This is a genomic window from Streptomyces mexicanus, from assembly GCF_902506575.1.
Classification (GTDB): Bacteria; Actinomycetota; Actinomycetes; order Streptomycetales; family Streptomycetaceae; genus Streptomyces; species Streptomyces mexicanus.
This window is the reverse complement of sequence record NZ_LR732544.1, coordinates 4020040-4077710: the sequence shown is the minus strand read 5'-3', so window position 1 is coordinate 4077710 and position 57671 is coordinate 4020040. Positions and strand designations below refer to the sequence as shown.

The window sequence follows — 57671 nt, the reverse complement described above, 5'->3', positions numbered from 1 at the left end:
CACCGTCCTGGCGACCGGGCTGGAGAACGCCGACATCGACATCGTCGGCGGCGAGTCGGTCTTCTTCGACCGGCTGATGTCCTCGATCGCGCTCGGCAAGGGCGTCGACGGGTTCGTCCAGCACTCCGAGACGGCCCGGGCCCTGGCCGGGCCGTGGCTGGACGGCTCCTCGCGCTTCACCGACGACCTGGGCCGGATCCTCGGTTCGGTCACCACCGCCGACGTGCAGAACCTCACGGTGTCCGCGCTGCTGATGAAGCTGATGAAGGCGGGCGGCCCCGACACCGGGCAGCTGCAGCGGCTCCTGGACCGCGCCGGCGAACTGGGCCTGGCCGACACCCCGCTCACCGCCCTGAACGGCACGGGCAGGGCCTGACATGGCGACGGCCCTGAAGACGTCGTCGACCGGCCCCGCGCCGCGCGACCCCGCCTCCCACGGCTCCGCCTCCCACGGGGCCGTGGGCTCCGGCCCCGCGCCGCACGGGTCGGCGTCGCGGGACTCCGCGTCGTTCGGTCCCGTCCCGTACGACGCCGTCGACGCCGGCACCTACGAGGTGCTGCGCGACCGGCTCACCGCGCAGGCCGCCGAGCTGGCCCGGGCCGCCGAAGCCCTCGACGCCCGCCGCGTCGCGGAGTTCGGCGCCACCCGGTTCGACCTCACCGGCACCGCGCGGCTGCGCACCGACCAGCCGAGCGTGCCCCGGGACGTCGTCGCGGTCGGCGACCGCCTGCTGTTCGGCTGCACCGCCACCGGGCCCGTCGAACAGGTCGCCGACGTCCTCGCCCTGTACGACCGCGACCTGAACCGGCTGTCCGCCGACGCCGTCCCCGGACTGCTCGACGACCCCGCATTCCAGCGGGAGTTCGCGGACCTGCACCGCTACTACCGCCAGGCCCGCCTGCTGCGGCTGACGCGCGCCGAAGACCGGCTGCTGGCCGTCTTCCGCACCGGTGACACGGCGGACGACATCCGTGTGCTGCGCTGGACGCTGACCGCGAACGGGCGGGCAACGTTCCTGGACGCACGCGGCGAGAAGGACCACGTCCTGCCGCCCGCCCACGACTTCCCGTGGACGCGGGCGACCCGCGAGGACCACGTGCCGGGCGCCGAGGCGCACATCCTCGTGCAGGGGCACCTGCGCGTCACGACCGTCGGGGGCTCGCTGACAGTGCGCACCGCGGCGGGCGAGGAGCTGTACCGCGAGCCGGTGGACGAGCCGCTGCAGGCCCTCGCCGACGCGGCCGTCGCGCACGCGCGGGTGGGCGCGCTGATCCTGCTGCGGGTGCGCCCCTACAAGGAGGACACCGACCGGCACCTGGTGTTCAACACCCTCACCGGGACGGTGGTCCGCCTCGACGGCATCGGCCGGGGCTGCCGGCGCCTGCCCGACGAGCAGGGCGTCGTCTTCCCCGGCGGCTACTGCCTCGCCACCGGCGCGCACAAGGTCTTCGACGTGGACACCGCGGGCCTGGAGTGCGAGCGCGCGGTGCGCTCGCCCTACGGCGAGGACGTCCTGTACACCTTCCGCGCCCGCGCCGAGGGACGCGGCCTGCTGCTGTCGTACAACACCATCCGCCAGGAGTTCACCGCCCCGCTGACCTGCCGGGGCTGGACGTGCTTCGACGACGGGACCCTGCTGGTGCTGCGGGACGGGGGCGAGGAGCCGGCCCGCGTCCACGCGCTGCAGACGTGGTCGTCGCCGTACGTCTCCGACACCCACGCCGCCGCCGCGGGCGGCAGCGGCCCGCTGGCCCGGATCGGCAACGCCGACCTCGTCCGGGGCATCGCGGACTGCCTGGCCGTCGGCCGCACCGTCGCCCGGACCACCGCGACGACTCAGATGTACCAGGAGCTGGTCGCCGCCTGCGTGCGGGCGGCCGACACCCACCACTGGCTGGGCGATGCGGGCCTGGGCGACCTGCTCACCCCGCTGCGGGCCGTGCGCGCCACCGCCGAGCAGGTACTGGAGGAGTTCCGCACCGTACGCCTGCTGACCCGGCGGGCCGCCGACGCCCTCGACGAGGCCGCCGACCGGCTCGCGGCGGTGGTGCGCCGGCTGCGCGGCCGGGCACCGCGGACCGCCGCCGCCTGGGTGAGCGGCCTGACCGCGCTGCGGCAGGCGCAGGGACACCTGCTGACCCTGAAGGAGATGCGGTACGCGGACACCGCCCGCATCGACGCCCTGGCCGCCGAGGCGGAGGCGGACCTCGCGGCCTTCGGGCAGCGCGCGGTGACACACCTGGCCCGCGAGGACGCCTTCGCCGAACACCACGCGGACGTCGAGCGGCTCGTCGCCGACGCCGGGGCGATCGCCACGGCCGCCGAGGCGGCACCGGTGGCGGCCCGCGCCGACGCCCTCGCCGAGGGACTGAGGACCGTCACCGAGGTCGTCGCCGGTCTCGACACCGGGGACGCCACCGAGCGCACGGCCGTCCTGGAACGCGTCTCGGAGGTGCTCGGCGGGGTCAACCGGGCCCGCGCCGTCCTCGACGCGCGCCGCCGCGCCCTGCGCGCGCACGAGGGGCGCGCCGAGTTCGCCGCCGAACTGGCCCTGCTCACCCAGACGGTCACGGCGGCCCTCGCCGCCGCCGACAGCCCCGACGCCTGCGACGAGCAGCTGTCGGCGACGCTGGCCCGGCTGGAGACCCTGGAGTCCCGCTTCGCGGAGTTCGACGACTTCCTCACCGAACTGGCCGGCCGGCGCACCGAGACCCACGAGGCGTTCGCCGCCCGCAAGCAGACCCTGCTCGACGCCCGGGCCCGCCGCGCCGAGCAGCTGGCGGCGGCCGCCGACCGCGTCCTTCGGACGGTCACCCGCCGCGCGTCCGCACTGGCGGACGCCGACGCCGTCAGCACCTACTTCGCCTCCGACCCCCTGGTCGCCCGGGTGCGCCGCAGCGCCGAGGAGCTGCGGGCACTCGGCGACACCGTACGCGCCGAAGAACTGGACGGCCGCCTGGAGTCCGCCCGCCAGGAGGCCGCCCGGGCTCTGCGCGACCGTACCGAGCTGTACGCCGACGGCGGCCGCACCCTGCGCCTGGGCACCCACCGCTTCACCGTCACCACCCAGCCCCTCGACCTCGCGCTCGTCCCGGACGGCGACGGCCTCGCCATCGCGCTGACCGGCACCGACTACCGCGCGCCGGTCACCGACCCGGAGATCCTGGCGGCCCGCTCGTACGGGGAGCGTGCCCTGCCGTCGGAGTCCGGCGAGGTCTACCGCGCCGAGCACCTGGCCGCCCGCCTGCTCAGGGAGCACGGCCCGGCCGCCCTCGCCGCGGCCGACCTGCCGGATCTGGTCCGGCGGGCGGCCCAGGAGGCGTACGACGAGGGCCACGAGCGCGGCGTCCACGACCACGACGCCACCGTGATCCTCACCGCGCTGCTGCCGCTGTACGAGCAGGCGGGCACCCTGCGGCACGAGCCGGCCGCCCGCGCCGCCGCCCAGCTGTTCTGGGCGCACGGCACCACGGCCGGGCAGCGCACCGACTGGAGCCTGCGCGCGGCCTCCCTCGCCCGGGCCCGCGACACCTTCGGTCCCCTCCCGGCGATCGCCGAGCTGCAACGGGAACTGGCGTCGGCGATCACCGGCTGGGAGCGGCTGGGCGCCGTCGCCCCGTGGGCCGCCGAGTGCTGCCCCGAGGCCGCCGCCTACCTCTTCGAGGAACTGACGAGTGGCCCCGACGGCTTCGTGCTGTCCCGCGCCACCCGCACACTGCTGGACGAGTTCCGCCGCGCGCCGGCCGGTGCGGCGTACGCCGACGACCTGGCCGCCGTCGGCGCCCTCGCCGCGCGCGCCCGGCTGGCCGGGGCCTGGCTGTCGGCGTACGCCGCCGCCGGAACGAACACCCGCCCGAGCACCCGCACGGACCGCGACCCGGGCCCGGACACGGACCTCGGCCCCGACACCGCGGCGGGCCCGACCGCCGGGGACCTCGCCGAGGCGGTCGTCGCCGAGCTGTGCCCCGACCTCGTCCGCTACACGTCCGACGCCCGGACGACGGCCGTCGCCGAGGGGCTCCTCGGCGCGCACCCCCGCCTCACCGACGGCACCCTCACGCTGCGGATCGACGAGTTCCTGGCCCGCACACGGCGGTTCGCCGAGCGCGAGGTGCCCGCCCTGCGCGCCCACCAGCGCCGCCGGACCGCCCTGCTCACGGCCGAACGGGCCCGGCTGCGCCTGGACGACCACCGCCCGCGCCCCATGGCCGCCTTCGTCCGCAACCGGCTCATCGACGAGGTCTACCTGCCGCTCGTCGGCGACAGCCTCGCCCGGCAACTGGGCACCGCCGACGCCGCCCGGCGCACCGACACCGGCGGCCTGCTGCTCCTGCTGTCCCCGCCCGGCTACGGCAAGACGACGCTGATGGAGTACGTCGCCGACCGCCTCGGCCTGATGCTGGTGAAGGTCAGCGGCCCGGCCCTCGGGCAGGACGTCACCTCGCTCGACCCCGCCGAGGCCCGCGACGCCACCGCCCGCCAGGAGATCGAGAAGATCAACTTCGCGCTGGCGGCAGGCACCAACACCCTGCTGTACCTGGACGACATCCAGCACACTTCGCCCGAACTGCTGCAGAAGTTCATCCCGTTGTGCGACGCCACCCGCCGCATCGAGGGCGTGTGGGACGGCCGGCCGCGCACCTTCGACCTGCGCGGCAAACGGTTCGCCGTGTGCATGGCCGGCAACCCCTCCACCGAGTCCGGGGCCCGCTTCCAGGTGCCCGACATGCTGGCCAACCGCGCGGACGTGTGGAACCTCGGCGACGTCCTCACCGGCAAGGAGGACGTCTTCGCGTACAGCTTCCTGGAGAACGCGCTCACCTCCCACCCGGTGCTCGCCCCGCTCGCCGGCCGGGACCGGGCGGACCTGGACCTGTTCGTCCGCCTCGCCGAGGGCGACCCCACGGCACGCGCGGACCGGCTCACGCACCCCTACGCGCCCGCCGAGACCGAGCGCATCGTGGCCGTCCTGCGCCACCTGATCACCGCGCGCGAGACGGTGCTGGCGGTCAACGCCGCCTACATCGCCTCCGCCGCGCAGTCCGACGCCACGCGCACCGAACCGCCGTTCCGCCTCCAGGGGTCCTACCGCACCCTGAACCGGATCGCCCAGCGGATCCGGCCCGTCATGAACGACGCCGAGCTGGCCGCGGTCATCGACGACCACTTCACCGCCGAGGCGCAGACCCTGACCGGCCAGGCCGAGGCGAACCTGCTGAAACTGGCCGAGCTGCGCGGCACGCTCACCCCCGAGCAGGCCCGGCGCTGGAGCGAGCTGAAGGCCGCGCACGTCCGCGCCCGGGCGCTCGGCGGCCCGGGGGAGGAACCTGTCGCCAGGGCCGTCGCCGCGCTCGGGCTGCTCGCCGACCGGCTCGCCGCCGTCGAGGCCGCCATCGACCGCGCCGCCGACCCGCGCCCCGCAGCCGCCGCACCCCGCGCCCGGCACGCGGCCGGACGGCCGCAGGGGGCGACGCAGGTGCCGGCGGAGGGGGAGGGGTGATGCCCGTGGACGACACCGGCGCCCTGCGTCCCGGCAACCGCGCCGGCCTCGTCGTCCTGGACCGCGACTCCTGCGCGGGAGCGACCGAGGAGATCGGCGGCACCCGGGTGCACCTGCACGTACGTGGACGGCCGGCGGGTGCACGCGGCCGACGACGCGTGAGCGGGACTGCGTCAGGCGGGCGGGGCCAGACGGTCCGTCAGCACCCGGGCCCGCGTCCGCTGGACCGCCCGGGCCTGCGCGGCGGCGAACCGCAGCAGGCCCGGGGGCGTGCGCAGGCGCAGGGTGTCGGTGACGGTGCTGCCGGCCCCGTCGCGGGCGAGGGCGAAGCGGTAGCTCATGCGGACCCGGGCGGGGCTGCGGACGTCGCCGGAGACCACCGCGGAGTCCGGCAGGCCCTCCGGGGCGGCGACGAGCGTGACGTCGATGAGGTTGTCGTGCGGGAGGACGCCCAGGAACCGGAAGCGCTCCACGGCCGTGTAGCGCACGGTCCGGCCGGGGCGGCGCACGTCGCGGACGGCGACGACGAGCGGCGACAGGCCGACGTAGTGCGACGGCTCGGCCAGGTGGGCGAAGACCTCCGCGGGCGGTGCGGCGATCCGGAAGGTGTGGGTCAGTTCGGCGGACGGCACCTCGGCCCTCCTCGGCACGGCGCGGTGGTACGGCGAGCCTGCCACCCCCGCCCGGCGCGCGGCAGGGCCGGGACGGGCGGTGTGCCGCACCGGCCGGGCACACGGCGGGGTCCTGACGGGCGGGCACGACGGCGGGGTCGTTGGCGGGCGGACGGGGGCCGGCTGCCCGCACCGGCGGTCAGGCGCGGGACGCGTGCGTCTGGGCCGCCTTGACCGTCGCCCACACCGTGGGCCCGGGGCGCAGGTCGAGTTCGGCGGCGGCGACCGTGGTCAGGTCGGCGGCCAGCGGCAACTCGCCCGTGAGGTCGGCGCGGATCTGGTCGCCGTGGGTCTCCAGGCCGGCCACCTCGCAGCGCCAGACGTTGCGGGCGCTGGAGCCACCGGGGCGCTGCCGGTGCAGGGTCACCGCGCCGGGCGGGAAGGCGACGAAGACCGGCCCGGTGAGGTCCTCGGTGGTGGTGATCTCGGGTCCGTCCTCAAGACGCACCGTGTGTCCCTCGGCCCGCCCCCGGTAGAGGTTGAGGCCGACCAGCTGGGCGATGTAGTCGGTGCGCGGGTGGCGGGCGATGTGGGAGGGGGTGCCCTCCTGGACGACGCGGCCGTTCTCCATGACGACCAGGCGGTCGGCCAGGACCATGGCGTCCAGCGGGTCGTGCGTGACGAGCAGGGCCACCGCCTCGAAGTCGGCGAGGTGGCGGCGCAGTTGGGCGCGGACGTCGAGCCGGGTCCGGGCGTCCAGGGCGGCGAGCGGCTCGTCGAGCAGCAGCAGCCGGGGGTGGGTGGCCAGGGCGCGGGCGAGGGCGACGCGCTGGGCCTGGCCGCCGGACAGCCGGCGCGGCTTGGCCGCCGCATGCTCCGCCAGGCCCATGCGGTCCAGCCAGACGGCGGCCTGCGCACGGGCCTCGGCCTTGCGGACGCCCCGGCAGCGCGGCCCGAACGCCACGTTGTCCAGTGCGGACAGGTGCGGGAAGAGCAGATAGTCCTGGAAGACGACGCCCACCGGGCGGGACTCCGGCGGCGTGCGGTCCAGCTCCGCGCCGTCCAGCCGCAGATGCCCGCCGGACAGCGGGACCAGACCGGCCAGCGCCCGCAGGGCGGTCGTCTTGCCGGCGCCGTTGGGACCGAGGAGGGCCACCACGTCCCCGGGCGCGGCGGTCAGCGCGACGTCGAGGCGGAACGAGCCGCGCTCGACCACCAGACGGGCGTCCAGCCCCGCGCCGCTGCCGGGGCCGCCGGGCCGCCGGGGTGTGTCGGTGCCGGTCGTGCGGCGGTCGTCGGTCGCGCGGCGGTCGTCGGTCGTACGGCGGTCGTCGGTCATGAGGCGGTCATCCAGCGGTCCCGCAGCCCCGCCAGCACCGCGATCGACACGGCCAGCAGGACCAGACTGAGCGCGACGGCCGCCTGAGGGTCGTTCTGCAGGGCGAGGTAGACGGCCAGGGGCATGGTCTGCGTACGGCCGGGGAAGTTGCCGGCGAAGGTGATCGTCGCGCCGAACTCGCCGAGCGCCCGCGCCCAGGCCAGCACGGCGCCGGCGGCGATCCCGGGCGCGACGAGCGGCAGCGTGACCCGGCGGAACGCGGTGAAGCGGGAGGCGCCGAGCGTGGTGGCCGCCTCCTCGTAGCGGGGGTCGGCGGCGCGCAGCGTGCCCTCGACGCTGATGACGAGGAACGGCATCGCCACGAACGCCTCGGCCAGCACGACCCCGGTGGTGGTGAACGGCAGCGTGATCCCGAACCAGGAGTCCAGCCACCGTCCGACGACACCGTTGCGGCCGAGCGCCATCAGCAGCGCCACACCGCCCACCACGGGCGGCAGCACCAGCGGCAGGGTCACCAGGGCGCGCACCAGTCCGCGCCCGGGGAACTCCACCCGCGCCAGCAGCCAGGCCAGCGGCACCCCGATCACCAGGCTCACCGCGGTCGCCGCCGTCGCGCACACCAGGGACAGCCGCAGCGCCTGCCACACCTCGCTGCTGGTCAGCAGGTCGGGCATGCTCCGCCAGGGCGCCCTGAGCAGCAGGGCGAGCAGCGGCAGCACCAGGAAGACCAGGCCGATGAGCGCGGGCAGCAGCAGGGGCAGCGGGGCGGTGCCGCGGACGCGGCGGCGCCGCGGCCCGCCCGTGCGGGGGCGGTCTGCGGCACCGGCCCTGCCGAGCGGGGTCACGGGCTGAGGAACCCGGCCTCGCCGAGCGCCTTGCGGCCCTCGGCGGAACGCACCAGCGCGATGAACGCCGTGGCGGCCGCGGGGTTCTTCGCGTTCTTCAGCCGGGCGATCGGGTAGTCGTTGACGGCCTCGGCCGACTCGGGGAACTCCACGCCCTCCACCTTGCCACCGGCGGCCTTCACATCGGTGCGGTAGACCAGCGCGGCGTCGGCCTCCTTCAGCACCACCTTGTTCAGGGCCGACTTGACGTCCTCCTCGTAGGAGGCCGGGGTGAGCTTCAGGCCGCCGGCGTCCAGCGCCTTCTGCGCGGCGGCGCCGCACGGCACCGTCTTGGCGCACAGCACGACCTTCAGACCCGACCGCGTGAGGTCCTTCAGCGAGGAGAGCCTGTCGGGGTTGCCCGGCAGGGTGGCGATCTCCAGCCGGTTGCGCACGAAGGTGACGGGGGCGCCCACCGCGTCACCCTGGTCGGTGACCGTCTTCATCGTCTTGGCGCTGGCGGAGGCGAACACGTCGGCCGGGGCGCCGCCGGTGATGCCGGCCGCGAGGCTGTCGCTGCCGCCGAAGCTGAAGGTGACCTTCGTGCCCGGGTGCTCCTTCTCGAACTCCTTGCCCAGCGTGGTGAAGCCCTCCTTCAGCGAGGCCGCCGCGAAGACGGTCACCTCGCCGGACACCTTGTCCGAGGCGGCACCCGACGCCGAGGCGTCCGACGTCCCGGAGGAGTGCGCACCGGACGACGAGCAGGCGCTCAGGGCCAGCAGCGCGGCGGCGCCCGCGCCGGTCGCCCGGAGTATCCGGCGGGTACGGCGGGCGGAACGGGTCATGACGGGTCCACTCCCTCAAGGTCCTGAACGGACGCATCCGGTCCTGCACGGACTCGTCCGGGTCCGCCGACCACCACGTCGACGCACCGGCTCACGGCGGCTCGCGCCGATGATACTGCCGCACATGCGAGGGAAAAGTCTCTTGTCGCATCGCATCAGCCGTACCTTCGCCGCGCCAGGCTGGTATGTGCGTTCCTCCGCAGATCCGCGGAACGGTCCGCTGAGGGAGCCCTTGCCGTTGCCGAGGCAAGCCGGTCACGCGGTGGTCAGGTGGTGGGGAGGGTGTCTCCTTGGACGGCTTGGATGTCGAGTTGGATTTTGAGGGTGGTGCCGATGGCGGCGATGCCGGCTTGGAGGACTTGGTTGTAGTTCATGGCGAAGTCTTCGATCGGCAGGTGGGGGGTCGGCGGCGGAGTCAGAGGTGAAAAAGGGGCAGCGCGACGGACGAGCACGGCGGACGAGCACGGCGAGCGGACGATGCCGGCCCGGGCTCCGGCGGCACTCGTCGGCCGGCTCACCCCGGCCGGCTCACCCCGGCCCCTCCGCCGCCGCCAACGTCACCGTGAACGTCGTCCCGGCGCCCGGGCTGCTGGCCACCTCGATGGTGCCGCCGTGGTCGGTGACGATCTGCCGGGCGATCGCCAGGCCCAGACCGCTGCCTCCCGTGGTCCGGCCCCGCGCGGCGTCCGCGCGCCAGAACCGGTCGAAGAGGTGCGGCAGCTGCTCCGCGGGAATCCCCGTGCCGGTGTCCCGCCCCCGGAGCACCGCCGAGCCGCCCAGCCGGTTCGCCGACAGGGTGACCGTCCCGCCGGGCGGAGTGGCGCGCAGCGCGTTGCCGACCAGGTTGCCCACCACCTGCCGGAGCCGGTCGGCGTCCGCGTGGACGTGCACCGGCTGTGGCACATCGGTCCGCAGGGTCACCCCCGCCGCGTCCGCCTGGGCGAGGTGGGCGGTGCGGTCGGCCTCCAGTACCTCGCCGAGGTCGACGAGGGCCCGGTGGTAGGTGAGCGCCCCCGCCTCGGCCAGTGCCAGGTCCTGCAGGTCGTCGACGATCCGCTGTTGCAGCATCGCCTCCTCGTGGAGCGAGTCGAGGAGTTCGGGGGTCGGTTCGACCACGCCGTCGCGCAGGGCCTCCAGGTAGCCGCGCAGGTTGGCGAGCGGGGTGCGCAGCTCGTGGGCGATGTCGGCGGTGAGCCGGCGCTGGCGTTCCTCGGCGGCCTCCAGGGAGTGGGCCATCCGGTTGAACGCCCGGCCCAGGTCGGCGATCTCGTCCCGCCCGGACACCGGCACCCGCCGCTCCAGGTCTCCCGCGCCGAGGTCCCGGGCGGCCGAGGTCAGGGCCCGTACCGGCCGCAGTACGGCCCTGCTGAGCAGCAACGCGCCCAGGACGGCGACCAGGGCGACGCCCGAGGCGACGGCCACCGTGGGCGCGGCGGCCAGGCCGGCCGGTGCCTCGCCGCGGAACCCGAGCCCGACCTGAAGCCGCGGGGGCGCGAGCGTGGCCGTGCGCTCGGTGAAGACCCGTTGCAGGCAGGTGGCGAGCTGCTGCTCGTCGTCGCACCGCGAGACGGCCGTGACGTCCTGCCCGGCCCGGGGGTCGGTCCCGGGGTCCTGCTCGACGCACTGCGCCGGGGGCCGGCCCACGGCGCTGACCTCGGGGACGCCCGTGTCGCCCGGCCGGGCCGCGACCTTCGCGCCGGCCCGGGTCAGGCAGGAGGCGTAGGCGACGGCGGAGCGGTACTCGGCGATGGCGGCCACCGTCCGTTTGGCCAGGGCGCGCTTCACCGGCGTCTCGGGCAGACGCAGCCGGGGCCGGGGATCGACGAGGACGGGCGGCTGTCCGCCGGTCGCGCGCGGCGTACGGCCGGCGAGGGCGTCGGAGTCGGCCAGGAGCACGTCGGTCTCGGTGGTGACCCGGATGCGCTGCCCGGTGTCCTGCGCCAGGCGCCGCACGGTGGGCGCCACCCCCTCCCAGGTGCCGTGCTGGTACCCGTAGGACCGCAGCACGTCGGTGATCCGCTGGACGTCCTTGCGTCCGGCGGTCACCGACTCCTGCACCTGCCGGCTGGCCTGGCGCAGCGTCAGCCAGGCGGTGGCGCCGGTGGCGGTCAGAGCGATCAGCGCGAGCAGGGCGAGCACGCGCAGCCGGAAGCTCACCCGCGTCACCGCCCGCCGCCGGCCGGGGCCGGGGGCAGCGCGGCGAACCGGTAGCCCCGCCCGTACACGGTCTCGACGTACCGCCTGCCCGGGCGGCCCCGTTCGAGCTTCCTGCGCAGGTTCATCACGTGCGCGTCGACGGTCCGCTCCAGCACCTCCTGGTCGAACCCGAAGACCCGGTCGATGATCTGCGCCCGGGTGAACGCCCGCCCCGGCTCGCCGGCGAGCACGGCCAGGATCGCGAACTCCTTCCCGGTGAGCGCCACCGGCTCCCCGGCCACCCGGACCTCGAAGCGCGCGGTGTCGATCTCCACGTCGCCCACCGTGAGCACGGGTGGCCGCTCGCCCTCGGCGGCCCGCGCCCGGCGCAGCAGCGCCCGCACCCGCGCGGTCAGCTCCCGCGGGCTGTACGGCTTGGTCATGTAGTCGTCCGCCCCCAGGTCGAGGCCCAGCAGCAGGTCCTCCTCGGTGCTGCGGGCGGTCAGCAGCAGGATCGGCACGCGCGAGTCCGCGCGCAGGATGCGGCAGACGTCGAGTCCGTCGACGCCCGGCATCATCACGTCGAGAACGATCAGGTCCGGACGGGAACGGCGGGCACGGTCGATCGCGGAGCGCCCGTCGGCCACGACCTGTACGTCGTGGCCCTCCCGTTCCAGATAGATCCGGATCAGTTGCGCCTGTTTCACGTCGTCCTCGGCGACGAGTATGCGAGCGGGCAACGCGACTCCTTCGACTGGGATTTCCACACCGTACCGGATGACATACGCACTGGCCGGAGCGAATTGGGAATGCTTCCGTCCGCCGGAACGAAGAAAGGGAAGGCGCGCATCCGGTGATGCCCGCGTCGACCGGTGAGCTTTTTCCAGTCATTTCCCGTTCGCCCGAGGGGCGCCGCACGGACCGCGCAACGGCGCAGGAATGTCTTATTCCCCCACCATTCACTTACAGCCGCCGAACACCGAGAAACAGCCATCTCCCCCCGGAATCATTTCTTCACTCCGCGCGACACCAGATCGTACTGGTGTCCCTTGGGCCACTGATGGTCAGGGGGCGCACGGATGAAGACGGAAAACGACGAGAAAAACAACAATGGGGGTTCGATGAAGCGTCGATTCGCAGCCGTTCTGCCCGCGCTCGTGGCCGTGGCGGCGAGCGTGCCGATCGCCCTGTCCACCACGCCCGCCTCCGCCGCCGCGGCCTGCGGCAAGACGGTCGCCGACAAGGACAGCAGCTCGTGGAACAAGACGGCCGACGGGGCCAACGAGCGCAGCGGCTCCAGCACGAGCTGTGCGATCAACGGTGTCGCCTACAACACACAGCGGCTGGACTACCACTGCTACACGATCGCGGGCGACTACACCTGGACGTACGTCAGAAACGACAGCACGGGTGTGTCCGGCTGGATCCGGGACGACCTGCTGAGCGACTACGGCAGCTCGGTCTACTGCGGCTTCTGAGCCGGAACCCGGAAGCGGAAGCATTCGGCTGGAACCGGTACACCTGAAAAAAAGGGGGGCGGCCCCGTGTGGGGCCGCCCCTTTCAGGCGTTGCGCGGTTCCGGGCGGTGCGCGGAACGGCGCGGGTCCTACTTCGGCTGCGGCTTGTTCACCGTCAGGTGCAGTTCCTTCAGGCGGGCCGGCTCCAGCTCCGTCGGAGCACCCATCATCAGGTCCTGGGCGTTGCCGTTGAGCGGGAAGGCGATGGTCTCGCGGATGTTGGGCTCGTCGGCGAGCAGCATGACGATGCGGTCGACGCCGGGGGCGATGCCGCCGTGCGGCGGGGCGCCGAAGCGGAACGCGCGGAGCATGCCCGCGAACTCGCGCTCGGTGGTCTCGCGGTCGTAACCGGCGATCTCGAACGCCTTCAGCATGATGTCCGGCTCGTGGTTCCGGATCGCACCGGAGGACAGCTCGACGCCGTTGCAGACGATGTCGTACTGCCAGGCCAGGATGTCCAGCGGGTCCTGGTTCTCCAGGGCCTCCATGCCGCCCTGCGGCATGGAGAACGGGTTGTGCGAGAAGTCGATCTTGCCGGTCTCCTCGTCCTTCTCGAACATCGGGAAGTCGACGATCCAGCAGAAGCGGAAGACGTTCTCCTCGAAGTGACCGGCCCGCTTCGCGGCCTCGACGCGCACCGCGCCCATGATCTTCGAGACCTCGTCGAACTCACCCGCGCCGAAGAACACCGCGTGGCCCGGGGCCAGCGACAGCCGCTTGGTCAGCTCCGCGACGTTGTCCTCGGTGAGGAACTTCGCGATCGGGCCGGTCAGCGCCCCGTCCTCGCCGACACGCACCCACGCCAGGCCCTTCGCGCCCAGCGAGACCGCGTAGTCGCCGAGCTGGTCGAAGAACTTGCGCGGCTGGTCCTGGACCGCCGGCACCGGCAGCGCGCGCACGTGCTTGCCGGCGAACGCCTTGAACTCCGAGCCCTCGAAGATGTCGGTGATGTCCACCAGCTCCAGCTGGGCCCGCAGGTCCGGCTTGTCGGAGCCGTACTTCAGCATCGCCTCGCGGAAGGGGATGCGGGGGAAGGGAGACGTCACATGGCGGCCACCGCCGAACTCCTCGAACAGCTCGGTCATCAGCTGCTCGATCGGCTGGAAGACGTCCTCCTGCTCGACGAAGCTCATCTCGACGTCGAGCTGGTAGAACTCGCCCGGCGAGCGGTCGGCGCGGGCGTCCTCGTCGCGGAAGCAGGGCGCGATCTGGAAGTAGCGGTCGAAGCCGGAGATCATCAGCAGCTGCTTGAACTGCTGCGGGGCCTGCGGCAGGGCGTAGAACTTGCCCGGGTGCAGCCGGGAGGGGACGACGAAGTCGCGGGCGCCCTCGGGCGAGGTCGCCGTCAGGATCGGCGTGGCCATCTCGTTGAAGCCGAGGGCCGTCATCTTCTGGCGGATCGCACCGATCACCGCCGTGCGCAGCATGATGTTGCGGTGCATGCGCTCGCGGCGCAGGTCCAGGAAGCGGTACTCCAGGCGCCGCTCCTCGTTGACCCCGTCCTCGGTGTTGATCGTGAAGGGCAGCGGGGCGGCGGCACCGAGCACCTCGACGTCGCCGACCTCGATCTCGATCTCACCGGTGGGCAGGTCCGGGTTCACGTTCTCGGTTCCACGTGAAACAACACGGCCGTCCACGCGGACCACGGTCTCCTTGGACAGCTTGTCCAGCGCCTCGTAGGCGGGCGTGCCGGGGCGGGCGACCAGCTGCGTGATGCCGTAGTGGTCGCGCAGATCGATGAAGAGGATGCCGCCCAGGTCGCGCCGATTGTGCAGCCAGCCACTGAGCCGGACGTCGGTGCCGACGTCAGAGGCGCGGAGCTGCCCGCAGGTGTGGGACCTGTACCGATGCATCGTCGTTCATCCAGTCTTCGCGAAGCGGGGGATCACCGGGGCGCCCATACGCCTCCGGCCCGGACCTACCAAGCGTACCGGCCGCCCCACGGTCGGCTCCCCCCTGTTTCCCGGCCGTGCCGCACGCGCCGCCGTCCGTCCCCGCCGCCCGCTCGCCCGTACGCCTTCGGTGGCAGCGTTCGAGACCCTGTTCTTACAGTGGGGCAATGCGCACTGGTCAGCCCCTGCCGGCCGTGGGGGACGTCCTTGCCGCTCTCGCGACCGGAGTGTGGCACTGGGACACCGCCACCGGGCAGGTCTCGGCCGACGCCGAGGCGGCACGGCTGATCGGGCTGCCCGCCGAGCCGGTCACCCTGACCGAGGCGCAGGTGCGCGCCCGGATCCACCCGGTGGACTGGAACGAGATCACCGGAGTGGTGCGGCTGGCCGCGGCCGAGGGCACCCTCGCCGAGGTACGCATCCGGATCATGGACGAGCAGAGCCGGGTCATCCGGGTCGTCCGCAGCCGCTCCCGGCCCGTCTACGACCCGGAGAAGAAGGCGTACCTGATGACGGGCACCCTTCAGGAGGTCGCCGAGCCCATCCCCGGCTCGCCGGCCGGGCGCACGGCGGTCACCGGGGACTGGCGGCGCTCCCGGGAGGCGTTCCTGCTGGACGCGGGCCGCGCGCTGGCCGAGGCCCGGTCCACGGCGGAGGTGCTGCGGGTCGCGCACGGGCTGTCGATGCCCGGGTTCTCCCCCAACGGACTGGCCGTGTTCGGGGTGGAGGGCGACCGGCTGACCATCATCGGCCACTACGGGCAGCGGCCCGGCGACGAGGCCCCCTTCGTGCACATGTCGCTGGACACGGACTATCCGGCCGCCGAGGTGGTGCGCACCGGCCGGGCCGTCTACATCTCCTCGCCCGAGGAGTACAAGGCCCGCTACCCGCTGACCTGGCCGCTGGCCGAGCAGTTCAACCGCCGCTCCTGGGCGTTCCTGCCGCTGACCGCCTCGGGCCGCACCATGGGCGCCTGGATGGCCGCGTTCACCCACCCGGTCGCCTTCACCCCCGACGAGCGGTCGGTGCTGACCACGGTGGCCCGCATGCTCGCCCAGGCGCTGTCGCGGGCCGGGACCGCCGAGACGCAGCGGGAGCTGAGCGAGGGCCTGCAGCGCTCGATGATGCCCACGCTGGGCCCGGAGGTCCCCGGCATGGCGCTGGCCGCCCGCTACATCCCCACCGGCGGTGGCCTGCAGGTCGGCGGCGACTGGTACGACATGATCCCGCTGCCCGGCGGACCCTCCGCGACCCGCGGCAGGGCCGGGGCGGGCCGGTTCGCGCTGGTCATGGGCGACGTCCAGGGGCACGACGTGCGCGCCGCGGGCCTGATGGGCCAGCTGCGCATCGCGCTGCGCGCCTACGCCTCCGAGGGCCACCGCCCCGACGCGGTCCTCTCCCGCGCCTCCCGGTTCCTGCACGGCATCCTGGAGAACGGCGCCGGTGACGACGACGGTGACGACGGTGACGACCTCGCGGACCTGCGGTTCGCGACCTGTCTGTACGCCGAGGTCGATCCGCGCACCGGGGTGCTGGAGGTGGCCCGGGCCGGGCACCCGGACCCGGTGATCCGCATGGCGGACGGCACGGTGCTGTTCCGTCCGACGGCGGGCGGTCTGCCGCTGGGCGTCGACCCGGACGCCGACTACCCCACCACCCGGTTCACGCTGGAGCCCGGCGAGACCATGATGATCTGCACGGACGGCCTGATCGAGACCGGCGGCCACGACCTGGACACCGGATGGCGGCGCATCCGCACGATCCTGGAGCGGCACGAGGGCGGCACCGAGGAACTGGCCGACGCGCTGGTGCAGGCCGTGCACGGGCCGAGTTCGCACCACACCACCGGCCCGCTGGCCGACCGCCGCGAGGACGACATCGCCGTCCTGCTGCTGGCCCGCCACCCCGACGGCGCCGCGGCCCGCCCGGAGGTGCGGCGCACCCTGCTGACCGTCGCGCAGGCCGAGCCGGAGCGGATCGCTGTGGCCCGGCAGCAGTTGCGGGAGCTGCTGCACGACTGGTCGTCCGCGGACCAGGTGGACTCGGCGGTGCTGCTGCTGTCGGAGATGCTGGCCAACGTGCTCGTGCACACCGACACCGACGCGCTGGTGCTCGCCGAGGTGAGCGGCGAGAAGGGCGAGCGGCGGATGCGGGGGGAGGTCACCGACGCCGGTGAGGACCTGCCGCACAAGCGCAGGCCGGGCGAGCTGGCCTCGCACGGGCGCGGCCTGGTGCTGATCGAGCTGCTGGCGGACGCGTGGGGCGTCGAGCCGCGCGGGGTGGGCAAGAGCATCTGGTTCGAGTTGTACGAGAAGCCGTAGCCGCACCGCGCACGGCGCGGCGAGGGGGGCGGACGGCGGGCAGGCCGGGGCGACCGGCGAGCAGGCGGTGCCGACCGGCAGGAAGGCTGCGGTGACCGGCGGGCAGGCCCGGGCGACCGGCGGGCAGGCCCGGGCGACCGGCGAGCAGGCCCGGGCGTCCAAGGGGCAGGCCGGGGCGCCGCCCCGTCACGGGTACCGTTCGCGCAGCTCGTGCAGGGTCCCGAAGGCCGCCGCGGTCAGCGGCACCGCCAGCAGCATGCCGACGATCCCGGCGACCGACGCGCCGGCGGTGATCGCCAGCAGGACCGCCGCCGGATGCATCTGCACGGTGCGGCTCTGGATCACCGGCTGGAGCACGTGCCCCTCCAGCACCTGCACGGCCAGCACCACCCCGAGCACCCACAGCGCCACGACGACCCCCCGGTCGGCGAGCGCCACCAGCACGGACACCGCCCCCGAGATGAACGCCCCCAGGTAGGGGATGTAGGCGCCGACGAAGACCAGCGCGCCCAGGCCGAGCGCGCCCGGCACGGACAGCAGGAGCAGGCCGACGGTGATGCACGTCGCGTCGATGAGCGCGATGAGCGTGGTGCCGCGCATGAAGCCCTCGACCGCGGCGAAGGCCCGCCGGGCCACGGCCTCGGCGGTGTCCGCGCTGCCACCGGGGGCGAGCGTCCTGAGGCCGCGCAGGGCCCGGTCGGCGTCGCGCAGGAAAAAGAACACCAGCAGCAGCGCCAGGACGGCCATGGCGATGTACTCGGCGACCACGCTGACGCCGCTGATGACGTTGGAGGCGGCGGTGCCGCCGAACTTCGACAGCAGTTGCTGGGCGTGGGCGGCCAAGTCCTTCAGGGAGGCCCCGGCGGTCCCGGCGTAGGCGGCGAGCGACCTGGCCGCGTTCTCCAGCGAGGTCGCGATCTGCGGGCCGCTGTCGATCAGCGCCAGCGCGACGACGTAGCCGACGCCGCCGACGACGAGCAGGACGGCGGCGCAGGTGATGCCGGCCGCCAGCGAACGGTTGACCCGGCCCCGCACCAGCCACCGGAACAGCGGCCGCAGCAGCGCGGACCCCAGCAGCGCCAGCAGGACCGGCGTGACGGTGGTGCGGAAGGTCACGCACAGCCGCACCACGATCCACACCACCCCGGAGACCAGCAGCGCGACGGCACACCAGGCGGCGAGGCGGCGGACGGGCTCGGGCAGCAGGTGCACGCCTCCAGCGGACCACGCGCCGGGCGGGCTGTCCTGCGCGGACGGCCCGCCCGGGTGAGGGGGTGCCTGACGGCCGGTCAGCCCTGCGGGCCGCTGTCCGTCATGCCGTGCACGGCCGGGACCGTGCCCAGCCGGCCCTTCTGGAAGTCCTCGAAGGCCTGCATGAGTTCTTCCTTGGTGTTCATCACGAACGGGCCGTAGTGGGCCATGGGCTCGCGGATCGGCCGGCCGCCGAGCAGGACGACCTCCAGGTCCGGCGTGCGGGAGTCCTGCTTGTCGTCCGCGCGGACGGTCAGCGAGGAACCGGCGCCGAACACGGCGGCCTGCCCGAGGCGGATCGGCCGGCGCTCGGCACCGACCGTCCCCTTGCCCGCCAGCACGTACGCCAGGCCGTTGAAGTCCTCCCGCCAGGGCAGGGTGACCTCCGCGCCCGGCGCGAGGGTGGCGTGGATCATCGTGATCGGCGTGTGCGTGACGCCGGGACCCTTGTGGCCGTCCAGCTCGCCGGCGATGACGCGCAGCAGCGCGCCGCCGTCGGGCGAGGTGAGCAGCTGGACGCTGCCGCCGCGGATGTCCTGGTAGCGAGGCGCCATCATCTTGTCCTTGGCGGGCAGGTTCACCCACAGCTGCAGCCCGTGGAACAGGCCGCCGGACATGACCAGGGACTCCGGCGGCGCCTCGATGTGCAGCAGGCCGCTGCCCGCCGTCATCCACTGGGTGTCGCCGTTGGTGATGGTGCCACCGCCGCCGTTGCTGTCCTGGTGGTCGAAGACGCCGTCGATGATGTAGGTGACGGTCTCGAAGCCGCGGTGGGGGTGCCAGGGGGTGCCCTTCGGCTCGCCGGGCGCGTACTCCACCTCACCCATCTGGTCCATCATGATGAACGGGTCGAGGTGGCGGTAGTTGATCCCGGCGAACGCGCGGCGCACCGGGAAGCCCTCGCCCTCGAAACCGCTGGGCGCGGTGGTGACGGTGAGCACGGGCCGTGCCACGGCGTCGGCGGGCGCGGCCACGCGGGGCAGCGCCAGCGGGTTCTCGACGGTCACTGCAGGCATGTCGGTACCTCCTTGTGCGGCGTACGCCCACTCTAGTTGAGCGTTCAACTTTCTGCCAGCTCCAACACGAAGAGCCCGGAGGGCATTCCCTCCGGGCTCCTCGAGTCCCGTCCGCTTCCGGGCGGCCGGGCGACAGTGCGTCGCGCCGCCGCTCACCGGGCGGCCGGGCGGCGGTGCGTCGCGTCGCCGTTCAGCCGTACATGCGGCGCATGGCGAAGTCGACCATCTGCTCGACGGCCTTGGCGTCGAAGACGATCCGGTGCTCGCCCTCCATGTCGAGCACGAAGCCGTACCCCGTGGGCAGCAGGTCGATCACCTCCGCGCCGGTGATCACGAAGTACTTCGACTCCTTGCCGGCGTACCGGCGCAGCTCCTTGAGCGAGGTGAACATCGGGATCACCGGCTGCTGGGTGTTGTGCAGCGCGAGGAAGCCCGGGGTGTCCCCGCGGGGGCAGTAGACCTTCGAGGTGGCGAAGATCTGCTGGAAGTCCTCGGCGGACATCTGGCCGGTGGTGAAGGCACGCACCGCGTCCGCGAGCGAGGGCGGCGACGGCTCGGGATACAGCGGCTGCTGCTGCCCGTAACCGCCCGCCATCCCCCCCGCCATACCGCCCGGCATCTGCTCCTGCGACGACGCGTACTGCTGCGACGCGCCCCCGTCCATCGGCTGGCCGTATCCGTACATGCGGCAAGCGTACCGACGCACCCGCGGCCGCAGGGCCCGGACGGAGCGCACCGGCCGCGGCCCGGGCCGAGCACACCGGCCGCGACCCGGGCGACCCGCCCCGGCCTTCCTCGGCACCGCACCTCTTACAGACGTTGCACCGCGGCTCTTACAGACGCGTCACAGACAGGCCGCCAGGGGTTGCTTCTTATTACCGACGGGTAGCATCATCGGAGTCGGCTAGTAGCTACTAGTTGGTATGCGAACCAGTTGCGAGGAGTCAGTGCCTCGCCGAGTCCTCTTCTGATGGAGCCGTCGCCATGGGGCACTACAAGTCGAATCTCCGCGACATCGAGTTCAACCTCTTCGAGGTACTGGGACGCGACAAGGTCTACGGCACCGGACCCTTCGAGGAGATGGACGTCGAGACCGCCAAGAGCGTCCTGGAGGAGCTGACCCGCCTCTCCGAGAACGAGCTGGCCGCGTCCTTCGCCGACGCCGACCGCAACCCGCCGGTCTTCGACCCCGAGACCCACACCGCGCCGATCCCCGAGTCCTTCAAGAAGAGCTACCAGGCCTTCATGGACTCCGAGTACTGGCGCCTCGGCCTGCCCGAGCAGATCGGCGGCACCACCGCGCCCCGCTCCCTGATCTGGGCCTACGCCGAGCTGGTCCTGGGCGCCAACCCGGCCGTGTGGATGTACTCCTCCGGCCCGGCGTTCGCCGGCATCCTCTTCGAGGAGGGCAACGAGGTCCAGAAGCACATCGCCAAGATCGCCGTGGAGAAGCAGTGGGGCTCCACCATGGTCCTCACCGAGCCCGACGCGGGCTCCGACGTGGGCGCCGGCCGCACCAAGGCGATCCAGCAGGAGGACGGCTCCTGGCACATCGAGGGTGTGAAGCGCTTCATCACCTCCGGTGAGCACGACATGTCGGAGAACATCCTCCACTACGTGCTCGCGCGTCCCGAGGGCGCCGGCCCCGGCACCAAGGGCCTGTCCCTCTTCCTCGTGCCGAAGTACCTGTTCGACTTCGAGACCGGTGAGCTGGGCGAGCGCAACGGCGTCTACGCCACCAACGTCGAGCACAAGATGGGCCTGAAGGTCTCCAACACCTGCGAGATGACCTTCGGCGACAAGCACCCCGCCAAGGGCTGGCTGATCGGCGACAAGCACGACGGCATCCGCCAGATGTTCCGCATCATCGAGTTCGCCCGCATGATGGTCGGCACGAAGGCGATCTCCACGCTGTCCACCGGCTACCTCAACGCGCTGGAGTACGCCAAGGAGCGCGTCCAGGGCCCGGACCTGGCGAACTTCATGGACAAGACCGCGCCGAAGGTCACCATCACCCACCACCCCGACGTGCGCCGCTCGCTGATGACGCAGAAGGCGTACGCGGAGGGCATGCGCGCCCTGGTGATGTACACCGCCTCCATCCAGGACGCCATCCAGGTCAAGGAGGCGAACGGCGAGGACGCCTCCGCCGAGCACGCCCTGAACGACCTGCTGCTGCCCATCGTCAAGGGCTACGGCTCCGAGAAGGCCTACGAGCAGCTCGCCCAGTCGCTGCAGACCTTCGGCGGCTCCGGCTTCCTGCAGGAGTACCCGATCGAGCAGTACATCCGGGACTCCAAGATCGACACCCTGTACGAGGGCACCACCGCGATCCAGGGCCAGGACTTCTTCTTCCGGAAGATCGTCCGCAACCAGGGCGCCGCGCTGAACTCCCTCGCCGAGGACATCAAGAAGTTCCTGGAGCTGGGCACCGGCGGCGAGGAGCTGGCCGCCGCCCGCGAGCACCTCGCCAAGGCCGTTGTGGAGCTGGAGGCGATCGTCGGCGTGATGCTGACCGACCTCGCCGCCACCGAGCAGGACACCAAGAACATCTACAAGGTGGGCCTGAACACCACCCGCCTGCTGCTGGCCTCCGGTGACGTGGTCGTCGGCTACCTGCTGCTCAAGGGGGCGGCGATCGCCGCCGAGAAGCTGCAGACGGCCTCCGCCAAGGACAAGGCGTTCTACCAGGGCAAGATCGCGGCGGCGAAGTTCTTCGCGGCCAACGTCCTGCCGGGCGTCACCCTGGCCCGCAAGGTGTCGCAGAACGTCGACCTGGACCTGATGGAGCTGGACGAGTCCGCCTTCTGATCTCAGGCCCCGGCACTGCTTCCATGGGTCCGCTCCCGCGTCCGGGAGCGGACCCATGCGGCGTCGTTAAGGTGAAGCCATGAGCACACGCCGGCCCTTCGACCGCGGCCACACCGACGATCTGATGTCCTTCCTGGCGGCGAGCCCGTCGCCGTACCACGCCGTGGCGAACGCGGCCGAACGGCTCCAGAAGGCCGGTTTCCGCCAGGTCGCCGAGACGGACGCGTGGGACGGCGGCAGCGGCGGCAAGTACGTCCTGCGCGGCGGTGCGATCATCGCCTGGTACGTCCCCGAGGGCGCCGCCCCGCACACGCCGTTCCGCATCGTCGGGGCGCACACCGACTCGCCGAACCTGCGGGTCAAGCCGCTGCCCGACACCGGGGCGCACGGCTGGCGCCAGGTCGCCGTGGAGATCTACGGCGGCCCGCTGATGAACTCCTGGCTGGACCGCGACCTGGGCCTGGCCGGCCGGCTCACCCTGCGGGACGGCACCACCCACCTGGTGAACGTCGACCGCCCGCTGCTGCGCGTCCCCCAGCTGGCCATCCACCTGGACCGCTCGGTGTCCACCGAGGGCCTCAAACTCGACAAGCAGCGCCACCTGCAGCCAGTGTGGGGCCTGGGCGACGACGTGCGCGACGGCGACCTGATCGCCTTCCTGGAGCAGGAGTGCGGGCTCGCGGCGGGCTCGGTGGCCGGCTGGGACCTCATGACGCACTCCGTGGAAGCCCCCGCCTACCTGGGCCGGGACCGCGAACTGGTGGCCGGCCCGCGCATGGACAACCTGCTGTCCGTGCACGCCGGCACGGCGGCGCTGGCGGCCGTGGCGACCGGCGAGCAGGCCGCCGGCCTGCCGTACATCCCCGTCCTGGCCGCCTTCGACCACGAGGAGAACGGCTCCCAGTCCGACACCGGAGCCGACGGCCCGCTGCTCGGATCCGTGCTGGAGCGCTCGGTGTTCGCGCGCGGCGGCTCCTACGAGGACCGGGCGCGCGCCTTCGCCGGCACCGTGTGCCTGTCCTCCGACACCGGCCACGCCGTGCATCCCAACTACGCCGAGCGGCACGACCCGACGCACCACCCGCGCGCGGGCGGCGGCCCCATCCTCAAGGTCAACGTCAACAACCGCTACGCCACGGACGGTTCGGGCCGGGCGGTGTTCGCGGCGGCCTGCGAGAAGGCCGGCGTGCCCTTCCAGTCCTTCGTCTCCCACAACTCCATGCCGTGCGGCACGACCATCGGCCCGATCACCGCGGCCCGCCACGGCATCCGGACCGTCGACATCGGCGTGGCCATCCTGTCCATGCACAGCGCCCGCGAACTGTGCGCCGCCGACGACCCGTTCCTGCTGGCGAACGCCCTGACGGCGTTCCTGGAGGACTAGGGCCTGTCCGGCGGATCACGTCGCAGGGAACTCACGGCGACTGATCTGCCCAGGTGAGCGGGGCATGGTGCGTCCCTGTGCAAGGCGGAGGATGGAGTCGACGCGGAGCGTCGGGGACTGACGACAACGCCGCAGAGGGGCGTGCCAGGCCCCGCGTCTGCGGCATGATCCGCCGGACAGGCCCTCGCGACGACGTCGAACCCCCTTGTGCCGCATGGGGGTTGACAACCGGGGTACTCGCCTGTCCGGACCGGATGGACCGGACCGGACAGGGAGGCGACACTCATGGGCCTCGGCGGATGCATCATCCTCATCGCCGTGGGAGCCATCCTCACGTTCGCGACCGACTGGCACATGAAGGGGGTCAACCTCGACGTGGTCGGGGTCATCCTGATGGTCGTCGGGCTGATCGGCGTGACGACGTTCAGCAGCATCGCCCGGCGGCGCCGCACGGTCGTGCCGCCCGCGACGACCGTCGTCGAAGAGGAACGGCACCACCACCACACGCACGACGGCTACACCGACGGGTACGGCGTCTGAGCGGACGCCGCACCCCTCGGTGCCGCCGGTACCGGCGCGCCGCCTCAGGCGTCCAGGCCGGCCAGTACCAGCGGCAGCCGGTCCGCCGCCCCTTCCGTGAGGCGGACCGGGACGCCCCAGTCCTGCTGGTGGACGTGGCAGGCCGGGTATTCGTTGGCCGGGTCGTCGTCGCAGCTCGCGGCCATCGCGGAGACGTGCAGGACGCCTTCGGTGACAGCCGGGTTCAGCTCCAGGTCACGGGCCAGGTCCGTGCCCGCGCCCTCGCCCTTCAGCAGCAGCTCGGGCGGGGTGGCGGAGACCAGCAGCCGGGTGGACGGCCCGTACCGCGTGTCCAGTTTCTGGCCCGCCGGGGCCTGGAAGATCACGTCCAGGTGGAGCCGGCCGGGGGCGACCTCGGTGGCGGCGCGCTGGGTGCGGTGGGCGACGGCCTCCACGCGGACCGCCTCCTCCGGCAGCCGCAGCCGGGTCAGCCGGTGCCGCGCCGACTCCACCACCACGATGTCCTCGCCCGCCAGCACCGCGTCGCTGGGCTCGCGCAGATCCGTGGCCAGCGTGGTGACCTCGCCGGTGGCGGGGTCGTAGCGGCGCAGGGCGTGGTTGTAGGTGTCGGCGACCGCCACCGAGCCGTCGGGCAGGGCCGTGACGCCCAGCGGGTGCTGGAACAGCGCCTGTCCGGCCGCCCCGTCGCGGTGGCCGAAGTCGAACAGGCCGGTGCCGACGGCGGTGTGGACCTGCCCGTCGGGGTCCACCCAGCGCAGGGCGCTCGTCTCGGAGTCGGCCAGCCACAGGCGGTCCTCGGTGGCCGCCAGCCCGGACGGCTGGGCGAACCAGGCCTGCTCGCCCGGCCCGTCGACCAGCCCCTCGTTGGTGGTGCCGGCGGCGACGGACACCCGGCCGTCGGCCGGGTCGTACGTCCACAGCTGGTGCACGCCCGCCATGGCGATCCAGACCCTGCCCCGCCACCAGGCCACGTCCCACGGCGAGGACAGGCTCACCTCGCGCGCCGGACCGTCGGTCGCCTCGCCCTGCATCCACTGCCGGCCCGTGCCCGCGAGCGTGGTGACCTCGCCGGTGGCCGGGTCCAGGCGGCGCAGCGCGTGGTTGACGGTGTCGGCGACGACCACCGCACCGTCGTCGAGCAGCGCCAGGCCCTGCGGCTCGTTGAACGTGGCGGCCTCGGGTCCGCCGTCGGTGAAGCCGCGCTCGCCGGAGCCGATCCGGCGCACCACGCTCTCGCCGTCCTCGGCCAGCTCCACCAGCTGGTGCCGGGTGGTGTCGCTGACCAGGAAGGTGCCCGAGGGCAGCCGCAGCGCCTTGCCCGGGAAGCGCAGGGTGGTCGGCTCCGGCTCCGGCGGCACGTACGGCCCGTCGCCGCGCCGCAGGGTGCCCTTGGCCGCGTGCTCGGCCTCCAGCTCCTCCACCAGCTTCTCGATGGCGTGCGCGTGGCCCTCGCCCGCGTGCTGGGCGACGACGTAGCCCTCGGGGTCGATGACGACGAGCGTCGGCCAGGCCCGCACCGCGTACTGCTTCCACGTGGCCAGCTCGGGGTCGTCCAGCACCGGGTGCTCCACCCCGTAGCGCTCCACGGCGTCCACGACCGCCTGGTGCTCCGCCTCGTGCACGAACTTCGGCGAGTGCACGCCGATGATCACGAGCGTGTCCCGGTGCTTGGCCTCCAGCTCTCTCAGCTCGTCCAGGACGTGCAGGCAGTTGATGCAGCAGAAGGTCCAGAAGTCGAGCACGACGATGCGGCCGCGCAGGTCGGCGAGGGTGTACTGCCTGCCGCCCGTGTTCAGCCAGCCGCCCTTGCCGATCAGCTCGGGGGCGCGGACGCGCGCGCGTCGGGGGGCCGGGGCCGGGGACGGCGGGGGCCAGGGGGGGGACGGCGGGCCGGGCGGGGGGGCGGTGCGGGGGAGGCGGGTCCGGTAGTCGATCAGGGGGGCGGCGAGCCGGTGTTGTGCCGCGGTCAGGCGGCGGGGCCGGCCGCCGAGGTCGCCGAGGTCGGTCAAGAGTGCCACCCGCCACTGACAACCGGTCCGGCGGGCACCCGGCCGGGCCACGCCCGCGCGCGGCCCGGCCCCGGGACGCGCGGGTCAGCTCTCCGGGGCGGCCCTGCCCGGGCGCGGGGGTCAGTCCGTCGGAGTAGCGGGGGTGGCCCGTCGGGCTGTCGGTGGCGGCCCCACGGGCTACCGGCGGCGTGCCCGGCCGCGCGCCGGGGAAGCCGTCACGGCATGAGATTCCTCGTACGCGACCGCATCCTCGGCATCGGCGACGACTACTGGATCGAGGACGAGCACGGCACCAAGGTCTTCCTCGTCGACGGCAAGGCGATGCGGCTGCGCGACACCTTCGAGCTGAAGGACGCCCAGGGGCGGGTCCTGATCGACATCCACCAGAAGATGTTCTCGCTGCGCGACACCATGGTGATCGAGCGGGACGGCCAGGCCCTGGCGAAGATCCGGCGCAAGCGGCTGTCGCTGCTGCGCAACCACTACCGGGTGTCCCTGGTGGACGGCACCGAGCTGGACGTCAGCGGCAAGATCCTCGACCGGGAGTTCGCCGTCGAGTACGACGGGGAGCTGCTGGCGGTGATCTCCCGGCGGTGGCTGAGCGTCGTGGACACCTACGGCGTGGACGTCGTACGGGACGACGCGGACCCGGCGCTGCTCATCGCCGTGGCGGTGTGCGTGATCCACCTGGCGGAGAAGGAGCGGGACGAGGCGTAGCCGGGCGGCCGGCCGCTCAGCGGCGGGGGCGGTCCAGTCCCAGGACCCGGTCCTTCAGGGCCGGGAACTGCTCGCGGGTGGTCGCCACCCGGCCCGGGTCGAAGTCGACCGTGAGGACCTCCTCGTCGTGGCCCGCCTCGGCCAGCACCTCGCCCCACGGATCGACCACGATCGAGTGACCCGCCTGGGGAACCCCGGCGTGCGTCCCGGCCGTTCCACACGCGAGCACGAACGCCTGGTCCTCCACCGCCCGCGCCCGGGCCAGCAGCGTCCAGTGCGCCCGCCGGCGCTCGGGCCAGCCGGCCGGGACGACGAGGGTCTGGGCCCCCGCGTCGACCAGCGCCCGGAAGAGTTCGGGGAAACGGAGGTCGTAGCAGGTGGCCAGGCCCAGGGTGGTGTCGGGCAGCGCGAGGGTCACCGGGGTGTCGCCCGCGCCCATCAGCACGGCCTCGCCCTTGTCGAAGCCGAAGCGGTGGATCTTGCGGTACGCGGCGGCCAGGTCGCCGTCCGGGGAGAAGACCAGGGAGGTGTTGTAGAGGGTGCCCTGCCCGTCCCGCTCGGGGATCGAGCCGGCGTGCAGCCACACGCCCGCCTCGCTCGCCGCCTTGGCCATCACCTCGTACGTCGGCCCCTGAAGCGGCTCGGCGTGGTCGGCGAACCGCTCGAAGGCGAAGGCCCCGGTGGTCCACAGCTCGGGCAGGACGACGAGGTCGGAGCCGGACTGCTCACGGACCAGCGCGGCCACCCGCCGCCGTCGCGCGTCGACCGGTTCGTCCTCGTCCACAGCGATCTGGATCAGCGAGGCGCGCACACTACCACCGTCCTGGCCATCGAGTTGTCCCGGCGGGCCTACGATCGTCACACGAAAGCACTGCCGGGGTGCCTCACAGCAGCGTAACTTGGGGGTCCCCCCTGCTCGTAGCGGAGCGAGAGCCTGGGGGACCTGCGAGTTGTCCGCCGAAGCAGCCACCACCCGCTGGCAATGCCACAACCTGCCCGTGTACCGACCGCCGAGGGGTCCCGTTCCGTGAGTCTGCATCCCACCCTCCAGCCCTACGCCGATGCCTGGACCCACTCCGTCGAAGCGATATCCGAGCTGGTGCAGACGCTCGTGGAGGGCGAGTGGAACCGGCGTACCCCGTGCCCCGGCTGGTCGGTGCGTGACGTGGTCTCGCACGTCATCGGCCTGGACTGCGAGGCGCTGGGGGACCCGCGGCCGATCCACGCCCTGCCCCGCGACCTGTTCCACGTCACCAACGACCACCAGCGCTACATGGAGATGCAGGTCGACGTCCGCCGCCACCACACGGCGCCGGAGATGACGTCGGAGCTGGAGTACACGATCATCCGCCGCACCCGGCAGCTGCGGAACGAGTCCCGCGACCCGGGGACGAAGGTGCGCGGCCCGCTCGGCGCGGAGCTCACGCTCGAAGAGGCCATGCGCTACCGGGCGTTCGACATCTGGGTGCACGAACAGGATCTGCGCACCGCCCTCGGCCGGCCCGGCAACCTGGACTCGCCCGGCGCCCACGTCGCCCGCGACTACCTGCTGGATGCGCTGCCGGGCGTGGTCGCCGAGCGGACGGACGCGCCGCGCAGTTCGGCGATCGTCTTCGACGTGCACGGGCCGGTGGAGTTCCTGCGCACGGTCCGCATCGACATCCAGGGCCGGGCCACGCTGGAGACCGCGCCCGCGCTGGGCCCGGCCGCGGCCCTCAGCCTCGACTGGGAGACCTACGTCCGCCTGGCCTGCGGCCGGGTGAGCCCGGAGGCCGTGGCGGACCGGGTGAAGACGGAGGGCGACACGGACCTGGCGGCGGCGATCCTGCGGAACTTCACGGTGACGCAGTAGCAGTCGGCAGACGCGGCGCCACCGCCGCGGGGCCGCTGAGGACGCCCCCGCCGCGGGCCGCTGAAGACGGATGCGAACGGCCGGGAACGGCCCGGGACGGCAGGGAACGGCCCGCGACGGCAGGGGCCCGGCCTGGGGCGACCGAGCGGGCCGACGGCGTCCGGCTACGCCGGCACGTGGACCGTCTCCACCCGGCTCGCCACCAGCCGCTCCCGCTCCCTGCGCGCCGCCCGCCTGCGCAGGCGCAGGATCTGGCTGATGCCGAGCGCCTGGAGGACGAACACGGCGCAGAAGGCGGCCCGGTAGTCGTCCCCGGTCGCGTCCAGCAGCACCCCGATCGCGAACAGCGTCGTCATCGAGGCGATGAAACCGCCCATGTTGGTGATGCCGGAGGCGGTGCCCTGACGTTCCGCCGGGTTCGCCGGGCGCGCGAAGTCGAAGCCGATCATCGAGGCCGGGCCGCAGGCGCCGAGCACCACGCACAACACCACCAGCAGCCACATCGGCGCCCGCTGTCCGGGCCACGCGAGCGTCGCCGCCCACATGCCCGCGGTCGCCGTGACCGTGCCCAGGGCGAGCGGCAGCCGGGCCGTGTGGTGGCGGGCGACGATCTGCCCGTAGACGAGGCCGACGGCCATGTTGGACAGCACGACGAGCGTGAGCAGGTCCCCGGCCGTCCCCCGGGACAGGCCCTGCGCCTGCACCAGGAACGGCATCCCCCACAGCAGCAGGAACACCATCGCCGGGAACTGGGTGGTGAAGTGCACCCACATGCCGAGTCGGGTCCCCGGCTCCCGCCAGGCCGCGGCGATCTGCCGGCGCACGTACGCGGCGCCCTGGTGCGGCAGCGGCGCGGGCTCGTGCCCCTCGGGGTGGTCCTTCAGGAAGAGCAGCAGCAGGACGAACACCACCGCACCGGCCAGCGCGCTGCCCGCGAAGGCCGCCGTCCAGCCCACCGAGTGCAGCAGCCGGGCCAGCACCAGCGTGGAGACCAGGTTCCCCGCCATGCCGACCAGGCCGGCCAGCTGGGCCACCAGCGGCCCGCGCCGCGCGGGGAACCACCGGCTGCCCAGCCGCAGCACGCTGATGAACGTCATGGCGTCCCCGCAGCCGAGCAGCGCGCGGGAGAGCAGCGCGGTGCCGTACGACGGGGAGAAGGCGAAGCCGATCTGGCCCGCCGTGAAGAGCACGGCGCCCAGGCCCAGCACCTTCTTGGTGCCGAGCCGGTCGACCAGCAGGCCGACGGGTATCTGCATGCCCGCGTAGACGAGCAGTTGCAGGATCGAGAAGGTGGACAGTGCGGAGGCGCCCACGTGGAAGCGGTCGGCCGCGTCGAGGCCGGCGACGCCCAGCGATGTGCGGAAGATGACGGCGACGAAGTAGACGGCGACGCCGATGCCCCACACGACGACGGCCCGGCGGCCGCCGGGGGGATCGCCGGGCAGGGAGACGGACGCCGTGGAGCCGGAAGCGGACCTCATCGCACCTCACCTCGGGCCAGGTTCGAGAACCAGCTGACGTGCCGGTGGACGATGCCGACGGCGGCGTCGGCGTCCCCGGTGCGCAGGGCGTTCAGGATCTCCTCGTGTTCGGTCAGGGTCTTGGCGATCCGGTCGGGGTGGGCGTGCATGACGGCCACGCCCATGCGCAACTGCCGGTCGCGCAGCTGGTCGTAGAGGCGGGAGAGGATCTCGTTGCCCGCGGCGCGCACGATCTCGGCGTGGAAGCAGCGGTCGGAGACGGCGGCCCCGGCCAGGTCGCCGGCGGCGGCCTGCTGCTTCTGCCGCTCCAGCAGTTCCTCCAGCCGCTGGATGAGCCCGGGCGGGGCGGGGACGGCCTTTCTCGCCGCGTGTTCCTCCACCAGCTGCCGGGTCTCGACGACGTCGGCGATCTCCTGGGCGGAGACCGGCAGGACGAGCGCTCCCTTCTTCGGGTAGAGCTTGAGCAGCCCCTCGACCTCCAGCCGCAGCAGCGCCTCTCGCACCGGCGTGCGGGAGACGCCGACGGCCTCCGCCAGTTCGCCCTCGGTCAGCAGGGTGCCGCCTTCGTAACGGCGGTCCAGGACGGCTTGTTTGACGTGCGCGTACACGCGGTCGGCGGCGGGGGGCTGCTTCACGGCCAGGCTCATGCCCACAGGATAGATACAACACGTACGCATAGCGTGACGCGTCCACCATGCGGACGTCCCGATCGGGCGGAGAATTCACCCCCGCACCGGCACAACCAACTGTGCTAATGACGAGTCACACAGGTGCGGCCCCACTCTGTGGGCACTCCACGTGGGTACTCAACTCGGCCGCACCATAGGGGCATTCGACATAATCGGGGTATCTCACTTGAAAACCGGCATCCAGGCCACCCGTCGCCTCCGCAGAGCCACCGCCGTCTCCTTGACCGCCGGTGCGGTGCTCGCCACCGGAGCCCTCACCGCGGTTCCGGCGCAGGCCGTCACCGCGCCGTCCATCGTGGCCAAGGGCGGTTACGCGATGAACAACGCGAACAGCTCCACGCTGTTCACGAAGAGCGCGGACACGCGACTGTCCACCGGCTCCACCACCAAGATCATGACGGCGAAGGTGGTGCTCGCCCAGCCCAAGCTCAACCTCGACGCCAAGGTCACCATCCAGAAGGCGTACAGCGACTACGTCGTGAAGAACAACGCCTCCCAGGCCCACCTGATCGTGGGTGACAAGGTGACGGTCCGCCAGCTGCTGTACGGCCTGATGCTGCCCTCGGGCTGTGACGCCGCCTACGCGCTGGCCGACAAGTTCGGCTCCGGCACGACGCGGGACGCGCGCGTGAAGAGCTTCATCGGCAAGATGAACAGCGCCGCCAAGAGCCTCGGCCTGAAGAACACGCACTTCGACTCGTTCGACGGCATCGGCAACGGCAACAACTACTCGACGCCGCGCGACCTGACGAAGATCGCCAGCAGCGCGATGAAGAACTCCGTCTTCCGCACGATCGTCAAGACGAAGTCGTACCAGGCCAAGACCATCACCAAGACCGGCAGCGTCCGCACGATGGGCACCTGGACGAACACCAACACGCTGCTCGGCAGCTACAAGGGCGCCATCGGCGTGAAGACCGGCTCGGGCCCGCAGGCCAAGTACTGCCTGGTCTTCGCCGCCACCCGCGGCACCAAGACCGTCATCGGCACGGTCCTGGCCTCCTCGTCCGTCAACCAGCGCGCCACCGACGCCACCAAGATCCTCAACTACGGCTTCGCCCGCCTGGGCTGACGCCGAGCGACACAGCGAAGGGCCTGCCACCGCGCGGTGGCAGGCCCTTCGGTGGTGTCTGCGGCGCTCAGGCCCAGGTGATCAGCCGCTTGGGCTGTTCCAGGATGGCGGCCACGTCCGCCAGGACCTTGGAGCCCAGTTCGCCGTCGACCAGGCGGTGGTCGAAGCTCAGCGCCAGGGTGGTGACCTGGCGGGGCTTCACCTTGCCCTTGTGGACCCACGGCTGGAGCTTGATCGCGCCGACCGCGAGGATCGCCGACTCGCCGGGGTTGAGGATCGGCGTGCCCGTGTCGACGCCGAAGACGCCGACGTTGGTGATGGTGATCGTGCCGCCCTGCATCGCGGCGGGGGACGTCCTGCCCTCGCGGGCGGTGGTCACCAGCTCACCGAGGGCCTCCGCGAGCTGCGGGAGCGTCTTGGCGTGGGCGTCCTTGATGTTCGGCACGATCAGGCCGCGCGGTGTGGCGGCGGCGATGCCCAGGTTGACGTAGTGCTTGAGCACGATCTCCTGGTTGGCCTCGTCCCAGGACGCGTTGATGTCGGGGTTGCGCTTGACGGCGACCAGCAGGGCCTTGGCGATCAGCAGCAGCGGGTTCACCCGCAGCCCCTGGAACTCCTTGTCCTGCTTCAGCTCCTCGACGAGCTTCATCGTGCGCGTCACGTCCACCGTCACGAACTCCGTGACGTGCGGGGCCGTGAACGCCGAGCCGACCATCGCCGCCGCCGTCGCCTTGCGCACGCCCTTGACGGGGACGCGGGTCTCGCGCGCGCCGTCGTAGGTCACGGCGGGCGCGGGGACGGCGGGTGCCGGGGTGGCCGCCGCCGGGGCGGCGGGTGCGGGGGCGACGGGTGCCTGGGCCGGCTGCGCTGCGGGGGCGGCCGTCCTCGCCGCCACCGCCGCGTGCACGTCCTCGCGCGTGATGATGCCGTCCGGGCCGGACGGGACCACCGTCGCCAGGTCCACGCCCAGGTCCTTGGCCAGCTTGCGCACCGGCGGCTTGGCCAGCGGCCGGCCCGTGCCGACGGCATCGGTGACGACGGCGGGCGCGGGCTGCGCGGCGTGGCCGTTCAGTTCCGTCTGGAGGGCCGTGCCGGCCTGCTCGGGCTCGGCCGCGGCGCCCTTGCGGGGACGGCGCTTGGTGGCCGATGTGGACACGCCGTAGCCCACCAGGACCGGCTGGCGGCCCTGCGGCTTCGGCTCCTCGGCCTGCCCGGCCGGCTCCGGCTCGGCGGCCGGGGCCTGCGCCGGGACCTCGGCCGGGGCGCCGCCCGCCACCTCCACCGCGATGATGGGCGTGCCCACGTCCACCGTGGTGCCCTCGGGGAAGTGCAGCTCGCGGACCACGCCGTCGTAGGGGATCGGCAGTTCCACGGCGGCCTTGGCGGTCTCGACCTCGCAGACCACCTGGCCGTCGGTGACGGTGTCCCCCGGCTGGACGTACCACTTGAGGATCTCGGCCTCGGTCAGGCCCTCACCGACATCCGGCATCTTGAACTCGCGCACCGATGCCACGGACGCTTCGGTCATCGTCGTCACGAACCTCTCCCTCAGTACGCCAGCGAGCGGTCGACGGCGTCGAGCACGCGATCCAGGTCCGGCAGGTAGGCCTCCTCCAGGCGCGCCGGCGGATACGGCGCGTGGTAGCCGCCGACCCGCAGGACCGGCGCCTCCAGGTGGTAGAAGCAGCGCTCGGTGATCCGGGCGGCGATCTCCGCGCCGGAGCCGAAGAACACCGGGGCCTCGTGCACCACGACCAGGCGGCCGGTCTTCTCCACCGAGGCCTGCACGGAGTCGAAGTCGATCGGGGAGACCGACCGCAGGTCCAGGACCTCCAGGGACTTGCCCTCCTCGGCGGCCGCGGCGGCCACCTCGTGGCACAGCTTCACCATCGGGCCGTAGGCCGCCAGGGTCACGTCGGTGCCCTCGCGGACGACCTGGGCCTTGTGCAGCGGGGCGGGGATGGCCTCGAAGTCGACCTCGCCCTTGTCCCAGTAGCGCCGCTTGGGCTCGAAGTAGATCACCGGGTCGTCGCTCTGGATGGCCTGCTGCATCATCCAGTAGGCGTCCGAGGCGTTGGAGGGAGAGACGATCTTCAGGCCCGCCACGTGGGCGAACAGGGCCTCCGGCGACTCCGAGTGGTGCTCCACCGCGCCGATGCCGCCGCCGTAGGGGATGCGGACGACGACCGGCAGCTTGACCTTGCCCAGGGAGCGGGCGTGCATCTTCGCCAGCTGCGTGACGATCTGGTCGTACGCCGGGAAGACGAAACCGTCGAACTGGATCTCGACCACCGGGCGGTAGCCGCGCAGCGCGAGGCCGATCGCCGTGCCGACGATGCCGGACTCGGCGAGCGGGGTGTCGATGACGCGGCTGTCGCCGAAGTCCTTCTGCAGGCCGTCCGTCACCCGGAACACGCCGCCCAGCTTGCCGACGTCCTCACCCATGATCAGGACCTTGGGGTCCGCGTCCAGGGCGCGGCGCAGCGACTCGTTGATCGCCTTGGCCAGGGCCATCTTCTCCGCAGCCATGCTCAGACCCCCTCTGCGTCCGCGAACGACGCCTGGTAGGCGGCGAACTGGGCGCGCTCCTCGTCGACGAGCGCGTGCCCGTCCGCGTACACGTTCTCGAAGATGGCGAAGTGGTCCGGGTCGGGCATGGCGCGGACCGCTTCGCGTACTCGTTTGCCCAACGCTTCGCTCTCCGCCTCGAGTTCCGCGAAGAATCCCTCGTCCGCGTGGTGTGCGGCCTCCAGGTGGCGGCGAAGGCGCAGGATCGGGTCCTTCGCCTCCCAGGCCAGGCGCTCCTCGTCGCCCCGGTAGCGGGTGGGGTCGTCGGAGGTGGTGTGGGCGCCCATGCGGTACGTGTACGCCTCGACCAGGGTGGGGCCCTCGCCGGCGCGGGCGCGCTCCAGGGCCCACTTGGTCACGGCGAGGCAGGCCAGGACGTCGTTGCCGTCGACGCGCACGCCCGGGAAGCCGTAGCCCTGCGCGCGCTGGTAGAGCGGCACGCGGGTCTGCTTCTCGGTCGGCTCGGAGATCGCCCACTGGTTGTTCTGGCAGAAGAAGACGACCGGGGCGTTGTAGACCGCGGAGAAGGTGAACGACTCCGCCACGTCGCCCTGGCTGGAGGCGCCGTCACCGAAGTAGGCGATGACCGCGGAGTCGGCGCCGTCCTTGGCGACGCCCATGGCGTAGCCGGTGGCGTGCAGCGTCTGGGAGCCGATGACGATCGTGTACAGGTGGAAGTTGTTGCTGTTCGGGTCCCAGCCGCCGTTGTTCACACCGCGGAACATGCCGAGCAGGTTCGTCGGGTCCACCCCGCGGCACCAGGCGACGCCGTGCTCGCGGTAGGTGGGGAAGACGTAGTCGTCGTCGTTCAGGGCCCGGCCGGAGCCGATCTGGGCGGCCTCCTGGCCCAGCAGCGAGGCCCACAGGCCCAGCTCGCCCTGGCGCTGCAGGGCGGTGGCCTCGGCGTCGAAGCGGCGCGTGAGCACCATGTCGCGGTACAGGCCGCGCAGCTCTTCCGGGGTGATGCCGGCGACGTAGCGGTCGTACTCGGCGTTCTTGACGCGCTGCCCCTCCGGGGTCAGCAGCTGCACCAACTGAGGGTCGGCGGCGCTCGCCGTGCCGGAGCCCTTCTTGGTGGTCGTGCGGGTGGTGCGCTTGGTACCGGTGGTGCCGGCTGCCTTGGTGCCGGTCGTCCCGGCCTTGCTCCCGGCGCTGCGTCGCGGTGTACGCGCGGCAGTCCTCTCCACGGTCACGTGTGCTCCTCCGTCGGTCCGGCCCCCGGGGTTGCCGGTAGGCCTGGGAATCCCCCTGCTCGTTGGAGCGTGGGGGAGGCTCACCTCTTCTCGACCACCGGGCACGGGGTGGGTGCCACTCGGCCGGGAACAGGCGTGACAGGTGCCCCGGCGAGCGCCCTGCAGCAGCCACGTTACCCAGTGCTGCACATTTCTGGGAAACCCCTCCTGACCTGCGTGTTTCCTTGGATTTCCAAGTATTTTCGCTCGGACGTCCAACTACTTCGCCGGTCGATCGGTGCAGCCGCTGGTCACAGCCCTGCGGGGGGCCGGAACACCGGCACGGTATCCCGGTCCCCCCTGCCTCGGGAAGGGGTTCGCGAGCGGCCGGAACTGGTCTTGACGGGTGAGGCCGGCCGAGGGTCGGCGAGCCGTGTCCGCGGGGTCCGCGCGCCCTCGCCCGGCGACCTGCCGTGACCGAAAGCGACCACTGCCGACTGTGTGTGACAAGCCCCAGCTCACGGCCCTGTTCCGTGCCCTAGCATCTGCCGCGTGCCGCGCTCATGTGTACCACCCCCTGTGCCCCATGCGCCCCCTTTGAGGGCCTTGTTGCGCCAGTACGCCGCCGGGTCCGCCCTCACGTGCGAGCCGGTCGACCAGGGACTGCTCAACCGCGGCTACCGGCTGTGCACCACGCGCGGCCGGTACTTCCTCAAGCACCACTTCGACCCGGACACCGCCGACCCCGCGGCCATCGCCCGCCGCCACCGGGCCACCCAGCGCCTGGCCGACCTGGGCGTCCCGGTGGCACCCGCGCTGCCCGGCCTCGACGGACGCACCGTCGCCGTCGTCGGCGGCCACGCCTACGCGCTGTACCCCTGGATCGACGGCCGGCACCGCCACGGCGGCCAGCTCACCACCGGCCAGTGCGCCCGCCTGGGAGCGCTGCTGGGCGCCGTGCACGCCTGCCTGGAGCGCGTCATGCCGCCCAAGGCGCGCACCCGGCCCGCCACGAGCCCCCATCCGGTCGAGAGCGCCGATCCGGCCGACACCTTCTCCCTGATCGACGATCTGCTGGGGCAGGTCCGGCGCCACCGCCCCTTCGACGCGTTCGACGCGCTGGCCCGCCACCGGCTGCTGGAGCGGCGCACGCTGCTGGAGCAGCACGCCGACCGGCGTCCTCCGCCCGGTGGCCCGGTGGGCTGGGTGCACGGCGACTTCCACCCGTTCAACCTGCTGTACAAGGGGGACTCCCCCGCCGCGATCGTCGACTGGGACCGGCTCGGGGTCCAGCCGCGCGCGGAGGAGGCCGTACGCGCCGCCGCGATCTTCTTCGTACGGCCCGCGGGCACCCTGGACCTGCCGAAGATCAAGGCGTACGCGCGTGCGTACCGGCGGGCGGCCGGCGTCACGCCCTCCGAACTCGCCGCGGCCGTGCACCGCGTGTGGTGGGAACGTCTGAACGATTTCTGGATGCTGCGCTGGCACTACGAGCGCGGCGACCGGCGCGCGGATCCGCAGTTCCCGGCCGCCTCGGCGCTCGTGGTGTGGTGGACACGGGAGTACGAGGCGGTGTGCGGGGCGTTCGCGGACTGATCGCTCCGGGCGGGGGCACGGCCCTCCGGTGCGGCACGCGCGCGGGGTGGCGTGACGGGCCGCACGCGCGCGTGGTGGCTCGACGGGCCGACCGCGCGCGGGGAGCCTCATCGGCCCGCACGCGCGCGGGGAGGGTGATCAGCCGGTCGTGCCGCCGTTGAGGGGCCCGGTGACGCTGCCCGTGTCCGAGCCGCCGTTGCCGCTGCCACCGTCGTTCGTGCCCGTGCCGCCGTCGCCACTGGTGCCCGTACCGGCATTGGCACCGCCGTTGTCCCCGCCGCCGTCGCCGCTGCCGCCCCCGCTCGTGTCCGGCGAGGAGGGCTGCGTCGAGGGAGTCGGCGGCTGCTCGGTGGTCGGCGGGTTGGACTGCTGGTCCGTCGCCGAGTCGGACGGCGTCCACGACGGCCGCTGCGACGGCGTCCAGCCCCAGCCCGAGCCACCGCTCGACCCGCTGCCGTTGTCCGTGTCCGTGTCCGACGGCTCGCTCGACGACTGGTCGCTCGGGCTGGAACTGGGCTGTTCGTCCTTGGTGGAGTGGGTGCTCGTCGGCGACTGGGTGGTCTTGGTGCCGCCGCCGTCGCCGTCGCTGGTGTTGTGCAGGGCCAGCGCCACGCCCGCGGCGATGGCGACGACCGCGAGCACGGCGAGGATCCACAGCTTGCCGCGGCCGCCGCCACGGTTGCCGTGGCCCTCGAAGCCGCCGTCGTCGCCGTTGCCGTACCCGGCGGGCAGGATCGGCTGCGGGATCTGCTGGGTGCCCGATGCGGAACCGGTGGCTCCGGGATGCGGCATGACGGTGGTGCCCGTGAAGCCGGCCGCCGCCGTGCCGCGGCCGTCGTGCGTCTCCACCGGGCCGGTGCTCCAGGTGCCGGTGTGGCCGCCCTGCTCGTAGAGCATCTGCAGGGCGTACTGCACCAGGCCGCGCATCTCCTCGGCGGTCTGGAAGCGGTCGTCGGGCTCCTTGGCGAGCGAGCGCATGACCAGGCCGTCCAGCTCCGGCGGGCAGGAGCCGTCAGCGATCTGGGACGGCGGCACCGGCGGGTCCTGGACGTGCTGGTAGACCACCGACAGCGGGGTCTCGCCGACGAACGGCGGGCGCAGCGCGAGCAGTTCGTACAGCAGGCAGCCGGTCGCGTACAGGTCGGAACGGTGGTCGACGGCCTTGCCGAGCGCCTGCTCCGGGGAGAGGTACTGCGGGGTGCCCATGACCATGCCGGTCTGCGTCATCGTCGTGGACGCCCCGTGCAGGGCGCGGGCGATGCCGAAGTCCATCACCTTCACCGCGCCGTTGTCGGTGATGATGACGTTGGCCGGCTTGATGTCGCGGTGCACGATGCCGTGCTGGTGGGAGTAGGCGAGGGCCTCCAGCACACCGGAGACGATGATCAGCGCCTGCTCGGGGCCCGGCGCCTCGGCGTTGAGCAGCAGGTCGCGGATGGTGCGGCCCTCGACCAGCTCCATCACGATGTACGGCACGGACTGGCCGCCGACGACGTCCTCGCCGGAGTCGTACACGGCGACGATCGCGTGGTGGTTGAGGCCGGCCACGGACTGGGCCTCGCGCGTGAAGCGGGCCTTGGAGACAGGGTCCTCGGCCAGGTCGGCGCGCAGCAGCTTGACCGCCACCGTCCGGCCCAGACGCACGTCCTCGGCGGCGAACACCTCGGCCATGCCGCCCCGCCCGAGCCGGTGGGTCAGCCGGTACCGGCCGTCCCCGACCAGGCCGCCGTTGCCCCATGTCTCCGGCGCGTCCGACGTGCCGCCGCCGGACGCCTCGGGATCGGACGGGCCCTGGGCGCGCTGCGTCTGTGCCATCAGTCCTCGCCGTCATGTGTGCCCGCGGTGTGCGGTGTTGTTACGGTCTCCGTCGGCCACGCTACAGGTTCCGAGCGAGCCGCCGGTCCAGCTTCACTGCGGGAACCGGTCCAGGACGGGACCGGTCATCAAACCTCCTGCGGCCGTCCCCGTGCAAATTCCGTGTACCGGCCGTACGACCGCTGTAACGCTTCCGCGACGCTTCCTTCGCGTACGGTCACGGAACGGGCACCGAACTTGACGTGTCAGTGCCCTCGGGCAGACTTGGCCGGGAATAACACATTCGATCAACGAGATCCGGACAGGCGGTCAGGTCAGGTCCGGTCCCGCAACCGGTCGACGGACAGCCGATCGCCCGAGCCCAGCAGCCGCACCGCAGCCGCTGGCCCGGCGCGCGCCTATGGGGGACGCAGAAGATGAGCCAGGACGGCGCACAGGGCCGGTTCGCGGGGCGGGCGCTGGCCGGTGGCCGCTACCAGCTGCGCGACGTGCTCGGCCAGGGCGGCATGGCCTCGGTGCACCTCGCCTACGACTCCGTGCTCGACCGGCAGGTCGCGATCAAGACCCTCCACACCGAGCTGGGCCGGGAGCAGGCCTTCCGCGAGCGGTTCCGCCGCGAGGCCCAGGCCGTGGCGAAGCTCACGCACACCAACATCGTCTCGGTCTTCGACACCGGCGAGGACGACGTGGACGGCATGACCACGCCGTACATCGTCATGGAGTACATCGAGGGCCGCCCGCTGGGCTCGGTGCTCGAGGCGGACATCCAGCAGTACGGCGCGATGCCCGCCGACAAGGCCCTGAAGATCACTGCTGACGTGCTGGCGGCGCTGGAGATCAGCCACGAGATGGGCCTGGTCCACCGCGACATCAAGCCGGGCAACGTGATGATGACCAAGCGCGGCGTGGTCAAGGTCATGGACTTCGGCATCGCCCGCGCCATGCAGTCCGGTGTCACGTCGATGACCCAGACCGGCATGGTGGTCGGCACCCCCCAGTACCTCTCCCCGGAGCAGGCCCTCGGCCGCGGCGTGGACGCGCGCTCCGACCTGTACTCGGTCGGCATCATGCTGTTCCAGCTCGTCACCGGGCGGCTGCCGTTCGACGCGGACTCGCCGCTGGCCATCGCCTACGCGCATGTGCAGGAGGAGCCGGTGGCGCCCTCCTCGATCAACCGCTCCCTGCCCCCGGCGGTGGACGCGCTGGTCGCCCGCGCGCTGAAGAAGAACCCCAACGAACGCTTCCCGAACGCCGTGGCCATGCGCGACGAGTGCCTGCGCGTGGCCGCCTCCTTCCAGCCGGCCCCGCCCAGCATCGTCCCGGGTGCCCAGACGCCGAGCGGCGCGGGCGTGGGCTCCGCGGTCTTCCCGCCGGTCGAGGCCACCCCGCCGCCCGTGGGCCACGTGCAGACGCCGTACCAGCCGGCCCCGCCGGCACAGCAGCAGCCGTACGGCACCCCGCCGCCGTCGGCGCCCGCGCCGGCGTACGGCTACCCGCACCAGAGCGGCTACCCGGGCCCCTCGGCGTACGCGCCGCAGCAGGCGCCGCAGGCACCGGCGTACCACGTCCCCTCCCCACCGCCCGCCGCCTCGGGGGCCTCCGGCTCCGCGGGGGGCGGCAGGAGCAGCAAGGCGGTGGTCATCGGGTCGGCCGTGGTCGCCGTCGTCGCGGTCGGCGGTCTGATCACCGCGCTGCTGATGAGCGGGGGCAGCGGGGACGACGCCAAGGGCGGATCGGGCACCGGCAGCCCCAGCGTGTCGGCGTCCGGCCACCGGGCGGGCTACCGCGGCCCGGACCCGTCGAAGACCATCGACAAGTCGGAGTGCACCGAGCCGCAGGAGTCGCTCAACGACCCCAAGATGGTGCAGATGCCCGACTTCACCTTCAAGAACTGGGACTCGGTGCTCGCCTGCCTGCAGGCCGCGGGATGGACCTACTCCAAGCGGTCCGTGGACGAGAACACCTACGGTGAGGGCACGGTCATGCGGCAGTCGCCGACGGCCGACACGGACTTCGACCCGAAGAACCCCCCGCAGATCCAGTTCGACATCTCGTCGGGCAACCCGCCGGAGTAGGACGGGCAACCCGCCGGAGCAGGCGGGCAACCCATCGGAGCAGGCGCGCGATCCGCCGGGCAGACGGGCGATTCCGGAGCAGGCGGGCGGTCCGCCGGGGGAACGCCTGCGTCCGCGCCGGCAGGCAGTGGTGGGCGGCAGGCGGTGATGTGCGCGAGGCAGCGGTTCAGGCAGCGGTGTGGGTGGCGCGCTGTGCGCCACCCACACGGTGTCCTGTCCCGGACCCGTCCCGCACGGGCCCGTGTCCTACAGGTACGGGCCGCCCGATCGGCCGCCGGTGCGGTGTTCGTCGCCGCCGTCGTGGGCGATGCCCGACGGCAGCGCGCGGCGCATCTGCTCCAACTGGGCGCGGGCCGCCATCTGCTGGGCGAACAGGGTCGTCTGGATCCCGTGGAAGAGGCCCTCCAGCCAGCCGACCAACTGGGCCTGTGCGATCCGCAGTTCCGCGTCGCTGGGGGTCTGCTCGTCGGTGAACGGCAGGGAGAGCCGCTCCAGTTCCTCGACCAGCTCCGGCGCCAGCCCGTCCTCCAGCTCCTTCACCGAGCTGGCGTGGATCTCCTTGAGCCGGACCCGGCTGGCCTCGTCCAGAGGAGCGGCGCGCACCTCTTCGAGAAGCTGCTTGATCATGCTGCCGATGCGCATGACCTTCGCAGGCTGCTCCACCTGCTCCGTCACCGGGGTCTCACGGGACTCGTCGTCCCCGCCGCCGAGCGCCATGCCGTCCTGGCCCACGACCAGGATCTGCGGATTCTCCGGCGACCGTTCGTTCCTCGGCATCTCCATGCGGCCCATTCTCTCGCACCCGACCCTTTCCCTTCTGGGTGCCCCCTGCGGACGGTGATCCACCGCGTGCGGGCGGATGACCCGGGAGAGGGCTTCCCTCCGGCGGCGGAGTCCGAAGTGCCCGGGGCCACCCGCCGTGTGAGGGTTGTTCCATCGAGTCACTGACCGGGCACCGTGAGGGGGTCCCCGATGACTCCACGGCTGCGTGTCGCCCCTGGTGCGACAGGGGTGCTGATCGCGCTGGGAGTGGCCCTCCTGCCCGGCGGCTCCGTCCCGGCGTACGGCGCCGCGGCCAGGCCGTCCTCCTCCGCCTGGGCCGCGGGGCACGACGCCGCGACGACGCCCGCGGCCTCCCCCTCGTCCCCCTCGGCCGCGGGCTCCCACGCGTCCCCGTCCCACGCACCCGCCGCGCCCGAGGGGACCGGCTCCCCAGGCGCCGGGTCGTCGGCAGCATGGTCGGGCGCCGGGTCCTCGGATGCCGTGCCCCCGGGGGCCGAGTCTTCCGCAGGCCGAGGCGCGGGCACCGGAATCTCGCAGGCCGGAGCAGCGGAGGTGGCGCCGGAGGCGGGGGCCTCCGGGGCCGCTCCCTCCGCCGGCCCTTCCTCCCCCTCGCCGCCCACCGCCGATCCCTCGCGGGCCGGGCGCCTGCACGGCGAGGGACGGCACCGGCCGGGTCGGCCGCACCGCCCGGACGGGCACGGGGAGGACGACGACACCGGACCGGACGAGCACGGGAACCGTCCTGACGGCCCGGACGCCGACGCGGGGAACGGTTCCCCGACCGGCTCCCCGCCCGCACCGGACCCCTCGGCGCCGTCCGAGGCCGCCGCTCGTCCGTCGTCCGAGTCCCCGGGCACGTCCGCGGCGCGGGATCCCGCGTCCGGCCCCGTCGTCCAGCTCCTGCCGCTGGGCGGCGGCCTGGTGCTCATCGGGCTCGGCCTGGGCCTGGTCTTCGTCGCCCTGCGGATGCGCAGGTCCTAGGTTTCCCGCTCCTGCTTTTCCGAGCGAAGCGATCAGGGGACCACCTCCACCGGTTCCGGCTTCCCGGCGAAGTGATCAGAGGACCACCTCCCCGGGTTCCGGCTTTCCGAGCGCAGTGATCAGGGGACCACGAGCAGCACCTTGCCGATGTGTGTGCTCTCCTCCACGACGCGGTGGGCCGCCGCGGCGTCGCTCATCGGGATCTCCCGGTCGATGATCGGCCGCACATGTCCGTCGGCGATCAGCGGCCAGACGTGCTCGCGGACGGCCGCGACGATGGCCGCCTTCTCGTCGAGCGGGCGCGCGCGCAGCGAGGTCGCGCTGACCGCGCCCCGCTTGGCGAGCAGGGTGCCGATGTTCAGCTCGCCCTTCGTGCCGCCCTGCATGCCGATGATCGCGAGCCGGCCGTTGACGGCGAGGGCGCGCACGTTGCGGTCCAGGTACTTGGCACCCATGTTGTCGAGGATCACATCGGCACCGGCGCCGTCCGTGGCCCGCGCGATCTCCTCGACGAAGTCCTGCTCGCGGTAGTTGATCAGGATGTCGGCGCCCAGTTCGGCGCAGCGGTCGAGCTTCTCCTTGGTGCCCGCCGTGACGGCGACCTTCGCGCCGACGGCCTTGGCGAGCTGGATGGCCATGGTGCCGATGCCGCTGGAGCCGCCGTGCACGAGCAGGGTCTCGCCGGGGCGGAGATGGGCGACCATGAAGACGTTCGACCAGACGGTGCAGACCACCTCGGGCAGCGCCGCGGCCTGCTTGAGGTCCAGGCCCCGGGGCACGGGCAGCAGCTGGCCGGCCGGGACGGCGACCTTCTCGGCGTAGCCGCCGCCCGCCAGCAGCGCACACACCTCGTCGCCGACCGCCCAGCCGGACACGCCCGGGCCGAGCGCGGCGATCCGCCCGGAGCACTCCAGACCGGGGTAGTGCGAGGCGCCGGGCGGCGGGTCGTAGTAGCCCTGCCGCTGCATGATGTCGGCGCGGTTGACGGCGGCGGCCGCCACCTCGACCAGCACCTCGCCGTCACCGGGTACCGGATCGGGCACCTCTTCCCAGGCCAGCGCCTCGGGACCGCCGGGTTCGGAAATCGTGATCGCATGCATGGAGCCGACGCTACTCCTCACCGTGTTCCGGGCCGCGGTGCACGGCACGCGCACCGGCCCGGGATGCTCTGCGTGGATGTCCGTGCGGATGTCAGTCCTGGGGCAGCGGCCGGGTGTCCGGGGTCACCCGGGTGGCCGGTGTGGCACGGACGATCGTGATCAGACGGTCCGTCAACCGCAGCGGGGCGACGGACGGATCGTCGTAGCCGAGGACCCGGTGGCCACGGACCACGCTGACCACGAGGTCGTCGATCTCGCGCGGGCTTCTGCCCGCCTCCGCCTTGGTCACGGGCCGTTCGACCAGGTCCAGGCCGCTGCCCTGCTGGATGAGGTCCTCCATGACCATGCCCGCGGCCGGGCTGAGCACGGACAGTCCCAGCAGGCGTCCGGCCGCGCTCGCGCTGGTGATCACCGCGTCGGCGCCGGACTGCTTGAGCAGCGGCGCGTTCTCCTCCTCCCGCACAGCCGCGACGATCTTGGCCTGCCGGTTGAGCTGCCGGGCGGTGAGCGCGACCAGCACCGCCGTGTCGTCGCGCTGGGTGGCGATGATGATCTGCCGGGCCCGCTGCACCTCCGCCCGCTTGAGCACCTCGCTGCGGGTGGCGTCCCCTATCACCCCGGCGTACCCCTCGGCCGTGGCCGCGTCGATCACCTTCGTACTGGGATCGACCACGACGACCTGCTGCTTCTTCAGGCCCGTCGCACAGACGGTCTGGATCGCCGACCTGCCCTTCGTGCCGAATCCGACGACGACGGTGTGATCGCGCAAGGTGGACCTCCAGCGGCTCAGGCGCCAATCCTCCCGGGTGCGTTCGGTGAGGACTTCGAGCGTGGTGCCGACGAGGATGATCAGGAACAGCACACGCAGCGGCGTGATGACGAGGATGTTGGTGAGGCGCGCACTGTCGCTGACCGGCGTGATGTCGCCGTACCCGGTGGTCGACAGGGTCACCGTGGCGTAGTACGCCGCGTCGAGGAGATCGACGGAGGAGTCGGCGTTGTCGTGGTAGCCGTCGTGGTCGGCATAGACGATCACCACGGTCACGACCAGGACCAGCAGGGCCATGGCGAGCCGCTTGCCGACCTGGCGTATGGGGCGCTCCACCGCTTTTCTCGGGAGTTTCACCCGGTGGGTCACGAGATGTTCGTCCGCCTGGCGGGCGATCGCGTCATGGCCCGGAAGTTTCACGTGAAACACACCCCGATTCCGGCGGCGGCCCAGGGCAGATCCAGCAGCTCGGCCTCCTGACCGGGGCGGGCACCACCCGGCGGCACGACGGCCAGGGCATCGGCCGCGGCGACACCGCGCAGCATGGCGGGGCCGTTGTAGCGCAGCGGGACGGCGTGGTCGCCGCGCAGCACGACGGGGACGAGCCGGGTGTCGTACGGGTGCCCGTGCACCGCGCCCTGCAGCGGCAGCGTGTACGGCTCCGGGGCCGGGCGCGCGGCGAGCGTACGCAGCACCGGCTCGGCCAGGGTGAGCAGGCCGGAGACGGCCGCGAGCGGGTTGCCGGGCAACCCGACCAGGAGCTGGTGCTCGCCGGTGCGGGCCAGCAGCATCGGATGGCCGGGGCGCACCTTGACGCCGTCGACCAGCAGCTCGGCACCGATACGGCTCAGGATCGGATGGACGTGGTCGACGGGGCCGGCGGCGGTCCCCCCGGTGGTCACGATCAGCTCCGCTGCGGACCGGGTGACGGCCTGCTGCAGGGCCTTGGCGTCGTCACCGATCCGGCGTACGCGGATCACCTCGGCGCCCAGCGCGCGCAGCCACGGCGGCAGCATCGGGCCGAGCGCGTCCCGGATGCGCCCGTCGTGCGGCAGGCCCTCGGTGAGCAGTTCGTCGCCGAGCACCAGGACCTCCACGCGGGGCCGGGGCACCGCGGTCAGCGTGTCGTACCCGGCGGCCGCGGCCAGGCCCAGCACCGCCGGGGTGACCAGGGTGCCCACGGACAGCAGCTGTTCCCCGGTGCGGCACTCCTGCCCGCGCGGCCGGATGTCCTGGCCGTGTCCCACCTCGCGGGTGGCGTACAGCATGCCCTTGGCGTCGGTGCGGCCGTGCTCGGAGCGCAGGACGGCCGTGGTGTCCTGCGGGATGCGGGCACCGGTCGCGATCCGCACCGCCTCGCCGTCGGTGAGCGGCGCGGGCCGCTCGTGCCCGGCGAGCGCGCCCTCGTCGCGCACGTCCCAGGGGCCGGGGCCGGCCACCGCCCAGCCGTCCATCGCGGAGGTGTCGAAGGAGGGCAGGTCGGTGAGGGCGAGCAGCGGCTCGGCCAGCACCAGGCCGAGCGCCGCCTCCAAGGGCACCGAGACGGGCGCGCGACCGGCGGCGGCACGGGCGGCGCGGGCGGCCCCGGCGGCGACCTCACGGGCGCGGTCCCAGGGGGTGGCCCGGTGGTGGGCGTCCGCGGAGTGCGCGGCCTCGTGGCCGGTGCGCCCGCCCAGGGAGGAGGCCGGGACGGGGCCGCGGCCGGGTTCCTTCACGAGCGCGAGCGCCTCCTCGACGTCCAGGTCCTCGGCGTCCTGGCCGGTGTCCACACCGCGGGCGGTCATCCGGCGTCCGGGCGGGTGTCGGGCGTGGCATCCGGAGCCACGTCGGGCTTGTCCTCGGCAGTCTCCTCCTGCGCCCAGCGCAGTGCGAGGGCGGCGGCCTTGCGGGCGGCCTCGGCGACGGCCTGCGGGCCGCCCTCGCCGCGCGCGGCCGCGTAACCGACGAGGAAGGTGGTCAGGGGCGCCGCGGGCCGGGCCACGCCGTGAGCGGCGTCGCGGGCCAGATCGAGCAGCACGCCGGTGTCGACGTCCAGGTCGATGCCCAGCTCGTCCTTGACTGCGGAGATCCATTCATCCAACACGTGACCATGCTCCCTGATGCGTGCCCTGGCGGCGGCGATGTCGTCCCAGGTGTCGCAGTCGAACGACGCGACGTGGTCGGGGACGCGAGTGAGGTCCAGCGCGGCGGTCAGCCGGCGCAGCGGCAGCCCGGTCAGGGCGCCGTGTTCCTGGGCGAGCGCGGCCAGCGCGTCGCGCAGCGCGCGCGTGCGGTAGGCCGCCACGAGCGGCTGGTCACGGCCGTCGGCGTCGGTGAGCAGCACCCCGTCGGCGCGGCCGGCGCGCAGCTCGTCCAGCACCCGCCGCACGGTGGCCGGGGCGAGGAAGGGCAGGTCGGCGGAGAGGACGACGACGTGCTCCGCCGTGGCATGGCGCAGGCCCGCGTCGAGCGCGGCGACCGGGCCGCCTCCGGGCGGTTCCTCGCGCACCCACCGGACGGGGCGCGCGGTGGGCCGGGGCGCGGCCACCACCACGGTGGTGCGCGCCCCGGCACAGGCGCCGAGCACCCGGTCGAGCAGCGTCCGGCCGCCGACCCGCACCGCGGGCTTGTCCGCGCCGCCGAGCCGCCGGGCGGCGCCACCGGCGAGAACGACGGCGTCGTACGCCGGGGCGGGCGCGCGGCCGCCGCCCGGGGCTGCCACGTCGAGGGCCGGAGCGCCGGGCGGGCCGGGGGGCTCGTGGGCGGTCATCCCCCGAGTATGCGGCCCACCCGCGATCACAGGGAACGCGGGCGGAAACTCTTCCTCACCGCGTGCGCGCTCACAGGGTGCGCAGCAGCACCGCCGGCTGTTCCACGCAGTCCGCCACGTACCGGAGGAATCCGCCCGCCGTACCGCCGTCGCACACCCGGTGGTCGAAGGTGAGCGAGAGCTGCACGACCTGCCGCACGGCCAGTTCGCCCTCGTGCACCCACGGCTTGGGGACGATACGGCCGACGCCCAGCATGGCGGCCTCGGGGTGGTTGATGATCGGTGTGGAGCCGTCGACGCCGAACACGCCGTAGTTGTTGAGCGTGAAGGTGCCGCCGGTGAGTTCCGCGGGCGTCAGGGTTCCGGCCCGGGCCGCCTCGGTGAGCCGGGCGAACTCGGCGGTCAGCGACTCGGCGTCGCGCGCGTGCGCGTCCCGGACGACGGGGACGACCAGCCCGCGGTCGGTCTGGGCGGCGAAGCCCAGGTGCACGCGGTCGAGCAGGACCACTTCGCGGGCCTGTGCGTCGACGGTCGCGTTGAGCTGCGGGTAGCGGGCGAGCGCGGCGGTGCAGATCCGGGCCAGGAGGGCGAGCAGGGAGATCTTCGGCCCGCCGGCCGCGTTCATGGCCGCCCGGGTGCGCATCAGCTCCGTCGCGTCGGCGTCCACCCAGCACGTCGCGTCCGGGATCTCGGCCCGGCTCCGGGACAGCTTGTCGGCGACGGCGCCACGGACTCCCCGGAGGGGGATGCGCCTGCCGGGTGCGGGGGCCGCCGGGGCGGGCTCGGTGGTCGGGGCAGGAGCAGTGGCCGTGGTGGGAGGAGTCCCGGCGGCAGCGGTCGGTGTGCCGGTGGCACCGGTCCACGTGCCGGCTTGGACGGCGGGGGACGGCGTTCCGTCCGCTCCGACCGGTGCCGCCCCGGCCCGCAGCGCGTTCTCGACGTCCGCGCGCAGGATCAGTCCCTCGGGGCCGGAGCCCGCCAGCCGTCGCAGGTCCACGCCGTTCTCCCGGGCCAGCCGGCGCACGAGCGGGGAGATCACGGGCACGGGTCCGTCGGCCGCGGGGGCGGACGGACCGGCGCCTGCCGCGTCCGTCGCCGGGGCGGACCTGCTGATCCCTGCCGCGTTCGTCGCGGGGGCGGATGTACCGGCGCCTGCCGCGTCCGTCGCCGCACGCCCGCGAGATCCGGCCGGTGCCGGCCGTACCCGGCGGCGGCGGGCCGTGGGCGCGCCTGTGCCGTAGCCGACCAGGACGTTGCCGGAGGTGTCGGCCGCCCGGTCCGCGGCGGCCGGTCCGGGCGCCGCGGACGGCTCGCCCACCGCGACCGTCAGCAGCGGGGCGCCCACGGGCAGTTCGGTGCCCTCCTCGCCGAAGCGGGCGGTGACCACACCGCCGTAGGGGCAGGGGACCTCGACCGTCGCCTTGGCCGTCTCCACCTCGACGACGGGCTGGTCGACGGTGACGACGTCGCCCACCTCGACCAGCCAGCGGACGATCTCCGCCTCGGTGAGGCCCTCCCCGAGGTCGGGCAGCTTGAACTCCAGCACCTGTGCCATCAGTTGTCGGCCTCCCACTGCAGACGCGCCACCGCGTCCAGGATCCGGTCGACGCCGGGCAGGTGGTGCCGCTCCAGCATCGGCGGCGGATAGGGGATGTCGAACCCGGCCACGCGCAGCACCGGCGCCTCCAGGTAGTGGAAGCAGCGTTCGGTCACCCGGGCGGCGATCTCCCCGCCCGGGCCGCCGAAGGAGCCCGACTCGTGCACGACGACCGCGCGGCCGGTGCGCCGGACCGACGCGCACACCGTGTCGTCGTCGAACGGCACCAGCGAGCGCAGGTCGACGACCTCCAGGTCCCAGCCCTCGGCGCGGGCGGCCTCGGCGGCTTCGAGGCAGACCGGCAGGGACGGGCCGTAGGTGATGAGCGTGGCGCTGCGGCCGGTGCGCCGCACCACCGCGCGTCCTATGGGTTCCACGGCCGGCGGCTCATCGGGGTTCCAGGTGTCCTTCGACCAGTACAGCCGCTTGGGTTCGAGGAAGACGACCGGGTCGTCGGAGGCGATGGCGGCGCGCAGCAGCCCGTAGGCGTCGGCGACGGTCGCGGGCGTGACGACGTGCAGGCCCGGCGTCGCCATGTAGTAGGCCTCGGAGGAGTCGCTGTGGTGCTCGACGCCGCCGATGCCGCCGCCGTAGGGGATACGGATGGTCAGCGGCAGCGGCATCTTTCCGCGCGTGCGGTTGCGCATCTTCGCGACATGGCTGACGAGCTGTTCGAACGCCGGGTAGGCGAACGCGTCGAACTGCATCTCGACGACGGGGCGCAGGCCGTACATGGCCATGCCGACGGCGGTGCCGAGGATGCCGGCCTCCGCCAGCGGTGTGTCGGTGCAGCGGTCCTCGCCGAACTCCTTGGCCAGGCCGTCGGTGACGCGGAAGACACCGCCGAGCGTGCCGACGTCCTCACCCATGATGTGCACCGTGGGGTCGTCGGCCAGGGCGTCGCGCAGCGCGCGCGTGAGGGCCTGGGCCAGGGTGGCCGGCTTGAGCGCGACGGTGGTCATCGGGCCGCCTCCTGCTCCGCCTCGGCCTCCAGCTCGGCCCGGAGCAGGTCCTGCTGCTCCCGCAGTTGCGGTGTGGGCTCGGCGTAGACGTGGGCGAACAGGTCCATGGGGTCGAGCGCCGGGTCCTCGTGCATGCGTTCACGCAGCCGCGCGGCCATCGTCTCGGCGTCCTCACGGACCGCGGCGATGCCCGCCTCGTCGATCAGCCCCCGCTCGGTCAGCTCCCGTTCCAGCAGGTGGACCGGGTCGTGGCCGCGCCAGGCCTCGACCTCGGCGTCGGCGCGGTAGCGGGTGGCGTCGTCGGCGTTGGTGTGCGCGTCGATGCGGTACGTCACCGCCTCGACCAGGGTCGGGCCGCCTCCCGCGCGCGCGTGCCGCACGGCCTCGGTGAGCACCTGGTGCACGGCGGCGGCGTCGTTGCCGTCCACCAGGCGGCCCGGCATGCCGTATCCGACGGCCTTGTGGGCCAGTGAGGGCGCCGCGGTCTGCTTGGCGAGCGGGACGGAGATGGCGAAGCCGTTGTTCTGCACCAGGAAGACCACCGGGGCCTGCTGGACGGCGGCGAAGTTCAGCGCCTCGTGGAAGTCGCCCTCGCTGGTGCCGCCGTCGCCGACCAGGGCGAGCGCCACCACGTCGTCGCCCTTGAGGCGGGCGGCGTGGGCGAGTCCGACGGCGTGCGGCAGCTGGGTGGCCAGCGGCGTGGACAGGGGGGCGACGCGGTGGGCGTAGGGGTCGTAGCCGGTGTGCCAGTCGCCGCGCAACAGGGTGAGGGCCTCGACGGGGTCCACGCCGCGGGCCACGACGGCGAGCGTGTCGCGGTAGCTGGGGAAGAGCCAGTCGCGCTCCTGGAGGGCGAGCGCGGCGGCCACCTCGCAGGCCTCCTGGCCGGTGCTGGAGGGGTAGACGGCCAGCCGGCCCTGCTTGGTCAGGGCGGTGGCCTGCGTGTTGTACCGGCGGCCGCGGACCAGCTGCACGTACAGACGGCGCAGCAGCTCCGGGTCGGCCTGCGCCGCCGCCGGTGTGCCCAGGACGCGGTAGGGCTCCGGGTCGGGCAGCAGCGGCGCGGGGTCCGTGCGGGGCTGCCAGGCGGGCGGCGGCGATGGCCGGTAGGCACCCCGCTGCTCCATGACCGTCATGACGGCACCTCCTCGTGGGAGCGGCTACGGGAGGCGCGTCGGCTGTGACCCGCCTCACCTACCGATTGTTCGGTCGCCGGCACAATTTGGCTACAGGCGGCCCCAGGCTGTGGACAAACGGTTCTCCACTGCGTGGGATGGACGCAGTACGTCCATGGTAGGGAGGTGGGGGAACATGGCACCTGAACAAATGGCTGAGGACCCGGACGACGCCGCCCTGCCGCCGCCGCGCCCGCTGGACGCCGTCGATCACGACATCCTCCGGATGCTCCAGACGGACGGCCGCGCCTCGATACGGTCGGTCGCCGAACGAGTGCACGTCTCGCGCGCCAACGCCTACGCCCGGATCAACCGCCTCGTCGAGGACGGCGTCATCCGCGGCTTCGGGGCGCGCGTCGACCACGAACGCGCCGGGCAGGGCACATCGGCGTACATCACGCTGAAGATCGTGCAGAACTCCTGGCGCACGGTGCGCGAGCAGTTGCGCAGGCTCCCCGGCGCCTCCCACATCGCCCTGGTGGGCGGCGACTTCGACGTCCTGCTCCTGGTGCACACGCCGGACAACCGGGCGCTGCGCGAGGTGGTGCTCACCCGGCTGCAGGCGATCCCCGAGGTCCTCGGCACGCGCACCCTGCTGGTGTTCGAGGAGGAGGACGTGGATCCGCAGATGTGATCCGGCGCGGGCGGCGCCCAGGGCTTCGCGCCCCTGCGGCCTCCCTGCCGGCTCGGGCCCCCGGCGGCCTCCCTGCCCTCTCGTTCAGCCGCGCGTCAGCGCCTCGGCCGGCCGTCCCCGCGCAGCCCTCAGCCGCCCCCGCGGAGCCCTCGGCTGTCCTTTCCCAAGCCTCAGCCGCCCTTGCGCAGCCCGCCGAACACCAGCCGCGCCACGGCGTCGGCCACCTCCCGCTCGCCCATGCCGCGTCCGTCCGGCCGGTACCACTCCACGATCGAGTTGATCATCCCGAAGACGAGCCGGGTCGCCAGCCGCACCTCCACGTCACCGCGCACGTCACCGTCCGCGGCCGCCGCCTTCAGCAGCTCGGCCACCCGGTGGTCGAACTCCCGCCGCCGCTCCAGCGCCCACCGCTCGGTCACGGTGTTGCCCCGCACCCGCAGCAGCAGGGTCACATAGGGCAGTTCGGCGATGAGCACCTCGACCATGCGCCGCACGACGTACTCCAGGCGCTCGGCGGCGCGGCCCACGCGCGCGTGCTCCTCGTCGAGGATCCCGAAGAGCCCGTCCAGCGCCCGGCTGACGGCGCGGCGCAGCAACTCCTCCTTGCCGGCGACGTGGTGGTAGATCGAGGACTTGGAGATACCGGCGGCCTTCGACAGGTGCTCCATGGAGGTGCCGTCGTATCCGCGCTCGTTGAAGACGCGCACCGCCACGGACAGCAGCGTCTCGGGGGTGTACGTGTCGCGCTTGGCGGTGGTCATGGGGTGGCCTCCCGCTTGTCGGTGGCGTTCGCGTGGCGGTACAGCGCCAGGGACGGGGCACAGCGGCCCGAGGGCTCCCGCAGGTGCAGGTCGTCCAGCAGGCCGTAGGCCCAGGTACGGCCGAGCCGGCGGCTCCATTCGAACGGGCCGAGCGGGTAGTTGACGCCCAGCCGCATCGCGGTGTCGATGTCCTCCTCGGTGGCCACGCCCTTGGCCACGGCGTCGTACGCCAGGTCGACGATGCGGGCGACCGTGCGGGCGACGATCATCCCCGGGACGTCTCCGATGACGCTGACGTCCTTGCCGAGTGCCTGGAACAGGCCGGTGGCCTCCGCCAGGGCCTGCGGGGAGGTGTCCTGGGAGGCGGACAGGGCGATGCGGGTGGCCCGGCGGTAGTCCAGCGCCAGGTCGAAGTAGACGACGTCGCGGAACTCCACGGAGGTCTGGCCGTCGGCGAGCACCAGATGGCCACCGCTGGGCAGCACCAAGCGGGTGCCGTTGTCCTCGTCCTCCTCGCGGACGGCGATGCCCGCCTCGCGGATCATGGCGAGCAGCTCGCCGGCGGGCCCGAGGTCGCCCTCGGCCACCACGTGCGTGGGGGGCTGTGCCTTCTCGGCGGTGTGCGGCTCGGGACGCTCGGCGCCCTCCGTGTAGTCGTACCAGCCGCGACCGCTCTTGCGGCCGAGCCGGCCGGACTCGACCAGCCGGCGCTGGGCGAGCGACGGCGTGAAGCGGACGTCCTGGAAGAAGGACTGCCACACCGAGTGCGTCACCGCCTCGTTGACGTCCTGGCCGATCAGGTCGGTCAGTTCGAAGGCGCCCATCCGGAAACCGCCGGACTCGCGCAGCACGGCGTCGATGGTGGCGGGGTCGGCGGCCTGGGCCTCGTAGACGGCGAAGGCCTCGGCGTAGAAGGGGCGCGCGATGCGGTTGACGATGAAGCCGGGGGTGTCGGCGCAGGCGACCGGGGTCTTGCCCCAGGCGCGGGCCGTCTCGTACGCGCGCGTGGCCGACGTGACGTCGGTGGCGAACCCGGAGACGACCTCCACCAGCGGCATCAGCGGGGCCGGGTTGAAGAAGTGCAGGCCGACGAAGCGGCCCGGGACGCGCAGCGCGCCGCCGATGGCGGTCACCGACAGGGAGGAGGTGTTGGTGGCGAGCAGGCAGTCGTCGGCGACGATGTCCTCCAGCTCGCGCAGCAGCTCCTGCTTGACGTCCAGCCGCTCCAGGACGGCCTCGACGACCAGGGCGCAGTCCGCGAGTGCGGTGAGGCTGTCGACGGGCTCGAGCCGGGCCCGGGCGGCGTCCCGGTCGGCGCCGCTGAGCCGGTCCTTGGCCACGAGCCGGTCGAGCCGGGCACCGATCGCGTCGGCCGCCTCGCGGGCCCGGCCGGGAACGGCGTCGTAGAGCCGTACGGAGTGGCCCGCGACCAGCGCGACCTGGGCGATGCCCTGGCCCATGGTGCCGGTGCCGACGACGGCCACGGGGCTGCTGAGGTCGAGTGCTGTCATGAGCGCGATCCTCCCGCACGGCGTTTTCCACAGCTGCGGCGGACCCCCCTGGCCCGGCTTTCCACAGACGCGCCGAAGCCCTTGCCCCGACCGATCGTTCGGTTACTCTAACTCTGACCGGCTGTTCCTGCCCATGTTTCCGCCAGGTCTTTCCGCCAGGTCACGAGCTCGACGAGGAGCTTTCGACGACGAGGAGTTGGTCCCGCATGGCCGCCGCACTCACCGCGCACGAGCTGATCACCCGGCACCGGCCCACCCTGGACCAGGCGCTGGAGGCGATCCGCACGCGCGCGTACTGGTCGCCCCACCCCGAGCACCCCAAGGCCTACGGGGAACACGGCAGCCTGGACGCGGCCGCCGGCAAGGCGGCCTTCGACGCCCTGCTGGGCACCCGCCTGGACCTCGGCCAGCCCGGCACCGACGGCTGGGTGGGCGGCGAGGTCTCGCCCTACGGCATCGAGCTGGGCGTGGAGTACCCGCACGCGGACCCCGACGTGCTGCTGCCCGCCATGAAGGCCGGCCGGCCCGCCTGGCGCGACGCGGGCGCGGAGGTCCGCGCCATGGTCTGCCTGGAGATCCTCAAGCGGATCAGCGACCGGACGCACGAGTTCGCGCACGCGGTGATGCACACCTCCGGCCAGGCGTTCATGATGGCGTTCCAGGCGGGCGGCCCGCACGCCCAGGACCGCGGCCTGGAAGCGGTGGCGTACGCGTACGCGGAGCAGGTGCGCACCCCGGAGACCGCCGAGTGGACCAAGCCGCAGGGCAAGCGCGACCCGCTCGCGCTCACCAAGCGGTTCACGCCGGTCCCGCGCGGCATCGGCCTGGTCATCGGCTGCAACACCTTCCCGACGTGGAACGGCTACCCGGGCCTGTTCGCCTCCCTCGCCACCGGCAACGCGGTGCTGGTCAAGCCGCACCCGCGTGCGGTGCTGCCGCTGGCCCTCACGGTGAAGACCGCCCGCGAGGTGCTCGCCGAGGCCGGCTTCGACCCGAATCTGGTGGCGCTGACCGCCGAGCGCCCGGGCGAGGGCATCGCCAAGGCGCTCGCCACCCGCCCCGAGATCAGGATCATCGACTACACGGGCTCCACCGCCTTCGGCGACTGGCTGGAGACCCATGCCCGCCAGGCCCAGGTCTTCACGGAGAAGGCCGGCGTCAACACGGTGATCGTGGAGTCCACCGACCACTACCAGGGGATGCTCGCCAATCTGGCCTTCTCCCTGTCGCTGTACAGCGGCCAGATGTGCACCACCCCGCAGAACCTGCTGATCCCCCGGGACGGCATCCGCACCGACGCCGGCCCCAAGACGTTCGACGAGGTCACCGCCGACCTCGCCCAGGCGGTCGACGCCCTGCTCGGTGACGACGCGCGCGCGAACGCCCTGCTCGGCGCGATCGTCAACCCGGACGTCAAGGCCCGCCTGGAAGCCGCGGCCTCCCTCGGCGAGGTCGCTCTCGCCTCCCGCGAGATCACCAACCCCGACTTCCCGCAGGCCGTCGTGCGCACGCCGGTGATCGTGAAACTGGACGGCTCCAAGCCCGACGCGGAGGCCGCCTACATGAGCGAGTGCTTCGGGCCGGTCTCCTTCGCCGTCGCCGTCGACTCCGTCGACGCCGCGGTGGAGCTGCTGCGGCGCACCGTCCGCGAGAAGGGCGCGATGACGGTCGGCGCCTACACGACCGACGCGGAGGTGGAGCGCAAGGTCGAGGAGGTGTGCCTGGAGGAGGCCGCCCAGCTCTCGCTCAACCTCACCGGCGGGGTGTACGTCAACCAGACGGCCGCCTTCTCCGACTTCCACGGCTCCGGCGGCAACCCGGCGGCCAACGCCACCCTCACCGACGGCGCGTTCGTGGCCGGCCGCTTCCGGGTGGTGGAGGTCCGCCGCGAGGCGTAGCCCTTCCGGGCCAGGGCCAGGGGCAGGGGCAGGACCAGGATCAAGACCCGTTGATCAAGTCCCGTTGCACGGCGCCTCACGAGGCGGGTGCGCCCCCGGTGGCACTCCAGTGGTACAGCGTCATGGCCACGCTGGTGGCCAGGTTGTAGCTGGAGACCTGGGGGCGCATCGGCAGGGCCAGCAGGTGGTCGGTGCGCGAGCGCAGCTGCGCCGACAGGCCGCTGCGCTCCGATCCGAAGGCCAGCACGGCGTCGTCGGGCAGCTTGACCCCGCGGATGTCCTCGCCCTCCGGATCGAGCGCGAACAGCGGCCCGCGCGGAAGCTCCTCCACGGTCAGTCGCTCCACGACGGTCGCGAAGTGCAGCCCCGCCCCGCCGCGCACCACCGTGGGATGCCAGGGATCGAGGGTGCCGGTGGTGACCACCCCCGTCGCCCCGAATCCGGCGGCCAGCCGGACCACCGCGCCCGCGTTGCCCAGGTTGCGCGGCTGGTCCAGGACGACGACGGGCGCACGACGGGGCACGCGCTCCAGTGCCCGCAGGTTGTCCCGGCGGCTCGGCCGCACGGCCAGGGCCGCCACGGCGGTGGGATGCGGCCGCGGCACCAGGGCCCTGTACGTCTCCTCGGCGACCTCGGTCAGCAGGGCGTCGAGCCGCTCCCGCACGTCCGGCGCCAGCTCGTCGGCGAGGGCGAGCGCCGCCTGCCGGTCGGCGGTGACCGCCACCGGCACCTCCGCCCCGAAGCGCACCGCGTGCTTCAGGGCGTGGAAGCCGTCGAGCAGCACGCAGGTACCGGCGAGCCGGGGCCAGGAACGGAGCGGGTCGGTCATGCCGGGAAGCCTACGCGCGCCGGCTCACCGTCCCGCCCGGAGTGCTTGCCCTCCGCCTCGGGGCGGGACCCGCGCCGCGTCAGGCGGGCACGCGCGCGCGTGGCCCACCCGCCGATCCGCCGCAGGAAGGACGTCGGCAGGAACACCGAGTCCGCGGCGATCATCGCCAAGGAGAAGAACGGCAGCCCCAGGACCACCGCGATCACCGCGTGCTCGGTCATCATGGCCACCAGCAGGACGTTCTTGACCCGTCGGTTGAACAGCGTGAACGGGAAGGCGACCTGCGCGATCACCGTCCCGTAGGTGATGACCGCCATCAGCGTGCCGTTGGCGGACAGCAGGTCGGCCAGCGCCGGCCAGGGCGAGAAGTAGTCCAGGTGCAGCGGGTAGTACACGGCCGTGCCGTCCTGCCAGCGCGACCCCTGGATCTTGTACCAGCCGGCCGTCGCATAGATCAGACACGCCTCAGCCATGATCACGAACATGGCGCCGTTGTGCACGATGGTGCCGACGACATCCAGCAACGCCCGCGGTTGCGCCCACCGCGCGCGCCGCCCCACGGCCCAGAACAGCCCCTGGCCCGCCCAGACCGTCCACAGGATCGCGGGCACCAGCCACTCGCCCTGTACCCTGTCTCTTATACACATCTCCGAGCCCACGAGACAGGCAGAAATCTCGTATGCCGTCTTCTGCTTGAAAAAAAAAAAAAAAAAAAAAAAAGAAAAAAAGTCCGCGTTCTTTAAAATAACCCTCCTACGTTTCCTTCCTTCATGTGCAGCCTTCCCAAAGGTGCTCCGCCTTAGAAACATCCTCAGGCTCATACCGCTCCCACTGCCCCTCAGCCACCTCAACCTTGTTATCCTAATCCCCCGCACATACAACATCCTT

The 57671-nt window shown here is 73.0% G+C and carries 44 protein-coding genes and 2 pseudogenes (1 of these 46 running past the window's edge); 15 read left to right on the top strand and 31 right to left on the bottom strand.

Annotated elements, in window-relative coordinates:
- Together GV126_RS18225 and GV126_RS18220 are read left to right on the top strand one after the other, a co-directional pair.
- Nucleotides 1-376 carry the 3' end of a flotillin family protein gene (locus tag GV126_RS18225; RefSeq protein WP_159667961.1) on the top strand. Its footprint begins 1658 nt before the window's first position, so 376 of the gene's 2034 nt are visible here — the last part of the coding sequence; its start codon lies off the left edge, out of view; its stop codon occupies nt 374-376.
- A 1-nt stretch (nt 377) separates the two neighbouring features.
- Nucleotides 378-5501, top strand: a complete 5124-nt coding sequence (locus tag GV126_RS18220; protein ID WP_159667959.1) for a DNA repair ATPase — start codon at nt 378-380, stop codon at nt 5499-5501.
- 173 nt (nt 5502-5674) lie between these two features.
- On the opposite strand, the gene GV126_RS18215 is transcribed toward GV126_RS18220, so the two are convergent.
- The 7 genes and pseudogenes from GV126_RS18215 to GV126_RS18185 form a co-directional block, all read right to left on the bottom strand.
- Nucleotides 5675-6133 (bottom strand): SRPBCC family protein, encoded by a 459-nt coding sequence (locus tag GV126_RS18215; protein WP_159667956.1) that lies wholly within the window; start codon nt 6131-6133, stop codon nt 5675-5677.
- Nucleotides 6134-6311: 178 nt separating this feature from the next.
- Nucleotides 6312-7451: an ABC transporter ATP-binding protein gene (locus GV126_RS18210; RefSeq protein WP_236570041.1), complete on the bottom strand. Its 1140-nt coding sequence runs from the start codon at nt 7449-7451 to the stop codon at nt 6312-6314.
- Complete coding sequence (modB, locus tag GV126_RS18205; RefSeq protein ID WP_159667953.1) at nt 7448-8296, bottom strand: molybdate ABC transporter permease subunit; 849 nt, start codon at nt 8294-8296, stop codon at nt 7448-7450. Before modB ends, GV126_RS18210 begins: the two co-directional genes overlap by 4 nt.
- On the bottom strand, nt 8293-9120 hold the full coding sequence (gene modA, locus GV126_RS18200) for a molybdate ABC transporter substrate-binding protein (RefSeq protein ID WP_159667951.1): 828 nt from the start codon (nt 9118-9120) through the stop codon (nt 8293-8295). Before modA ends, modB begins: the two co-directional genes overlap by 4 nt.
- 266 nt (nt 9121-9386) lie before the next feature.
- A pseudogene (locus GV126_RS37685) lies at nt 9387-9524 on the bottom strand (YceI family protein); the annotation flags it as partial.
- 124 nt (nt 9525-9648) lie between these two features.
- Complete coding sequence (locus tag GV126_RS18190) at nt 9649-11277, bottom strand: sensor histidine kinase (RefSeq protein WP_159667946.1); 1629 nt, start codon at nt 11275-11277, stop codon at nt 9649-9651.
- A gap of 5 nt (nt 11278-11282) precedes the next feature.
- Nucleotides 11283-11996, bottom strand: a complete 714-nt coding sequence (locus GV126_RS18185; RefSeq protein WP_159667944.1) for a response regulator transcription factor — start codon at nt 11994-11996, stop codon at nt 11283-11285.
- Nucleotides 11997-12377: 381 nt separating this feature from the next.
- Between GV126_RS18185 and GV126_RS18180 the strand changes: the two genes are divergently transcribed.
- Nucleotides 12378-12734 (top strand): SH3 domain-containing protein, encoded by a 357-nt coding sequence (locus GV126_RS18180; protein ID WP_159667941.1) that lies wholly within the window; start codon nt 12378-12380, stop codon nt 12732-12734.
- 128 nt (nt 12735-12862) lie between these two features.
- Here the strand turns inward: GV126_RS18180 and aspS are convergent, their stop codons facing one another.
- Complete coding sequence (gene aspS, locus GV126_RS18175; protein WP_159667939.1) at nt 12863-14626, bottom strand: aspartate--tRNA ligase; 1764 nt, start codon at nt 14624-14626, stop codon at nt 12863-12865.
- Between the two features lie 206 nt (nt 14627-14832).
- Between aspS and GV126_RS18170 the strand changes: the two genes are divergently transcribed.
- Entirely contained in the window at nt 14833-16986 is a 2154-nt protein-coding gene (locus GV126_RS18170) for a SpoIIE family protein phosphatase (protein WP_159667937.1), read from the top strand.
- A 186-nt stretch (nt 16987-17172) separates the two neighbouring features.
- On the opposite strand, the gene GV126_RS18165 is transcribed toward GV126_RS18170, so the two are convergent.
- From GV126_RS18165 to GV126_RS18155, 3 genes are all read right to left on the bottom strand, one after another.
- Nucleotides 17173-18198 (bottom strand): AI-2E family transporter, encoded by a 1026-nt coding sequence (locus GV126_RS18165; protein ID WP_159667935.1) that lies wholly within the window; start codon nt 18196-18198, stop codon nt 17173-17175.
- 77 nt (nt 18199-18275) lie between these two features.
- A complete protein-coding gene (locus GV126_RS18160; RefSeq protein WP_159667933.1) occupies nt 18276-19253 on the bottom strand; it encodes a pirin family protein in 978 nt (325 codons plus the stop codon).
- Nucleotides 19254-19443: 190 nt separating this feature from the next.
- Nucleotides 19444-19938 (bottom strand): SseB family protein, encoded by a 495-nt coding sequence (locus GV126_RS18155; RefSeq protein ID WP_028421182.1) that lies wholly within the window; start codon nt 19936-19938, stop codon nt 19444-19446.
- Between the two features lie 299 nt (nt 19939-20237).
- Between GV126_RS18155 and GV126_RS18150 the strand changes: the two genes are divergently transcribed.
- From GV126_RS18150 to GV126_RS18140, 3 genes are all read left to right on the top strand, one after another.
- A complete protein-coding gene (locus GV126_RS18150; RefSeq protein WP_159667930.1) occupies nt 20238-22064 on the top strand; it encodes an acyl-CoA dehydrogenase in 1827 nt (608 codons plus the stop codon).
- 79 nt (nt 22065-22143) lie between these two features.
- A complete protein-coding gene (locus tag GV126_RS18145) occupies nt 22144-23448 on the top strand; it encodes a M18 family aminopeptidase (protein WP_159667927.1) in 1305 nt (434 codons plus the stop codon).
- A 285-nt stretch (nt 23449-23733) separates the two neighbouring features.
- Nucleotides 23734-23988 carry a DUF6458 family protein gene (locus GV126_RS18140; RefSeq protein ID WP_028421185.1) on the top strand — a complete coding sequence of 85 codons (255 nt, stop codon included), beginning with the start codon at nt 23734-23736 and terminating at the stop codon, nt 23986-23988.
- Between the two features lie 44 nt (nt 23989-24032).
- On the opposite strand, the gene GV126_RS18135 is transcribed toward GV126_RS18140, so the two are convergent.
- The gene (locus GV126_RS18135; protein WP_159673867.1) at nt 24033-25805 is read right to left on the bottom strand and encodes an NHL domain-containing thioredoxin family protein; all 1773 of its coding nucleotides are present in this window, start codon (nt 25803-25805) and stop codon (nt 24033-24035) included.
- Nucleotides 25806-26219: 414 nt separating this feature from the next.
- Here GV126_RS18135 and GV126_RS18130 point away from each other — a divergent pair, with 414 nt between their 5' ends.
- The gene (locus GV126_RS18130) at nt 26220-26714 is read left to right on the top strand and encodes an LURP-one-related/scramblase family protein (RefSeq protein WP_159667924.1); all 495 of its coding nucleotides are present in this window, start codon (nt 26220-26222) and stop codon (nt 26712-26714) included.
- Nucleotides 26715-26730: 16 nt separating this feature from the next.
- Here the strand turns inward: GV126_RS18130 and GV126_RS18125 are convergent, their stop codons facing one another.
- Complete coding sequence (locus tag GV126_RS18125) at nt 26731-27525, bottom strand: carbon-nitrogen family hydrolase (protein WP_159667921.1); 795 nt, start codon at nt 27523-27525, stop codon at nt 26731-26733.
- A gap of 216 nt (nt 27526-27741) precedes the next feature.
- Here GV126_RS18125 and GV126_RS18120 point away from each other — a divergent pair, with 216 nt between their 5' ends.
- Nucleotides 27742-28566, top strand: a complete 825-nt coding sequence (locus GV126_RS18120; protein WP_159667918.1) for a maleylpyruvate isomerase family mycothiol-dependent enzyme — start codon at nt 27742-27744, stop codon at nt 28564-28566.
- A gap of 164 nt (nt 28567-28730) precedes the next feature.
- Here GV126_RS18120 and GV126_RS18115 read toward each other — a convergent pair whose 3' ends face one another.
- The gene (locus GV126_RS18115) at nt 28731-30047 is read right to left on the bottom strand and encodes an MFS transporter (RefSeq protein WP_159667915.1); all 1317 of its coding nucleotides are present in this window, start codon (nt 30045-30047) and stop codon (nt 28731-28733) included.
- Nucleotides 30044-30694 carry a GntR family transcriptional regulator gene (locus tag GV126_RS18110; RefSeq protein ID WP_159667912.1) on the bottom strand — a complete coding sequence of 217 codons (651 nt, stop codon included), beginning with the start codon at nt 30692-30694 and terminating at the stop codon, nt 30044-30046. The genes GV126_RS18115 and GV126_RS18110 overlap by 4 nt, the downstream gene beginning before the upstream one ends.
- Nucleotides 30695-30902: 208 nt before the next feature.
- Here GV126_RS18110 and GV126_RS18105 point away from each other — a divergent pair, with 208 nt between their 5' ends.
- Complete coding sequence (locus GV126_RS18105; protein WP_159667910.1) at nt 30903-31808, top strand: D-alanyl-D-alanine carboxypeptidase family protein; 906 nt, start codon at nt 30903-30905, stop codon at nt 31806-31808.
- A 67-nt stretch (nt 31809-31875) separates the two neighbouring features.
- Here GV126_RS18105 and GV126_RS18100 read toward each other — a convergent pair whose 3' ends face one another.
- From GV126_RS18100 to pdhA (GV126_RS18090), 3 genes are read right to left on the bottom strand one after another with little or no spacing between them, the layout of a single operon-like run.
- Nucleotides 31876-33345 carry a dihydrolipoamide acetyltransferase family protein gene (locus GV126_RS18100; RefSeq protein WP_159667907.1) on the bottom strand — a complete coding sequence of 490 codons (1470 nt, stop codon included), beginning with the start codon at nt 33343-33345 and terminating at the stop codon, nt 31876-31878.
- A gap of 11 nt (nt 33346-33356) precedes the next feature.
- Nucleotides 33357-34337, bottom strand: coding sequence for an alpha-ketoacid dehydrogenase subunit beta (locus GV126_RS18095; RefSeq protein ID WP_159667904.1), 981 nt, complete (start codon nt 34335-34337; stop codon nt 33357-33359).
- Nucleotides 34338-34339: 2 nt separating this feature from the next.
- Complete coding sequence (pdhA, locus tag GV126_RS18090; protein WP_159667901.1) at nt 34340-35569, bottom strand: pyruvate dehydrogenase (acetyl-transferring) E1 component subunit alpha; 1230 nt, start codon at nt 35567-35569, stop codon at nt 34340-34342.
- Nucleotides 35570-36127: 558 nt separating this feature from the next.
- Here pdhA (GV126_RS18090) and GV126_RS18085 point away from each other — a divergent pair.
- Nucleotides 36128-37144 (top strand): phosphotransferase enzyme family protein, encoded by a 1017-nt coding sequence (locus tag GV126_RS18085; RefSeq protein ID WP_185947337.1) that lies wholly within the window; start codon nt 36128-36130, stop codon nt 37142-37144.
- Nucleotides 37145-37282: 138 nt separating this feature from the next.
- Here the strand turns inward: GV126_RS18085 and GV126_RS18080 are convergent, their stop codons facing one another.
- Nucleotides 37283-38959: a protein kinase domain-containing protein gene (locus GV126_RS18080; protein WP_159667895.1), complete on the bottom strand. Its 1677-nt coding sequence runs from the start codon at nt 38957-38959 to the stop codon at nt 37283-37285.
- Between the two features lie 416 nt (nt 38960-39375).
- Between GV126_RS18080 and GV126_RS18075 the strand changes: the two genes are divergently transcribed.
- Nucleotides 39376-41034 carry a protein kinase domain-containing protein gene (locus tag GV126_RS18075; protein WP_159667892.1) on the top strand — a complete coding sequence of 553 codons (1659 nt, stop codon included), beginning with the start codon at nt 39376-39378 and terminating at the stop codon, nt 41032-41034.
- 246 nt (nt 41035-41280) lie between these two features.
- Here the strand turns inward: GV126_RS18075 and GV126_RS18070 are convergent, their stop codons facing one another.
- Entirely contained in the window at nt 41281-41817 is a 537-nt protein-coding gene (locus tag GV126_RS18070; protein WP_159667890.1) for a bacterial proteasome activator family protein, read from the bottom strand.
- Between the two features lie 552 nt (nt 41818-42369).
- Between GV126_RS18070 and GV126_RS18065 the strand changes: the two genes are divergently transcribed.
- Nucleotides 42370-42798, top strand: a complete 429-nt coding sequence (locus GV126_RS18065; protein WP_159667887.1) for a hypothetical protein — start codon at nt 42370-42372, stop codon at nt 42796-42798.
- Between the two features lie 119 nt (nt 42799-42917).
- On the opposite strand, the gene GV126_RS18060 is transcribed toward GV126_RS18065, so the two are convergent.
- The 7 genes from GV126_RS18060 to pdhA (GV126_RS18030) form a co-directional block, all read right to left on the bottom strand.
- The gene (locus tag GV126_RS18060; RefSeq protein ID WP_159667884.1) at nt 42918-43898 is read right to left on the bottom strand and encodes an NAD(P)H-quinone oxidoreductase; all 981 of its coding nucleotides are present in this window, start codon (nt 43896-43898) and stop codon (nt 42918-42920) included.
- Nucleotides 43899-43989: 91 nt separating this feature from the next.
- The gene (locus tag GV126_RS18055) at nt 43990-45087 is read right to left on the bottom strand and encodes a potassium channel family protein (protein ID WP_159667881.1); all 1098 of its coding nucleotides are present in this window, start codon (nt 45085-45087) and stop codon (nt 43990-43992) included.
- On the bottom strand, nt 45084-46451 hold the full coding sequence (locus GV126_RS18050; protein WP_159667878.1) for a molybdopterin molybdotransferase MoeA: 1368 nt from the start codon (nt 46449-46451) through the stop codon (nt 45084-45086). The genes GV126_RS18055 and GV126_RS18050 overlap by 4 nt, the downstream gene beginning before the upstream one ends.
- On the bottom strand, nt 46448-47416 hold the full coding sequence (locus tag GV126_RS18045) for an NTP transferase domain-containing protein (protein WP_159667875.1): 969 nt from the start codon (nt 47414-47416) through the stop codon (nt 46448-46450). Before GV126_RS18045 ends, GV126_RS18050 begins: the two co-directional genes overlap by 4 nt.
- Before the next feature lie 70 nt (nt 47417-47486).
- Nucleotides 47487-48971 (bottom strand): dihydrolipoamide acetyltransferase family protein, encoded by a 1485-nt coding sequence (locus tag GV126_RS18040; protein WP_159667872.1) that lies wholly within the window; start codon nt 48969-48971, stop codon nt 47487-47489.
- Nucleotides 48971-49975: an alpha-ketoacid dehydrogenase subunit beta gene (locus GV126_RS18035; protein WP_159667869.1), complete on the bottom strand. Its 1005-nt coding sequence runs from the start codon at nt 49973-49975 to the stop codon at nt 48971-48973. Before GV126_RS18035 ends, GV126_RS18040 begins: the two co-directional genes overlap by 1 nt.
- Nucleotides 49972-51111 (bottom strand): pyruvate dehydrogenase (acetyl-transferring) E1 component subunit alpha, encoded by a 1140-nt coding sequence (gene pdhA / locus GV126_RS18030; protein WP_159667866.1) that lies wholly within the window; start codon nt 51109-51111, stop codon nt 49972-49974. Before pdhA (GV126_RS18030) ends, GV126_RS18035 begins: the two co-directional genes overlap by 4 nt.
- A 190-nt stretch (nt 51112-51301) precedes the next feature.
- Here pdhA (GV126_RS18030) and GV126_RS18025 point away from each other — a divergent pair, with 190 nt between their 5' ends.
- Nucleotides 51302-51784, top strand: a complete 483-nt coding sequence (locus GV126_RS18025; protein WP_159673865.1) for an Lrp/AsnC family transcriptional regulator — start codon at nt 51302-51304, stop codon at nt 51782-51784.
- Nucleotides 51785-51954: 170 nt separating this feature from the next.
- Here GV126_RS18025 and GV126_RS18020 read toward each other — a convergent pair whose 3' ends face one another.
- Both GV126_RS18020 and GV126_RS18015 read right to left on the bottom strand, forming a co-directional pair.
- Nucleotides 51955-52545: a TetR/AcrR family transcriptional regulator gene (locus GV126_RS18020; RefSeq protein WP_159667863.1), complete on the bottom strand. Its 591-nt coding sequence runs from the start codon at nt 52543-52545 to the stop codon at nt 51955-51957.
- Nucleotides 52542-54056 (bottom strand): 3-hydroxyacyl-CoA dehydrogenase, encoded by a 1515-nt coding sequence (locus GV126_RS18015; protein WP_159667860.1) that lies wholly within the window; start codon nt 54054-54056, stop codon nt 52542-52544. The genes GV126_RS18020 and GV126_RS18015 overlap by 4 nt, the downstream gene beginning before the upstream one ends.
- A gap of 206 nt (nt 54057-54262) precedes the next feature.
- On the opposite strand from GV126_RS18015, the gene paaN reads away from it, so the two are divergent.
- Complete coding sequence (paaN, locus tag GV126_RS18010; RefSeq protein WP_159667857.1) at nt 54263-55954, top strand: phenylacetic acid degradation protein PaaN; 1692 nt, start codon at nt 54263-54265, stop codon at nt 55952-55954.
- A gap of 76 nt (nt 55955-56030) precedes the next feature.
- Here paaN and GV126_RS18005 read toward each other — a convergent pair whose 3' ends face one another.
- Nucleotides 56031-56783, bottom strand: a complete 753-nt coding sequence (locus tag GV126_RS18005; RefSeq protein WP_159667854.1) for a TrmH family RNA methyltransferase — start codon at nt 56781-56783, stop codon at nt 56031-56033.
- Nucleotides 56780-57415, bottom strand: a pseudogene (locus GV126_RS18000) (HTTM domain-containing protein); the annotation flags it as partial. The pseudogene GV126_RS18000 and the gene GV126_RS18005, both read right to left, overlap by 4 nt.
- Nucleotides 57416-57671 lie beyond the last annotated feature (256 nt).

Excerpts from the sequence above, each read along its gene's own strand:
- GV126_RS18220 (WP_159667959.1), top strand. The coding sequence starts at position 378 with ATGGCGACGGCCCTGAAGACGTCGTCGACCGGCCCCGCGCCGCGCGAC.
- GV126_RS18210 (WP_236570041.1), bottom strand. The coding sequence starts at position 7,451 with ATGACCGACGACCGCCGTACGACCGACGACCGCCGCGCGACCGACGAC.
- modA (WP_159667951.1), bottom strand. The coding sequence starts at position 9,120 with ATGACCCGTTCCGCCCGCCGTACCCGCCGGATACTCCGGGCGACCGGC.
- GV126_RS18180 (WP_159667941.1), top strand. The coding sequence starts at position 12,378 with ATGAAGCGTCGATTCGCAGCCGTTCTGCCCGCGCTCGTGGCCGTGGCG.
- aspS (WP_159667939.1), bottom strand. The coding sequence starts at position 14,626 with ATGCATCGGTACAGGTCCCACACCTGCGGGCAGCTCCGCGCCTCTGAC.
- GV126_RS18170 (WP_159667937.1), top strand. The coding sequence starts at position 14,833 with ATGCGCACTGGTCAGCCCCTGCCGGCCGTGGGGGACGTCCTTGCCGCT.
- GV126_RS18160 (WP_159667933.1), bottom strand. The coding sequence starts at position 19,253 with ATGCCTGCAGTGACCGTCGAGAACCCGCTGGCGCTGCCCCGCGTGGCC.
- GV126_RS18155 (WP_028421182.1), bottom strand. The coding sequence starts at position 19,938 with ATGTACGGATACGGCCAGCCGATGGACGGGGGCGCGTCGCAGCAGTAC.
- GV126_RS18150 (WP_159667930.1), top strand. The coding sequence starts at position 20,238 with ATGGGGCACTACAAGTCGAATCTCCGCGACATCGAGTTCAACCTCTTC.
- GV126_RS18145 (WP_159667927.1), top strand. The coding sequence starts at position 22,144 with ATGAGCACACGCCGGCCCTTCGACCGCGGCCACACCGACGATCTGATG.
- GV126_RS18140 (WP_028421185.1), top strand. The coding sequence starts at position 23,734 with ATGGGCCTCGGCGGATGCATCATCCTCATCGCCGTGGGAGCCATCCTC.
- GV126_RS18130 (WP_159667924.1), top strand. The coding sequence starts at position 26,220 with ATGAGATTCCTCGTACGCGACCGCATCCTCGGCATCGGCGACGACTAC.
- GV126_RS18115 (WP_159667915.1), bottom strand. The coding sequence starts at position 30,047 with ATGAGGTCCGCTTCCGGCTCCACGGCGTCCGTCTCCCTGCCCGGCGAT.
- GV126_RS18110 (WP_159667912.1), bottom strand. The coding sequence starts at position 30,694 with ATGAGCCTGGCCGTGAAGCAGCCCCCCGCCGCCGACCGCGTGTACGCG.
- GV126_RS18095 (WP_159667904.1), bottom strand. The coding sequence starts at position 34,337 with ATGGCTGCGGAGAAGATGGCCCTGGCCAAGGCGATCAACGAGTCGCTG.
- GV126_RS18080 (WP_159667895.1), bottom strand. The coding sequence starts at position 38,959 with ATGGCACAGACGCAGCGCGCCCAGGGCCCGTCCGATCCCGAGGCGTCC.
- GV126_RS18075 (WP_159667892.1), top strand. The coding sequence starts at position 39,376 with ATGAGCCAGGACGGCGCACAGGGCCGGTTCGCGGGGCGGGCGCTGGCC.
- GV126_RS18070 (WP_159667890.1), bottom strand. The coding sequence starts at position 41,817 with ATGGAGATGCCGAGGAACGAACGGTCGCCGGAGAATCCGCAGATCCTG.
- GV126_RS18060 (WP_159667884.1), bottom strand. The coding sequence starts at position 43,898 with ATGCATGCGATCACGATTTCCGAACCCGGCGGTCCCGAGGCGCTGGCC.
- GV126_RS18050 (WP_159667878.1), bottom strand. The coding sequence starts at position 46,451 with ATGACCGCCCGCGGTGTGGACACCGGCCAGGACGCCGAGGACCTGGAC.
- GV126_RS18045 (WP_159667875.1), bottom strand. The coding sequence starts at position 47,416 with ATGACCGCCCACGAGCCCCCCGGCCCGCCCGGCGCTCCGGCCCTCGAC.
- GV126_RS18040 (WP_159667872.1), bottom strand. The coding sequence starts at position 48,971 with ATGGCACAGGTGCTGGAGTTCAAGCTGCCCGACCTCGGGGAGGGCCTC.
- GV126_RS18035 (WP_159667869.1), bottom strand. The coding sequence starts at position 49,975 with ATGACCACCGTCGCGCTCAAGCCGGCCACCCTGGCCCAGGCCCTCACG.
- pdhA (WP_159667866.1), bottom strand. The coding sequence starts at position 51,111 with ATGACGGTCATGGAGCAGCGGGGTGCCTACCGGCCATCGCCGCCGCCC.
- GV126_RS18025 (WP_159673865.1), top strand. The coding sequence starts at position 51,302 with ATGGCTGAGGACCCGGACGACGCCGCCCTGCCGCCGCCGCGCCCGCTG.
- GV126_RS18020 (WP_159667863.1), bottom strand. The coding sequence starts at position 52,545 with ATGACCACCGCCAAGCGCGACACGTACACCCCCGAGACGCTGCTGTCC.
- GV126_RS18015 (WP_159667860.1), bottom strand. The coding sequence starts at position 54,056 with ATGACAGCACTCGACCTCAGCAGCCCCGTGGCCGTCGTCGGCACCGGC.
- paaN (WP_159667857.1), top strand. The coding sequence starts at position 54,263 with ATGGCCGCCGCACTCACCGCGCACGAGCTGATCACCCGGCACCGGCCC.
- GV126_RS18005 (WP_159667854.1), bottom strand. The coding sequence starts at position 56,783 with ATGACCGACCCGCTCCGTTCCTGGCCCCGGCTCGCCGGTACCTGCGTG.